Raw genomic sequence first — 55639 nt, 5'->3', positions numbered from 1 at the left:
GCGGGTGGCCCACAGGTACAGGCCGGCCTCGGAGTTGTCGACGGTGAACCCAGCGGAGCGGACGGCGGGCAGCAACACCTCGCGGCGCGCGCGGTACCGCTCGCGCTGCTCGTTCTCGTGCGCGTCGTCGTTCAGCGCCGCGGTCATCGCGGCCTGCACGGGGAACGGCATGATCATCCCGGCGTGCTTGCGCACCTCCAGCAACTCCGCGACCAGGGCGGCATCGCCGGTGATGAAGCCGGCCCGGTAGCTGGCCAGATTCGAGGTCTTCGACAACGAGTGCACCGCCAGCAGACCGGTGTGGTCGCCGTCGCAGACGCGGGGGTCGAGGATCGAGTACGCCTCGGCCTCCCAGGTCAGGCCCAGGTAGCACTCGTCGGATACGACGATCGCGCCGCGCTGTCGTGCGAAGTCGACGACCTTGCGCAAGTGGTCGATGCCGAGCACCTTGCCGGTCGGGTTCGACGGCGAATTGATGAAGATCAGCGACGGGCTCTCGGGGCCGAGCCGCATGGTGCCGTCGGCGCGCAGCACCCTGGCACCGGCGAGCAGCGCGCCGACCTCATAGGTGGGGTATGCGACCTCGGGGATGACGACCAGGTCATCGGCGCCGAGCCCGAGCAGCCGCGGCAGCCAGGCGATCGCCTCCTTGGTGCCGAGCGCGGGGAGCACGGCCGCCGGATCGAGCCCGGTGACCCCGTACCGCCGGGCCAGCGCACCGACCGCGGCCGCGCGCAGCTCGGGGGTGCCGTGCGTGGTCGGGTATCCCGGCACCTCCGACACGGAGGCCAGCGCCTCGCGGATCAGCGGGTCCACCGGATCGACCGGCGTGCCGACCGAGAGGTTGACGATCCCGTCGGGATGGGACTCGGCCTTGGCCTTGGCTCCTGCCAACGAGTCCCACGGGAAGTCGGGCAAACCCGCGGACACGGGGACCCGGGTGCGGGCGGTCACGGCGGTACCGAGCAACTCAGTGCTCGCCCATCGGCGGCAGCGCCTTGATGAACGGCGGGTCGTAGTCGACCTTGCCGAGCTTGGCGGCACCACCGGGCGATCCGAGGTCGACGAAGAAATCGACATTCGCGCTGACGTAGGCGTTCCACTGATCGGGCACGTCGTCTTCGTAGAAGATCGCCTCGACGGGGCAGACGGGCTCGCAGGCGCCGCAGTCCACGCACTCATCGGGGTGGATGTAGAGCATGCGGCCACCCTCGTAGATACAGTCGACAGGGCATTCCTCGATGCACGCCTTGTCGAGAACATCCACGCACGGTTCAGCAATCGTGTAGGGCACTGCTGCTCTCCCTGCCTTTCGTAAAGACCATTACGCCGGGCGAACCCCCATGTCCGCCCAGGAGTTACCAGTATCTCCTCCCCGGGCCGGGCACACCCGCTTAGGGTGCCCTGACCGTCGGATTCGGTGCGAAACCGGGGAGCTCTCACAGACTACTGGGCAGCGGGCCGCAGCACCGGGTCGAAAGTCAGACGCTCGAGAGGCCCTGCACGCCCGATCGGCCCGCCGCCGTCCGCACCGTGTGGCCGTCGATCCAGCGCTGACCCTGCGCTGCCGCCCTTGCGAGGGCGCCCCGCTCACCGAAGTAGTCCGCCACCGCGCCGACCAGCGGCAGCTTCCCGATGGTCCGATAGGGCTGGCCCGGCTTCGGACGCTTCCCCAGCTCACCGGGGATCGCCCGCAGCATCCGGGAGGTGGTCCACATCGCGCCGAGCAGGGCGAACGGCCGCCAGGACGACCCGGCCTCGGGCGGCGTCGCATCCGGGTGCGCGAGCAGCGTCCTGGCGTCGGTCTGCCTGCGACAGAGCACCGAGGCGAGCAGATCCACCTGGGCGCTGCGATCGGTGACGCCGAGCTCCCTGGCGACCGCGACCAGCACCAGCGTCTGATTCGCGAACGCCAGCAGGTCCTGGATCGGCAGCCGCCGGGCCAGCGGACCGAACACGCCGGGAAACGCCACCGCGATGGTGTTCAGCGCGCCGAGGCGGGTCACCCACCACCGGGCGCGGCGCTCGTCGCTCGCCCGCTCCCAGGCGGCGGTGCCGGGCACCTCGGCGACATCGAGCAGCCAGGCCGCCGCGTCGAGCGCCTTCTCGAGAAGCGAGCGCTGCTCGGCGGTCGGCGTGAACGTACGAGCCTTGATCCGCAGCGGATCGGTGCTCATCAGGTCGAGCACCGGGTTGATCCCCCAGGCCGCGCGGTCGAGCACCGCGACGACCCTGCCGTCTCCGATCGGATCCTTCTCGCTCATGCCACTCCCACCCTTTCGGCATATCCCGTCGTGCGCTGACGGGCCGGGCGTCCGATCCCCTCGGCGATCGCCCGCAGCTCCGCCACCGTCATCTCCGATCCGTGCTGCGAACCGGCCATCCGCGAGATGGTCTCCTCCATCAAGGTGCCGCCCAGGTCGTTGGCGCCGCCCTGGAGCATCGCCTGGGTCCCCGCGACCCCGAGCTTGACCCAGCTGGTCTGGATGTTGTGGATCCGCCCGTGCAGCATGATCCGCGCCAGCGCGTGCGCGGCCCGGTTGTCCCGCTGGGTCGGCCCCGGCCGCGACGCGCCTGCCAGGTACAGCGGGGAACTCTGGTGCACGAACGGCAGCAGCACGAACTCGGTGAATCCGCCGGTACGGTCCTGGATTCCGCGCAGCACGTTGAGGTGCCCCACCCAGTGGTGCGGCTGATCGACGTGCCCGTACATCATCGTCGAGCTGGACCGCAGGCCCACCTCGTGCGCGGTGGTGACCACGTCGACCCAGGTGCTCGTCGGCAGCTTGCCCTTGGTGAGCACCCAGCGCACCTCGTCGTCGAGGATCTCCGCCGCGGTGCCGGGGATCGAGTCCAGGCCCGCGGCGCGCAGGTCGGTGAGCCAGTCCCGCACGCTCTGGCCACCGCGGGAGGCGCCGTTGACGATCTCCATCGGGCTGAAGGCGTGGACGTGCATCGACGGCACCCGTGCCTTGACCGCGCGCACCAGGTCCGCGTAGCCGGTGACGGGCAGCTCGGGATCGATGCCGCCCTGCATGCAGACCTCGGTGGCCCCGGCGACGTGCGCCTCCCAGGCCCGGTCCGCCACCTCGGCCGTCGACAGGGTGAACGCGTCGGCGTCGCCCTTGCGCTGCGCGAAGGCGCAGAACCGGCAGCCGGTGTAGCAGATGTTGGTGAAGTTGATGTTCCGGTTCACCACGTAGGTGACGTCGTCTCCCACGGCGTCGCGGCGTAGGGCGTCGGCCAACGCGACCATCGCCTCGAGGCCCTCGCCTTCGGCGGTGGCCAGGGCCCGGTACTCGTCGTCGGTGCAGGCACCGGGGTCGCGCTCGGCGCTGCGCAGCGCCGCCAGCACCTCGGAGTCGAGCCGCACGGGCGCGCCCTGGTTGGACAGTTCGAGGACCTGCTCGCGGACCGAGTCCCAGTCGCCGAACGCGCTGCCGAGGTCGCTGCGGGTCTCGGTGTTGCGGCCCTCGGTGTCGATCGCGGTGTTCAGGTCGACACGCCCCGCCGACTCCCACGCCTCGTCCGGTTCCTGCCAGGGCAGACCGGTCGGCCGGGTGTCCGGCCTGGCCAGCCCGGTCACCGGGTCCGCGAGGGCCTGCACGTGCGCGGAGATCCGGGGGTCGATCCACGGCGAGCCGGCGAGCACGTACGGCGGCTGCGCGGCCGTCCGCTCGATGAGCGTGTAACCCGCCTCCGCGGTGATCGCGGCCAGCGTGTCGAGGTTCGGCCACGGCCGCTCCGGGTTGACGTGATCAGGGGTGAGCGGCGAGACCCCGCCCCAGTCGTCGACGCCCGCGGCGATCAGGGCGAGGCACTCGTCCGCGGACACCAGGTTCGGCGGTGACTGGATCCGCATGCCGGGACCGAGCAGCAACCGGGCGACGGCGATGGTGGCCCGGAACTCCTCGATGCCCGCGTCCGGCGCGTCGCGCATCGCGGTGTCGTCCTTGGCAAGGAAGTTCTGGATGATGACTTCCTGGACGTGACCGAATGCCTTGTGGGACTTGCGGATCGCGAGAATGGACTCGGCGCGTTCGGCCACCGTCTCGCCGATGCCCACCAGGATGCCGGTGGTGAACGGAACCGAGAGCCTGCCCGCGTCGGTGAGGGTGCGCAGCCGCACGGCCGGATCCTTGTCGGGGCTGCCGTAGTGGCATTCGCCCTTCTCGGTGAACAGCCGGGTCGAGGTGGTCTCGAGCATCATCCCCATCGACGGCGCCACCGGCTTGAGCCGCGAGATCTCCTCCCAGCTCATCACGCCCGGATTCAGGTGCGGCAGCAGCCCGGTCTCCTCGAGGACCCGGATCGCCATCGCCCGCACGTAGTCGAGCGTGGAGTCGTAGCCGCGCGAGTCGAGCCATTCCTGCGCCTCGGGCCAGCGGTCCTCCGGCCGGTCACCCAGGGTGAACAGCGCCTCCTTGCAGCCGAGCTCCGCGCCGCGCCGGGCGATGTCGAGCACCTCGTCCGGGTCGAGGAACATCCCGTGCCCCTCGGCCCGCAACTTCCCCGGCACCGTGACGAAGGTGCAGTAGTGGCACTTGTCCCGGCACAGCCGGGTCAGCGGGATGAAGACCTTCCGCGAATAGCTGACCGTCAACGGCCGGCCCGCCGCCTCCAGCCCCGCGTCCCGAACCCGCGCGGCGGAGGCGGTCAGGTCGTCGAGATCGGCGCCGCGCGCGTGCAGCAGCACCGTCGCCTCGTCGACGTTGAGGGTGGCGCCGTCGCGGGCGCGGCGCAGCGCCCGGCGCATCGCGGACGGCGACGGGGCCGCCAACCCGTCCGGCGGAGCCGGGGCACCCGCCTTCGCGGATCCCGACGGCATCGCGGGATCGGGCAGCATCGCGGGCGTGATCGAGGGGGCGTCGTCAGGGCTCACGCGTTCGATCATGCGCCATCACCCGTGGGACCTGCCAGGGGGAGGCCTCCGGTCGCGGCGTGCGCGCTCGATCACTCGTGCGGATACTCGTCCTCGTCCGGCACGACGCGCGCCTGTTCGGCCGCGTCCGCGTCGTTGACCTCGAGCGAGCCGGCGGCCGATTTCTGCGCGGACTCGTCGTTGGTTTCGGCGTCGTCCGGTCCACCCACCGGTGTCTCCTGCTCCACCCGGTCGGCCTCGGGGACCTCGGGTTCGGAGGCGGGATCGAATCGGTCCATGGTCGTTCCTTCCCTCGCTCTCTCAGGCTAACCCTCCTGCGGACCCGCGGGAGGGGGCCACATCCACCGAAACCGGCGGATGATCACGCGGTGACGGCACCGGATCGGGCAGGCTGGAGAGGTGAGCACTCCCCCGCCCCCCGTCGTCACCATGGCCGACCCCCAGTGGCGACCCAGCACCCGCGCCCCGCAGTTGTGGGCGATCAACGCCGCACTGATGTGGATCCCGGTCTTCATCGCGCAGATCGTCTGGGGATTCGTCGACGGGCGCTGGACCACGTGGCCGCACATCGCCGTGTTCGTCGTCTGCCTCGCGGTCGCGCTGACGCATGTCCTGGTCGTCCCGCAGTGGCGCTACCGCGTGCACCGCTGGGAGATCAGCGCCGACGCGGTGTACACGAAGACCGGATGGTTCACCCAGGAGCGCCGCATCGCCCCCATCTCCAGGGTGCAGACGGTCGACACCGAGCGCGGACCGATCGACCGGATGCTCGGCCTCGCCACCGTCACCGTCACCACCGCCTCGTCCGCGGGCGCGGTCACCATCACCGCGCTCGACCGCGAGGTCGCGGACCGGACGGTCGCGCAGCTCACCGAGATCGCGGGCCGCAACGTCGGGGATGCGACGTGAGCTCGCCTGGGCATCCGGCCCCGCCGGACTACGCGACGCAGTACCCCGCGCCGGGCACAGCCCCGCCGGAGGCCTCAGGCGCCGCCGCGTTGGCGGCCGAGCAGGAACAGCCGTGGCTGCGGCTCGACAAGCGAATGCTGCTCGTGCATCCGGTCGACGAGGTCGTCAAACTGCTCCCGGTGCTGCTGATCTCACTGGTCGTCGGCACCCAGAGCGGCAACCACACGTTCGGTCTGATCGTCGTCGCCGTCCTGGTGGCCTACGCGTTGCTGCGCTGGTTCACCACCAGCTACCGGATCGGCCCGGTCCACGTACAGCTGCGCACCGGGGTGTTCCAGAAGAACCTGCTCTCGGTGCCGCGCAACCGGATCCGGTCGGTAGACGTGGAATCCGGTGTGCTGCACAGGTTCCTGGGACTGTCCGTCGTCCGGATCGGCACCGGGCAGCAGTCCGGGCACGGCGACTCCAAGAGGTTCGAGCTCAACGCGCTCGATTCCGCCCTCGTCCCCGCGCTGCGCGCGGCCCTGCTGGCCGGACACCGGGCACCGGCGGCCGCCGACGCCGAGACGGCGCAGGTGGGAGCGGCCGCGGGCGCGCCGAACCGGGAAACGGAGATCGCGCACTGGACCGCCGCCTGGGTCCGCTACGCACCGTTCTCCGTCACCGGGGTGCTGACGGTGGCCGCGGCGATCGGCCTCGCCTTCCAATACGGGCTCGGCAAACGGATCGCCGACTCCTCGACCGTGACCAGGGGGGTGGACTCGCTGCAGCACCTCGGCATCGCGGCCGCCGTCGCGCTCGCGCTGGTCGTGCTCCTGGTCGTGGCGAGCGGGCTCGCCTGCGTGCGCTACCTCATCGCGTTCGGCAACCTCCTGGTCACCGACAACGGCAAGGTGCTGCACGTCAGCCACGGCCTGCTCAAGACCAGGCAGACCACCCTGGACCGGGCCCGGCTGCGCGGCACCTCGCTGCGCGAGCCGCTGCTGCTGCGGGCCGCTGGTGGTGCGCACCTCGACGCGATCATGACCGGGATCAGCGCAGGGAAGGGACAGTCCACCCTGCTGATGCCGCAGTCGCCGCGGGCCGAGGCCGAGCGGGTGGCGGCCGTGGTCCTCGGCGGCGCCCACTCCCCCGTGCCGCTCACCCAACACGGCCCCGCGGCCAGGCGCCGCCGGTACACCCGGGCGCTGATCCCGGTGGCGACGCTCGGCGCCGCGGCCGCGGTCGCGTCCGCGCTCGGCGTGACGCTGCGGTGGCCGCTGTGGGCCGGGCTCGCGGCCCTTGCCGTTGCCGCCACCGCGCTGGCCTGGGACCGCTATCGGGGCCTCGGCCACGCCACGCCGCCCGGATGGCTCATCACCCGCAGCGGCTCGCTTGACCGCAGCCGGGCCAGCCTCGAGGCCGACGGCATCATCGGATGGACCGTGCGGCAGACCTACTTCCAGCGGCGTGCCGGGGTCGCCACCGTGGTGGCGGCCACCCCGGCCGGTGCAGGCCACTACGAGGTGCTCGACCTGCCCGCCGACCGCGCCTGGGCCCTGATCGAGACGGTGACCCCTGGCGCAGGCGACATCTGGAGCCGCACCGACTGATCCCCAACCCCTCATCGACGCACGGAGGACACCGATGCACGACGATCGCGAAATCGTGGAGGAGCGGCTGCGGCGGTTCGTCGATCAGCGGCTCGGCGCGGCGCTCTACCGGGACACCGCGCCTGCCGAGCTCAGCGCGTGGCAGGTGCCGGGCGAGCCGGTGCCGGTGGCGGAGGCACTGCGGCAGGAGTTCGCACCCATCGCGATCGGGACCCGCTGGGGCAGGCCGTGGGGGACGATGTGGCTGCACGTGACCGGACGCGTGCCGGAGCGCTGGCTCGCGGACCTCGGCGACGGCGTCGTGGTGGAGCTGGTGGTCGATCCCGGATTCACCGGCGGCCCCGGTTTCAACGCCGAGGCGCTCGCCTACCGCCCCGACGGCACCGTCGTCAAGGCGATCTCCCCGTTCAACACCTACCTTCCCGTGGATCCGCACCGACCGGTCGACCTCTATCTCGAGCTGGCCGCGAATCCCGATGTGGCACGGAGTTTCGGCTTCCAGCCCACCCCGCTCGGTGACCTGGGCACCGCGGGCGAGGATCCGATCTACCAGCTCCGCCAGGTCGACTTCGCGCTCCGCGACCGCACGGTGTGGGAGCTGACGCAGGACATCGCGGCGCTCAGCGGCCTGATGCACGCGCTGCCGTTCGACCTGCCGCGCAGGCACGAGATCCTGCGCGCCCTCGAGCGGATGCTCGACACCGTCGACCCGGAGGACATCGCAGGCACCGCCGCCGCCGGACGCAAGCAATTGCGCGAGGTGCTCTCGCGACCTGCCTATGCCAGCGCACACAACCTGGTCGCGGTCGGGCACGCGCACATCGACTCGGCCTGGCTGTGGCCGGTGCGCGAGACCGTCAGGAAGTGCGCCCGCACCTTCGCCAATGTCGTTGCGCTGATGGATGATCACCCGGACTTCCGGTTCGCCTGCTCGTCCGCGCAGCAGCTCGCCTGGGTCAGGGACGGCTACCCGGAGCTGTTCGAGCGGATCCGGGACAAGGTTGCGGCGGGCCAGTTCATCCCGGTCGGCGGCATGTGGGTGGAGGCCGACACCAACATGCCCGGCGGCGAGGCGATGGCGCGGCAGTTCGTGGCGGGCAAGCGGTTCTTCCTCGACGAGTTCGGCGTCGACACCCCCGAGGTCTGGCTGCCCGATTCGTTCGGCTACTCCGCCGCGCTGCCCCAGTTGGTGCGCCTGTCGGGGTCGCGGTACTTCCTCACCCAGAAGATCTCATGGAACAAGACGAACCGGATGCCGCACCACACCTTTCGGTGGGAGGGCATCGACGGCACCCAGGTCTTCACCCACTTCCCTCCGGTCGACAAGTACAACTCGGACCTGTCCGGCCACGACCTCGGTCACGCCCAGCGCAACTACCGGGAGCAGGGCGCGGGCACCGTGTCCCTTGTCCCGTTCGGGTGGGGCGACGGTGGTGGCGGACCGACCCGCGAGATGCTGGCCGCGGCCGAGCGCACCCGCTCGCTCGAGGGCTCACCCACCGTGACACTGGACTCGCCCGCGAACTTCTTCCGCCGGGCCGAGGCCGAGTACCCCTGTCCACCCGTGTGGTCCGGTGAGCTGTACCTGGAGCTGCACCGCGGGACCTACACCTCGCAGGCCAGGACCAAGCAGGGCAACCGGCGCAGCGAACACCTCCTGCGCGAGGCCGAACTGTGGGCGACCACGGCCGCTGTGCGGGCCGGGGCGCGCTACCCGTACGACGAACTCGAGCGGCTCTGGCATCTGGTGCTGCTGCAGCAGTTCCACGACATCCTGCCCGGCAGCTCGATCGCGTGGGTGCACCGCGACGCCGAGCGCAACTACGCCGCCGTCGCCGCGGGCCTGGAGGAGATCATCGCCGATGCGGCGCGGGCACTGACCGGAGAGGGCTCGGCGACACTCACCCTCAACGCGGGCCCCCTCGCTCGCGACGGCGTGCCCGCACTTGGCATCGCGACGGCCGACCCCGACACCCGGCCCACCCGGATCACCCAGCGCGGCAAGGGCTTCGTCCTCGACAACGGCCTGGTCCGGGCCACGATCAACGGCGACGGACTGGTCACGTCGCTGACCGATGCCGACACCGGCCGAGAGGCCATCGCGCCGGGTGCGGTCGGCAACCTGCTGCAGCTGCACCGGGACGTGCCGAACCAGTGGGATGCCTGGGACATCGACGAGTTCTACCGCCGCACGGTGACCGACCTGCGCGACGCCGACTCCGTCGATCGTGACGGCGACGCCGTGGTGGTGCGCAGGTCGTTCGGCGATTCGACGATCGTGCAACGGCTCGAGCTCGCCCCCGGCGCCCGTGCGCTGGAGATCAGCAACGAGATCGACTGGCACGAGCGGCAGAAGCTGCTCAAGCTGGCCTTCCCGTTCGACGTGCATGCCGATCGCAGCGCCGCGGAGACACAGTTCGGCCACGTCTTCCGTCCGACGCACTCCAACACCTCCTGGGACTTCGCGAAGTTCGAGATCTGTGCGCAGCGCTGGGTGCACGTCGGCGAGCCCGGGTACGGCGTCGCGGTGGCCAACGACTCCACCTACGGCCACGACATCGCACGCTCCGCCCGGCCGGACGGCGGCAGCACCACCACCGTGCGCCTGTCTCTGTTGCGCGCGCCGCTGTACCCGGACCCGACCTCCGATCAGGGCACGCACACGCTGCGGGTCTCCGTCCGTCCGGGTGCCACGATCGGCGATGCGGTCACCGAGGGCTATCGGATCAACCTCCCGCCGCGCACGATCACGGGTGGCGCGCCGGTCGAACCGCTCCTGCGGGTGTCGAATCCAGCGGTGGTGGTGGAGGCCGTCAAGCTCGCCGAGGACCGCAGCGGCGACGTCGTGGTCCGGCTGTACGAATCCACCGGTGCCAGGTCGACCGCGCGGATCGACCTCGACCTCCCGCACTCGGGCGTCGATTTCGTGGACCTGCTCGAGCGACCGGTCGACGCCCCCACCGGCGTCGCCCTCGACGGCGACGCGATCACCGTGACGTTGCGGCCGTTCCAGGTGCTGACGTTGCGGGTGCACGCGGCATCGGACTGACCGAACGGGGCATTCTGCTGCGCCGCCCCCCGCTGAGGTGTTACAGATGACGGCTGCACTGTTTCGCACTTCCCGGACCCAGCCTCAGGAGTTACTCACGTGAACGACCGGCTCCGCGCGGTCGCGACGAGCGTCGCGACCGTCGCACTGTTCGCCCTCACCACCGCGATCCTCCCGCCGGCCACCGCGTCAGCCCAGTCCTCTGTGACCGGTTCTGCCGGGGCGCCCGAACAGGGCACACTCGCCGGCGTGAACGACTGGGAATGCGAGCCGTCGCCGCAGCACCCTCGACCGGTCGTGCTGGTGCACGGTACCGGGAGGAGCATGCAGGAAAGCTGGGGCAACGCGGAGAACCCGAATGACCAGGGCCCGCTGATCAAGCCACTGAAGGCCGACGGGTACTGCGTCTTTGCGCTGAACTATGGCTTCGCCCCCTCCCTCTTCCTCGGCCCGATACCCATCCCGGCGGACCGGGACTGGTGGGGACACGCAGCGATCGAGGACGCAGCGGTCGAACTGGATGGGTTCATCGAGAAGGTTCGTGCGGAAACCGGCTCCGCGCAGGTCGACGTCGTCGGGCACTCGCAGGGCGCCACGGTGACCCGGCAGTACCTCCGGTTCGCCGGCGGCGCGGACCAGGAGAACCCCGCGAACAACAAGGTTCACACCCTTGCCATGCTCGCACCGTCGACCCACGGAACGAGCTACCGCGGCCAGTACCCGACCGTCGACGCGGCCAGGGCAGCGGGTGCCTCGAAGTCCTCGCAGCAGCAGATCATCGGATCGGAGTTCCTGGCCAGGCTCAACGCCGGACAGGAGACCTTCCCGGGGATCGACTACACCGTCATCGCGTCCAGAACCGACAGGACCATCACCCCGTACACAGGGTCGTTCCTCAATGCCGCCCCCGGAACATCCGTCCAGAACATGTACGTACAGGACGAGTGCCAGAACCAGGACCTCTTCCTCGGGCACTCTCGAAAGAGTTTTGATACCGGCCCGAACCCCCAGGCGGGGCTCCTCGAACACTCAGCTCCGATCTTCCTCGCCCGCAAGGCCCTCGACCCGACGCTCGCCGGCACCATCCCCTGCTCCGGGTAGATCCGAACTCCGCGCCAACCGCGCGGGTACCGTCGGATCTGTGGAAGCCCATGCCACGCTCGCCGAGATGGACGGCGAGCTTGTCGAGTGCCGGCTGTGCCCACGCCTGGTCGAGTGGCGCGAGCGCGTGGCCGTCGAGAAGCGTGCCGCCTTCCGCGACGAGACGTACTGGGGCAGGCCCGTTCCCGGCTTCGGACCGGATGACGCGGCACTACTGATCGTCGGCCTCGCCCCCGCCGCACACGGCGGGAACCGGACCGGCCGCATGTTCACCGGCGACCGCAGCGGGGACGTGCTGTACGCGGCGCTGCACGCGGTCGGCTTGGCGAACCAGGCCACGGCCACCCGCATCGGCGACGGCCTGACCCTGCGCGGGACCCGGGTCACTGCACCGGTGCACTGTGCGCCCCCGGACAACAAACCGACCCCCGCCGAGCGGGACACCTGCAGGCGCTGGATCGACGAGGAACTGCGGCTGCTCGCCCCAACCCTGCGGGCGGTGGTGGTGCTCGGCGGATTCGGTTGGCAGGCACTATTGCCCGCGCTGGCCGACACCGGGTGGCCGATCCCGCGGCCGCGGCCGAAGTTCGGGCACGGCGCACACGTCGTGCTCCCCGCACCCGGTAACGGGCACGATCTGCACCTGTTCGGCTGCTTTCACGTCAGCCAGCAGAACACCTTCACCGGTCGGCTCACCCCGGCGATGGTCGAGGCGGTGCTGTCCGACGCCGGTCGGGCGGCGGGATTGCTGCCGCAGGAGTAGCTAGGAGCCCACGCTTCCCAGCGCACCCTCGAGGCTGCCCGTGCCCGTCCCCCCATCGGGGGTACCGGCCCAGCCGTCGGGGACGTGCCCGATGCGCACCCGCTGCGGGTGATCACCCACGGGCACGGTCGCCACCTTCTGGCCGGTCGCGAAGTCGATCGCGCTCACCGAGTCGTTGGCGCTCTCGGAGATGATGCAGTGCGTGCCGTCGCCGTTGACCGTGGCCCAGTACGGCTTTCCGGCCGGGACGGTCGGGGTCTCCTGCAACGTGGCCGTGTCGACAACGGTCACGTAGTCGTCCATCGTCCCGGCGATGCACAGCTTGCGGCCGTCCGGGCTGATCGACATGCCGTGGTGGCGGGAGTCGTTGACCCAGGTGGTCCGATCCGGATTGGTGTTCGGGTTCTTCGGCAGTTCCTTGATCCGGGTGATCGTGTCCGAGGCGATGTCGTACTCGACGAAGCCGTTGAAGAAGGACACCTGGAAGTACAGCTTGCTCTCGTCCGGGGCGAACGCGACGGGCCGTACCGAGTCCGAGAGGTCATTCCGACCGAAGGCGTCCAGCCGATCCCGCATGTCGATCACCTTCACCGTCTGGAAGGTCTGGGCATCGACGACGGTGATCCGGCGATCGCCCTTGGTCGAGTCCTGCGAGGGAGCGTCCAGCGGGGTGTTCACCTCGCCGATGGCCATGTTCCACAGGTACCGGCCGCCGTCGGTGAAGACGTTCTCGTGCGGCTTGTCCCCCGTCCTGAACGACCCGACCTGCGCGCCGGTGTGGATGTCGAGCACGTGCACCGTGTTGCTGGTCGACGCGGAGACCGCGACCCGGCCGCCGTCCGGCGAGACGGCCATGTGGTCTGCTCGGAAACCGGATACCGGGAAGCGCCAGTTGACCTTTCCGCTGACCAGGTCGATCGAGACGACGTCGGCGAAGCTTGGCCGGGACGCGACGACCGCGGACCCGTCCGGGGTGGTGTACATGTCGTCGACGAACTGGTCGTGCCCCTCGCCAGCGGTCTCGCGGATCCCGAGGAAGAAGCCCAGCTTGATCGGGTTCAGGTAGATCTCCCGCAGCCGCTCCTCCTTGTCCGGGATGATGTTGACCCGACCGAGTTTGGCGTAGCCGCCGGTCGACTCGATGACGTCGGCGGTACCTTCCCAGTTGTTCCCGACAAACAGGACCTCGTCGAGGCCCGCCGGCTGTGGGACGGCGCCGGCCACGCCGGTGCCCAGCAGAGTTGCGGCGACCGCGGCCGCCATCGTCGCTGCGGCACAACCCATCCGACGGACACCGATCAACGGGCTCGAAGCCTCGGTCACTTGTCTGCTCCACTCGTCGCACTGCCGCGGTCGAGGCACGCTAACAGTCCGTCCGGCACTCCGACCGGCGATTGGCGAATCGAACCGCCGCCGAGCGCGCTAGGCCCGCCTTGCGGAGTTGCCGCGCGCGACGGCCTCCTCGGAGGCGAACCTCAGCAAGAGCAGCCCGGCGGGGACCACCGCGAAGCCGAGCAGCACCAGGGTCAGCGGGCTCGCCAGCAACAGTGCGTCCCCGCCGGGACCGCCGAACATGCACAGCACGAAGCCGAGAAACCAGCCGACCAGCGGAAGCGCCGCCATCGATGCCCGGTCGGTCACGGTACGGGCCCCGAGCACCAGCAACACGTTGACGACGCCCGCGACGAGCGCGCTGATCGGAAACGGCACCGAACCCAGGTAGGTGGGCAGGAACAGCACGGCCAGCACGGCCGTGAGCGCGCCGTCGAACATCAGCAGACCGAGAATTGCCGAGTCGAGGATGCGACGCCCGGTCGGTGCGGGGCTGGTGCCGGAAGTCATGGCACCAATCGTAGGCCGGGGGCTTCAGCCCACCGGCGGGTAGCCAAGGAGCGTGAGGAGGTGGCTCTGCATGTCGACGAAGTTGTACAGCGCGTTCATGTACATCTCGTGATGCTCCTCCGCGTGGGGGCGCAGCGAATCCACGAATGCCACGATCGCGTTCTGAACACTCCAGTTGTACATCGACACCCTTCCGTCAGCCCGACCCGGCTATGACCCATGTCACAGTCTAGTCGGATGAGTGCCGGCCGCCACAGCCGACCCCTCGCCCCGGGGGTACCCGAACCCGTCAGTGGTGGAACCCGGACCGCGCCTCGTCGGACGGTGTGCCCCCGGCCAGCCGCGCCAGCGATCGGCGGATGTCCTCGGCGAGCAGGGAGATCACGTCGCGGGAGATCCCGTGCCGGACCAGGACCCGCTGGATGACGGTCTCCTGACGGTTCGCGGGCAACGGGTACGAGGGCACCTGCCAGCCGCGCCTGCGCAGTTCGTCGCTGAGGTCGTACAGCGAGAAGCCCGCGGTCGCCGGGTCGGTCAGGGTGTAGGACACCGCGGGCAACCCGCCGGTCCCGTCATAGAGCAAGGTGAACGGCCCCATCGTCTTGATCTCCTCGGCGAGGGCCTGGGCGATCTCGGCACAGGTCTGCTGGATCATCCGGTAGCCCTCGCGGCCGAGGCGAAGCAGCAGGTAGTACTGGGCGACGATCTCGCCGCCCGGCCGGGAGAAGTTGAGTGCAAAGGTCGGCATGTCGCCGCCGAGATAACTCACCCGGAACACCAGGTCCTCTGGCAGCAGGTCCGCCGACCGCCACACCACCCAGCCGACCCCGAGCGGGGCCAGCCCGTATTTGTGACCGGAGGTGTTGATGGAGGCCACTCGCGGGATCCGGAAGTCCCACACCAACTCCGGCTGCACGAACGGGGCGATGAACCCCCCGCTGGCCGCGTCGACGTGGACGGGCACGTCCAGCCCGGTGTCCGCCATGATCGCGTCCAGCTCCGCCGCGATCTCTTCGACCGGCTCGTAGTCGCAGGTGTACGTGACGCCCAGGATCGCGACGACACCGATGGTGTTCTCGTCGACGTACTCCCGCAGCTGGTGCGGACGTATCCCCGTCGCGCCCGGCTCGAGCGGGACCTGCCGCAACTCCACGTCGAAATACCGGGCGAACTTGTCCCAGCAGATCTGCACCGGCCCGCACACCAGGTTCGGGCGGTCCGTTGGCTTGCCCTCCGCCTGCCGCCGCTGGCGCCAGCGCCACTTGAGGGCCAGCCCGCCGAGCATGGCGGCCTCGCTCGATCCGGTCGTGGAACACCCCATGGTGTCGCGTCCGGCCGGCGAGTTCCACAGGTCCGCCAGCATGTGCACGCACCGGGACTCGATCTCCGCGGTCTGCGGATACTCGTCCTTGTCGATCATGTTCTTGTCGAGGCAGTCGTTCATCAGCCGGTGGACCTCGTCCTCTGACCAGGTCGAACAGAACGTCGCGAGGTTCTGCGAGGAGTTGCCGTCCAGCTGGAGTTCGCCGTGGATCAGCGCGTAGGCGATCCGTGGGTCCGACGGTCCGTCCGGCATCTGGTACTTCGGCAGCACTTCTCGGCTGAGCGGCGTCGAGTAGATGTCTTGGACGTCCCCGCCCCTGTCGGTGACCCTGTGCAACGCCATCGGGCTCATCCCTCCGTGATCGGCGAAATCGACACTCGATCTGCAAACACGTGCGAAAGAACTCAGGAACGACTGATGAAGCACCCCGAGGGTAACCCGGATCGGGTCACCCCGTGGGCCGGACGCGAAGCTCCGGGATCACGCTCTCTAGAAAGCGATGCCGGAGAACAGGTCCCGTTCGCGACCGTCGGCGTCGGCCTCGCCGCGGACGCCGCGCGCCAGGACGTAGTGCTCCTCGACCAGGATCGGCTGCGTGACATTGTTCGACAGCGCGTACTCCGAGCCGGTCCCCGACACGGTCACCTGCGTCGCGTGCGCGGCCAGTGCGGCCCGCTTGGCATCGAGCACCGCCCGCACGTCCACCGCGGCGGTCACCGTCTCGTCGGGCACACAGGGCAACTCCCCCGGCTCCGGCATCCGCCACGACGACGGGATCTCGGTGATGCACTCGATCCCCTGCGACAGCGAGTTCGCCTCGGTGACAGTCCAATACACCTTCGCCGGCGCCCATGGCGTGCCCGCGTCGGGGTATGCGTCTGTGCCCGCGACCGTGGCCGCGGCCATCGTGAAGCGGTGCGCCTGGATGTGATCGGGATGGCCGTAGCCGCCCTCCGGGTCGTAGCAGACCACCACGTGCGGACGAACCTCCCGGATCACCGCGACGAGGGCCTCGATCGCCTCCTCGGGGTCGGCGTTCACGAAGGCGCGCGGGTTGGCGGCGGACGGAGTGCCGATCATCCCGGAGTCCCGCCAGCGTCCCGCCCCGCCGAGGAACCTGGGGCCGTCGACACCCAGCCTCGCGAGCGCCTCGGTCAGCTCGAGGATGCGGTAGCCGCCCAGCTGATCGGCCCGGTCGGCGACGAGGCCTGCCCACCGCTCACCGATCACCTCGCCCTCCTCGCCGAGCGTGCAGGTCAGCACGGTCACCCGCGCGCCCTCGGCGGCGTACCGCGCGATGGTGCCCCCTGTGGTGAGGGTCTCGTCGTCGGGATGGGCGTGTACCAGCAGCAGTCGACGGTCGCTCACTGCGGGCTCCTCGACCAGCCGGCGGCGTCGGCGAAGATGCCGACCTGGATCGCGCCGGTCAGCGAGACGCCCTGGACGCCCGGCCCGGCCGCGACCACGGTCGTGTCCTGCAGGACGGGCAGTACGGCAGCGAGATCCCACAGCTTCGGCTCGGCCTGCGCGATCACGTGCCCGACGTCCGCGGTCCCGCGAAGCGCCTCGTCGATGCCCACCTGCAGGGCGGGATCGCAGAGCCCCGACAGGTTGCTCGGGGCAAGCGGATCGGGCACGACGTCGGGCTCGGCGTCCGTCGACTCGGCGGTGCCGGAGGGAGCCGGGGCAGGCACCGCAGGCGGCGGGCAGGCGAACCGGGAGGCCATCGAGGTCGCCGGATCGGAGCCGGCGCGCACCCAGCCGACCACGGCGTCGATCTCGCCCTCGACGAGCGACTTGCCGTACAGCTCGTCCGGACGCATCGTCGTCACCGTGGCATCCACCCCGGCGCCGCGCAGCTGGTCGGCAGCGGTGTTCGCGACGGCGATGGCCGAGTCGTCGCCCTCCGGTGCGCCGATCACCAGGGCCAGCTGTTCGCCGTCCTTCGTGATCGTGGACTGTGCCGTCCCGCCAGGGCCGTCGACGGACGCGTGAACCCAGCCCGCCTCGGCGAGCAAGCCGAGCGCCTGCTCGCGGCTCGGCGCGGGCGGGGCGGTCGGGACGTAGCCCGGATCGGACGGCGCCAGCACCTGGGCCCGGGCAGGCGTCGCGTTCGCGCCGGTAGGGGTACCGACGGAGGCCAGCAGGTCGGGGCTGAGCAGCCCCATCAGGCCGCGGCGCAGCCGCTGGTCGGCGAGCGCGGGCACCCTGCCGTTCATGGTCAGCTCCAGCACCCGGGGCGCGGGGGTGACGGCGGCGCGTACCGAGGGGATGGCGGCCAACTGCGCCTGCAGGGGGCCGTTGCCCCGAACCTGCGCGACCTGGGCGTCACCGGACCGCATCGAGTCCGCCAACTGCGCGGACGAACCACCGCGACGCATGAGGATCTGGTCGGGGGTCGCGGGCTTACCCCAGAACCGGTCGTTGCGCTCGAGCAGGATCTCGTCGCGGCCGCGGTCGATGGACTTGATGTGGAAGTCGGCGCCGGAGACGGGGATGTTCTCTGCCAGTCCCCGGGTGAACCCGCCCGGGGAGTCCTTCACCAGGTGCGAGGGGAGCAGGTCCGTGAACAGCTCCCGCCAGGCCGGATACGGCGAGCTCATCGTCACGGTGACGGTCTTGCCGCCGCCCGAGGAGCCGACGTCGGTGATGAGGCCGTAGCCTGCCGGGTCGACGACCCCTGGCTGGCTGATCATCTGCCGCCACAGGTAGCGGAAGTCCTCGGCGGCGATCGGCGCACTGTCGGACCACTGCGCCTCGTTGCGGAGCTGGTACGTGACGGTGAACGGATTCTGGGAGGTGACGTCCGCGGAGATCAGCAGGGACTCGTCGGGGAGCCAGTCCGTGCCTCCGGGCCGGGTCGGGCTGGGCACGGGACGGAAGGCGCTCGGCAGCACCATCGAGCTGACCGCCGAGGTGACCGGGGATTGGTCGGAGACAAGGTGCGGATTGAAGCCGAGGCCCAACTCGTCGATCGCGACCACGACGGTGTTCTTGGTCGGCACCGTCGTCGTCGGCTTGGGACTGTCGGTGCTCTCCACCGGGGGCGGCGGGTTCGCGGTGCAGCCCGCCAGCACGAGGCCGGCGACGAGGACTGTCGCAATCGGCAGGATCTGTCGGAATCTTCGCCCGGCTGGTCCCGCTTCGTGCACTGGCTGTCCCTTTCGAATTGCGGCTGCGCCGCCTGTGCGCGCGTCTCACCCCGATCGGGGTGAGACGCGCGCACAGTGCGCGAAGCGCAACTTTACAGCGCGGCCTTGTCGCGGGACTTCGCGCGCGAACGCTCGCGGGCGCGGTCGGTCTGCGACAGGTGCACCTTGCGCACGCGGATCGCCTCCGGGGTCACCTCGACGCACTCGTCGCCTGCACAGAACTCCATCGCGCTCTCGAGGGTCAGCTCGATCGGCTTCGCGAGGGTCTCCGTGACGTCGGCCGTCGCGGAGCGCATGTTGGTGAGCTTCTTCTCCTTGGTGACGTTGATGTCGAGGTCCTCGGCACGCGGGTTGATGCCGACGACCATTCCCTCGTAGGTGTCCGCGCCCGGATCGACGAAGAACGTGCCGCGGTCCGACAGCTGGATCATCGCGAACGGGGTGACCGAACCGGTCCGGTCGGAGACCAGCGAGCCGGTGTGGCGGGCGCGGATCTCGCCTGCCCACGGGGCGTATCCGTGCGAGACGGCGTTGGCGATGCCGGTGCCGCGGGTCTCGGTGAGGAAGTCGGTGCGGAAACCGATCAGGCCACGCGACGGGACGATGAACTCCATACGGACCCAGCCGGTGCCGTGGTTGGTCATCTGGACCATCTTGCCCTTGCGGTTCGCCAGCAGCTGGGTGATCGCGCCGAGGTGCTCCTCAGGGGTGTCGATGGTCAGTTCCTCGAACGGCTCGTGCACCTTGCCGTCGACCTGACGCGTGACCACCTGCGGCTTGCCGACGGTGAGCTCGAAGCCCTCGCGGCGCATCTGCTCGACGAGGATGGCCAGCGCCAGCTCGCCGCGGCCCTGCACCTCCCACGCGTCCGGGCGTCCGATGTCGAGGACGCGCAGCGACACGTTGCCGATCAGCTCGGAGTCCAGGCGGGACTTGACCATGCGCGCGGTCAGCTTGTGGCCCTTCACCCGTCCGACGAGCGGCGAGGTATTGGTGCCGATGACCACGGAGATCGCGGGCTCGTCGACGGTGATGGTCGGCAGCGCGACCGGGTTCTCGGTGTCGGCGAGGGTGTCGCCGATCATGATCTCCGGGATACCCGCGACGGCGACGATGTCACCGGCGGTCGCGCTCTCGCCGGGCTCACGGGTGACGCCGACGGTCTTGAGCAGCTCGGTGATCTTGACGTTCTTGACGCCGTCGGCGTGCATCCACGTGACGGTCTGGCCCTTGCGCAGCTCGCCGTTGTGGATGCGGACCAGCGCGAGGCGGCCGAGGAAGTCGGAGGCGTCGAGGTTGGTGACGTGAGCCTGCAGGGGCGCCGAGGCGTCACCCTTCGGGGCCGGGACGTGCTCCATCAGCACGTCGAAGAGGACGCTGAGGTTCTCGGCGTCGGGAGCCTGACCGTTCTCCGGCTGGTTCAGCGATGCCTTGCCCTCGCGACCCGACGCGTACAGGACCGGCAGGTCCAGCAGGGCCTCGGCGGCCTGGGCGGCCTCGTCGTCGAGGTCGGACGCCAGGTCGAGGAGCAGGTCCTGGGACTCGGCCACGACCTCCTCGATGCGGGCGTCGGGACGGTCGGTCTTGTTCACCACGATGATGACCGGCAGCGATGCGGCGAGCGCCTTGCGCAGCACGAAGCGGGTCTGCGGCAGCGGGCCCTCGGACGCGTCGACCAGCAGCACGACGCCGTCGACCATGGACAGGCCGCGCTCGACCTCGCCACCGAAGTCGGCGTGGCCGGGGGTGTCGATCACGTTGATGATGGTGACGGAACCGTCCTCGTTGTGCTTATGCACGGCGGTGTTCTTCGCGAGGATGGTGATGCCCTTTTCGCGCTCCAGGTCACCGGAGTCCATCACGCGGTCGACCAGTTCGGCACGCTCGGCGAATGCGCCGGACTGCCGGAGCATGGCGTCGACGAGGGTGGTCTTGCCATGGTCGACGTGTGCGACGATGGCAACATTGCGGAAGGTGGTGCTGGGCACGCTGCGGTCTCCTGGCTGGCTTGATTCAGCCACGCGAAACCTAGGCTCGCACGGCTCGGGCGGCCGCGTCGCGAATGCGAATCCATCAGCACAGGACGGCCTGTGCAGGCATTGCGGCCAGCTAGATACTACCCGTCCTCGGCAATTCCGCCGAAAACGAGTTGTTAATCACCCTGGATCTGCTAGTCGGCGAACCACCCGGACGGACTCAGCGAGCCGCCGACCCTCGGGGCGTAGTGGTCGAAGAAGACCTTCGACGTCAGCTCCCTCCTGCTGGACACCCCGGCCTTGTCGAACACCACCTTGAGGTGGTCCTGGACCGTGTACGGCGACAGGTGCAGCGACTTGGCGATCTCGGCCGTTGTCGCGCCGCGCAGCACCCCGTCGACCACATCCCGCTCGCGCGCGGTGAGCCCGAACCCGGCGACCACGAGGGGCACCACCTCGGGGGCGCCGGACACCTCGATGGTGACCACGACCTGCGTCGGGGTGTCGCCGCGACCGCTGAGCGGGGACGCATGCACGGTGAGCCACCGGCCCGCCCGCGACCGCACCCGCACGCTCGGCACCACCCCGAGCCGGCCCGCTCCCAGCGCACGCGCGGTCGCGACGATCGCGAGCACCGGCTGGGGCAACTCCCCCCAGGCGCTGCCGCCGAGTTCCTCGATCCGCCTCTCCGCCGCCACCGTCGCCTGACTGACGGCGTTAGTGTGATCGAACGTCAGCACCGCGGGGCCGTCCGCCGAGTCGCGCAGCTCAGGGCGCTGGGTGGCACCGACGAGCAGGCCAGCCCGCACCCCGAGCGCGAGCATCCCGGACAGCCCGTCGATGAAGTCCGCCTCCGCCGGGCTGAAACCGCTGCCACCGGAGCGCCGATAGATCGCGAGGCCACCCCAGATGTCGCCGCCCGTCTTCAGCGTCACCCGCATCTCGTGTCCGAGGCCGAACACCGGCTCGAACAGGTCGCGGAATCGTGAGCTCCTGCGCGGGTCGCCCCCGGTCTCCTCGTGCAGGATGCTCACGCCGACGTCGCGGCGGGCCAGGTCGGAGAAGAGGCTGACGTCGTCCTCCACGTACTCGTGGTGTGCGAACGCCGCCTCACACGGGTCGTCCAGACCGCGCTTCACCGAGCCGGTGACCATCGCCGTCGCCGGATCGATGGTGCCGAAGCACGCGGAGTCGAACGGCACCGCCTTGGTGAGCAACTCGAGTGCGTTCTCGCCGAACTCACCCCACGACAGTCCCGCACGGGACAACGCGTCGAGCCGGGTGCGGACGGTCTCCGCGCGCATGGTCGCCATGGAAGGAAATTCTGCGCCGCCGAACGTGCAGGGGGGAACCCCAGAATTCTGGGGGTCCGGTTCCCCCTGCCACTGGGATGGTCCGAGGCTGCCTGCTCCGCGACGGTTGATCCATGACATTCACACAGCAATCTCCCCGCGGGGGCGATCCGGTCCTCTCCGCCGTCGACGCGCTCGCCGATCTCGGTCCGATGCTCGACGGCACGGTCCTGCGCCCGCACGACGAGGACTTCCAGGAGTCGGCCGCCCCGTGGAACAGGAGCGTCGAGCAGCGCCCGCAGGCCGTGGTGCTCGCCTCGACCGCCCAGGACGTCGTGCGGACCGTCCGATTCGCACACACCCATGGGCTCAGGGTCAGCGCGCAGCCAAGCGGCCACGGAGCCACGGACTCGCTCGAGGACGCCGTCCTCATCCGGACCGGCGCCCTCGACGACGTCTGGATCGACGCCCGGTCCCGGGTCGCCAGGGTGGGCGCGGGTGTGACCTGGGGTGCGCTGATGCAGGCCCTCGACGGCACCGGACTGGTCGGACTCGCGGGCTCGAGCCCTGGCATCTCCGTGGTCGGATTCTGCCTCGGCGGCGGGATGTCGTGGTTCTCACGCAGATTCGGTACCGGTGCGAGCTCCCTGCGTGCGGTCGAGCTCGTCGACCCGCTCGGCATGCACCGGTGGGTCACCGAGGAACGGGACCCGGACCTGATGTGGGCACTGCGCGGCGGCGGCGGGGACTTCGGGATCGTCACCGCGGTCGAAATCGATCTGTTCCCCGCTCCGCAGATCACCGGCGGACGGCTGGCGTTCCCCGTCGAGGACGCAGGCGACGTGTTGCGCGCGTTCGGCGCGGTGACCAGCGTCGCGCCGGACACGCTCAGCCTGTGGGCGTCGGTGACCCATTTCCCGCCGCTGCCGTTCCTGCCGGAGGAGATCCGCGGACGCTCCTTCTGTTTCGTGGACGCGGTCCACCTCGGCGGGCCCGAGGAACTGGGCGCCCTGCTGGCGCCGATCCGGGCGGCGGGCCCGATGCTCCGCGACACCGTCCGGCCGCTGCTGCCATCCGAGCTCGGGGCGGTCTGCGAGGAGCCCGAGGACCCCTCCGCCGCCACCCACACCGCGATGGCGGTGACGGTCGTCGACGACGACCTCATCGATCGAGTTCTCGGGCTCGCGGGGGCGGGCGTCGCGACCCCGCTGTTCCAGGTGCAGCTGCGCCACCTCGGTGGGGCGCTGCGGCGCGCCCGTCGCGGCTGCGCCGGACCGATCCACGGCGACTATCTGGCGGTGGCGCTCGCGATGCTGCCGGATCCCGCACTGCGCGATCCGGTCGCCGCTGCACTGTCGACGCTTCGAAACACGCTCGGCCCGTGGGCATCCGGCCCGTCCGTGCTCTCGATGCTCAGCTCCGGGGACCCCGCATCGTCGGCCTTCGACGACGCCACGATCGCGCGGCTCCGGGCCATCAAGCGGTCCACCGATCCCGCCGGGCTGGTTCGGGGCAACTACCCGGTCGGGGGCTGACGGATCGGCCGGTGCGCTCGGGTGGAGGCCCGTCCGTACCGGCCGCGCCAGTCGGCGCACCTCGTCCGAGCCGATTCCTGAGGCTGCGCTAACCTCGGGAAGGCCGGAGATGATCCGGTTTCCGACCGGGCAGGAGGGCCGTGCCGACATGGGCAAGGTCAAGGCGAAGAAGGTCTCGAGCCTCAAGCCGAAGAAGAAGTGCTGCCGCAGCAAGACGCGGTGCCTCAAGTGTCCTGTCGTCATCATGCGGATGAAGAAGCTCGAGAACGAGGGCGTCAAGGGCAAGGACCTGAAGAAGGGGCTCAAGAAGGCTCGCGCCTCCTGAGCCCCTCCCCGTGATGTGCCCTCGGACTCAGCAGTTGGGCGTGGTCGGACGGCCGACGACGCGATCGTCGAGCCACTTGTAGGCAGGCGGCATCCCGACGAACGCCCCACCGACGTGATCGACGCCGAGCCCGGGAGCGAACTGGACGTCCACCCCTCGGTTGCAGTACTCGCGGACCACGCCGGTCATCCCCCAGTCCGGGATCAACACGTCCTTGGTGTCATGGAAGACGAACAGCGGCATGTCCGGCGTGGCGGCGGTGCGTGCCAACGAGTTCTCCTCGATCACGGCCTTGACGCTCGGGATGGTGAGGATGTCCCCCACCTTCGAATACTGGGCAAGGCTGATGCCCTTGGTCTTGCCGAGCAGGTCCGGCAGGCACCCGTCGGTCAACGCCTTGGCGAACTCGATCCCCTCGGGGTTGAGGTAGTCCTGCGGCCTGATCTTGTCCGGGTACTCCCGCGACAAACCGAGCAGGGTGCCCCAGGCGGTGAAGCCGACCGCGGGCTGCTTCTCGCTGAGCCCGGCCAGGTCTCCCGGGACCCCGCCCTCGGCGGCTCCGATGATGTTGAGTTCCGGCGCGTACGTGGCCTTCTGCTCCGCCGCCCACGCGGTCGCGTGCCCACCGCCCGAGTAGCCGTACAGGACGACCGGAGACTGCGAGAGTCCAAGCGGCTCAAAGCGTTGCGCGGCGCGGATCCCGTCGAGCACGCCGTGCGCGGTCTGCCGTCCGGCAATCCAGGCCATCTCCGGGCCCTGGTAGTCGGAGGTGACGACCGCGTACCCGAGCGCGAGCATGGGCGAGATGAGGGCCAGGTCCTGGGACTTGCCCGCGGGCAGGGTCACCGACGGATTGCACTGCAGGCCGAGGGCGTCCATGGCCTGCTGCTGCGAGAGCAGCGGGCGCGCCCCCGGGCCGGTCCACGGGCGGTCGGGGATCATCACCGTCGTGGCCGTTGTCACCGGAGCCCCGAACGAATCGGAGGTGCGGTAGAGCAGTTGGGTGGTCTTGACCACCGGCCAGGCCGTGTTCGCCGGGAAGCGGACCTCCACGGGACGGCTGCGGATCACGTCGCCGTTCGCATACCCGGAGAGGTCGGCGGGCCCCTGGAACCAGTTGTCCGCCAACGGCATCGGGCCGGGCAGCGGCTCGGCGGCCGCCGTGGGTGCCACCCCGAGGGTCAGCGCGGCGGCCGACGCCACCACCAGTCCCAGAACTACTCTCGCCGATCGCCTCATGGCTGGCGCCCTCCCTCGATTCGCCGATGGACGGGTATCAGCGTGGCATGGAAGCGGCTGGGGCCACGGTTTTCCCGACGCGACACGCGATAGACGCGCCAACGGCCCACCGCTAGCCGGCGTGCAGGACCGCCGTCAACTCGGCCAGCCACGCCCTGTCGTTCGGCACCAGATCGACGGCGGCCAGTTCGGCCGCATCTACCCAGCGCACCGCGGAATGTTCCAGCGCGGTCGGTGTCCCGTCGCGCAGTGACACCAGGTATGCGCGCAGGACCATGCCCTTCGGCAGCGGCACGTCCGCCCCGATCCGGCCGCCGACGGCGGTGTCCACACCCAGCTCCTCACGGAGCTCGCGGCGCAGGCCCTGCGCCGGGGTCTCCCCCGGCTCGATCTTGCCGCCGGGCAGCTCCCACATGCCGGCCAGTTCGGGCGGCGCCACCCGCTGCGCGAGCAACAGCCGACCGCCCGCGATGATCGCCGCCGCCGCGACCTCCCGCACCGCATTTGTGTCCACCCGGGCTCCATACATGGCACCATCATTGTCATGGCCGAGTTGCTGTCGGACGCCGAGGTCGAAGCCGCGCTGGGATCGCTACCCGATTGGCAGCGGGCGGGCGCGTCGATCACCCGAACACTGAAATGCCCGACCTTTCCCGCCGCCATCGCGTTGGTCGATCGGGTCGCGGCTGCCGCCGAGAGCCGCGATCACCACCCGGACATCGACATCCGCTGGCGCACGCTCACCTTCACCTGCGCCACCCACTCCATGGGCGGGATCACCGATCTGGACGTGAGCCTTGCGCGGGAGATCGATCGTCTGGCTGCCGAGGACTGAGTCGTCCGGCGTAGATCACCCAGGCGTAGAAGGCGACCGCGCCCACCACGTTCACGGCACCCAGCCAGGCCAGCACGGCCGGCCTCGAGATCAGCCAGATCGAGTCCTGGAAGAAGGACAGCACCCACGGCACCCCGATGATGGTCGACGCCAGCCAGCAGCCGGCCAGGATCTTCGACCCCAGCAGCCCCGCGAGCGGTCCGTGCACGAGCCAGATCAGCATCGGGATCAGCCACACCCAGTGGTGCGACCACGAGATCGGCGAGATCAACAGTCCGAAGAGCTGCACGACGACGAGGGTGCCGAGCCGGTCGTCGGCGCCGAGCGCACGCCACGCGAAGAAGGCGAACAGCGCCGCCACCGCCACCGCGACCAGCCACGGCCAGCCGCTCTCCACGTCATGCCCGAGCACCCGACTCAGGGCGCCGCGCACCGACTGGTTCCACACCGATCCGACCGGACCGATCCGAGACGCGTCGCCGAGCAGGTGTTCGAAGTATTCGCGCGCCGCAGGGCCGATCAAGAGGTAGCTGACCGCCACCGTCAGCCCGAACGAGACCGCGGAGAAGACGGCGGCCTTCCACTGCCTGCGCGCCACGAAGTAGAGGCCGGTGATGGCGGGGGTGAGCTTGATGCCCGCGATGACGCCGACCAGCCCGCCCGCGATCCACCACCGGGTGCTGCGGACGGCGACCATCGCGCCGAGCACCAGGAACACGTTGACCTGCCCGTAGTCGAGCGTGGTGCGGACCGGCTCGGTCCAGATCCCGACCGCCGTCCAGGTCAGGGCGATCGCGGTCCAGCGGGGTTCCCTCGCCGCCGCGCCGTAGATCAGTTCGAGGCTCATGCGGATCACCAGGAACAGCGCCGCGATGGTGAGCAGCGTCCAGCACACCCCCACCACCGGGAAGGGCAGGTAGTGCAGCGGGAAGAACACCAACGCGGCGAACGGCGGGTACGTGAACGGGAGCGGGAAGTCCGGGGTCAGCTCGGCGTAGGTGAAGTCGTAGAGGTTGTCGCTGAGCAGCGCGGCCGAGCCGTCCACATAGACGTGCAGGTCGACCAGGTTCATGCCGTTCGGGCTCAGGAACACCCACGCCATCCGCACCGCGACGGAGACCGCCAGCAGCAGCGGGGCGAAGCGGAGGATCGATGCCGACCGGCTACCGGTGCGAGCATCCCGAGTCTGCGGTGCGGTTGGCATCTCGGACACGTCTCGCGTTCTCCCGTGTGGTGTGGGCCGACGGGTGGAACCCGAAGCGTTCGACAGCGAGCCTAACGGCAGCCGCGGCGGCCGCTGAATCTCCCCGAAAATTGTCGATAACAGTTGCATCAACAATCTCAATTTTCACTCTAGTCACAAGATATGGTCACCGGGCAAGCATCATCCGGCCCAGCATTGTCATAGACTCCCCACACGACGTCACCCTCGGGTGACGATGAAATAACAGGGTTGTCTCGGCTAGCGCTGTACAACCGCCTGATGGCCTGCATAGAGTGGCCCCTCGTTACCGCTGGGGGCCTGCAGGCCAACCGACGCTTGAAGAAATAAGGATGGGACGACTGTGCTTCGTACGCGAGGACCGCGCAGAACGATCACCGCGCTAGCGATAGCCGCGGCCGCTGCCTTGGCTGCTCCGACCAACGCTGTGGCGCAGCCCGCGCCCGTGCTCCCCGAGGGCCTCAACATCGAGGCCCTGGCCTCGCTGGCGCCGGCCATCATCGGTGCCGCGGCCGGCCCGTCCGACATCGCAGGCGGACCGCAGGCAGACCTGCTCGCCCAGGCGCGCACGCTGCTCGAGTCCTCCAACCTGCCCGAGTCCACGAAGGCGACCCTCGCGAAGGTCATCACCTTCCTCGACGGCAGCGGCGGCGGCGGACCGGAGCTCCCGCCCGAGAACGGCCCCGTCATCTCCCAGTTCCTCTACCCGACCCTCGGTAAGGGCTGCATCTCGGCCACCGCCGACTCGGTGGGTACCGCGCTGGCCGTCCCCGGCCCCGCGCACCTGCCCCCGCCGGGACCGAAGGCCGGCCAGGCCGGGTTCGTCTTCACCGCGCTGGGCACCAAGAAGCCCGCCGCCGTGCAGCCGACCCCGCTCACCGTCAGCTGGGTCAACATCGACAACCAGAAGTCGGCGACCCAGAACCTGACCTCCGATTCGAAGATCAACCCCGACGGACCGGCCACCCTGTCCGCCATCGCCGACACCGGCCGCGGCCGCGTTCTCGCGGTGATCTCCGGCTCCCTCACCACTCAGGCCGAGGGTGCCGCGCCGATCACCTGCAGCTTCCTGCCGACCGTCGGAATGGTTGTCGTTCCCTAGGTCACCAGTCATCCGAGAAGGGCCCTTTCGCATCGCGAAGGGGCCCTTCTGCTTTGCCCGGCCCTGTGGTAAACCTCAGCGATGGCCCCCGCAACGCACTCGAGGAAGTCCGTGCACTCGCGACGCTCGATCCTGTCCATCCGATCCGAGGGCTCCATCCTCTCGATCGGCTCGGCCTACTCGATTCTCTCGATCGGCAGCGTCGGCTCGATCCTCTCGATAGGCTCCATCGGCTCGGCCGGTTCCGCCCTGTCCTCCGGCTCGTTCGGCAGCCTGGGTTCGGCGCTGTCCGGACTGTCGAAGTGGTCGGTGCTGTCCTGGCGGGCCGACATGGCGAGCCCGGCCGACCGCCCGCTGCACGTGCTGGCGGAAGAACCAGGACTCGCCGAATCGCCGACCTCGCACACCCAGACCTGAGCAAGACCGACGCCGCTCACTCAGAACCCGACAGCCGCACAAGACAATTCGACGGAGGATGCACGTGACCGAGGCGGACCAGACCGACAACCGGACGTGGACGAGGGCCGAACTGGAGTCGGCCTTCGAGGGCTACCAGCGCACCGTGGAGAAGGCCACCGCGACGGGCGACTGGAACCTGTTCGCGGACATGTTCACCGAGGACGCCACCTACATCGAGCACGCCTATGGGAACTTCAACGGCCGTGAAGAGATCCGGGAGTGGGTGATCCGGACGATGACGAGCTTCCCCGGCAGCCACATGACGGAGTTCCCCGCGGCCTGGCACACGATCGACGAGGAGCGCGGCTGGGTGATCTGCGAGATCCGTAACCCGATGCGCGATCCGGGCGACGGCACGCTCCACGAGGCATCGAACCTGACGATCCTGCACTACGCGGGCGACGGGCTGTGGTCCTGCGAGGAGGACGTCTACAACCCGATGAAGTTCCTGAAGATGGCCAAGAAATGGTGCCGCGCCGCGGAGTCGTCCGGAGGACTTCCGGACGAAGCCCGCCAGTGGCTCTCCGCGGTGGGCGGCGCCTAGGGCGCGTGCCCTAGGGGTTCTGCGGCTCCTGCGGGGCCGCGGATCCGCTCGACCCGGACACGCTGTCGTAGATGTTCGCCGCGACGGCGTACAGGATGTTGATGAGTGCTTCCACGTCTGTCCCTCTCTCGTATCGGTTCCGCTGACGCTACCGGCCCTGGCCCGACCGCGGTGCTCACCCGCGGTCGTGTCGGCCGGCGCGCACGGCCCTGACCCAGAGCCTGGCCACGTACCCCGCCAAGCCGATCACCATGCCGACCACCGCGACCGCGGTGAACCCGGCCGCCGGTCCGGCACGGTCGACCATCGCGCCCGCGAGTGGCGAACCGACCGCGCCGCCGAGGGTGAACGAGGTGCCCTGCCAGCCCATCGCCTCGCCCCGCCGGTCTTCCGGAACCAGGTCCGCGATCGCCTCGCCCGTCGCCGCCATCACCGGCGCGCAGAACAGCCCGGCCGGGATGGCGAGGGCCGCCAGCGTGAAGGTCGAGCCGGCAAAGGCCATCGGGAGCGTGAACAGGCCGAGCAGGAACAGCAGCAGCGCCGGGCTCACCGGACGGTGCATCGCGCCGTAGATCAGGCCGCCGACGATCGAGGACGCACACCAGAAGAAGAACACGACGCCGAGGGACTGCACCTCCCCGCTCGCCCGCAGGGCGGCGAGGATGCCGACGTCCGTGCCCGCCAGGATCAGCGTGGCGCCCGCCGAGGCCGCGAACACCCCGACAGTGGCCGCGGTGAGCCAGCCGGGGCGCGCCGCGGCGCTGAGGGTGGCGGCCGTCGCGTCGTCGACCGCGGGTGCGACCGCCGCCTCGGCACCCGCAGCGACGGCGGCGGTCTCGCTGCGGGTCGGTGGGTTGAACCACATCAGGAACAGCCCGGCCATCACGACGGACGCACCGATCGCGATGAGGGTGAACCGGGTGCTGAAGTGGGTACCGAGATAGACCCCGGTCGCCGGGCCGACGATGAACACCAGCTCGGTACCGATCGAGTCGAGCGCGTACGCGGTCCGCCGATCGGCCTCGCCGACGAGCACACTGATGCTCTGGCGGACCACCGTGAAGATCGGCAGCGCGAAGGCCCCGCAGACGAAGGCGACCGGGATCAGCGCCTCATAGGGCACGAACGCGGCGATCGGCCACAGCACGCCCTCGGCGATCACCGAGGGCAGCAACGTCCTTCGCAGCCCGATCCGGTCGATCAACCTGCCACGCCATGGCGAGCCGACCGCGATGCCGATGGTCAGGGCCGCCGCCGCGAGTCCAGCGGCCGCGTATCCCCTGTCGAGGGTCTGCACGACGTGCAGGGTGAGGATGAGCCCGGCCGCGGAATGCGGCAGCCGCGCGATCATCCCGACCAGGATCAGCCTGCGGACCGGCTGGTGTGCCAGCAAGGCGGCATAGCGACCGATACCCATGCGAGAAGTCTGTCATCGAGTCGTGATCGGACTGCGCCGAATCCCTTGCCGTCGCGGCTAGGCTCGATCGCATGAGAAAAGCAGCAGCAGTGCTCGCCGTCTCCACCACCGCCCTCGCCCTCGCCCTCGCCGGATGTAGTTCCGACGACACCAGCGACAACGCCCAGACCGCCAAGGACAAGGCATCGGCCGCGATGTCGTCCGCCGCAGGCGCCGCGGGAAGTGCCATGACCTCAGCCGCCAACGCCGCGGAGGGCGCCATGTCCTCGGCGAATGCCGCGGCCAGTACCGCCGTCTCGAAGGCCAAGGGCGCCCTCGACAGCGCGAAGGTCGCGACCTTCACCGCGGCGTTCAAGCTCGCGAATCCCGACCTGGCCGCGGGCCTCGACGACGACGCCATCGCCGACATCCTCGCGCAGACCTGCGCCGCCATCGACTCCGGCAAGTCCGAGCAGGAGATCGTCGCCGGTCTCGAGTCCAGCGCCGAGAACAACGGCGTCAAGGCCACCCCGGACCAGGCACAGCAGATCTACAACATCGCCAAGCCGGCCTGCTGACCGCCCGGCCCCGCCGAGCCCGCCGGGGCTCGGCGTTCGGTCAGGCCAGTGACCACTGGCCGTAGTCGGCCTTGAGGATCGCGTTGAGGTCGATGCCGACCCCGTCCACGGCGCGCTTGTCGATCTCGAACTGGTGCAGATGTGCCTCGGGGTGCACGAAACCCGAAGGCGTGCCCCAGTTGTGCTGCCAGTAGAACGCCCCCAGGCCCTCGGCCACCAGCAGGTCGAGGGTCGGGGAGTTCGCGTAGACGCCCGTGTTCTCGTGCCCGACAACCGATTCCCAACCCTGGATGTACGGGGCGATCAGCTCGGTGAAGTCGTCCTCGCTCGGGTTGTCGTCGATGGAGGCGTAGATCGGCCGGTTCTCCGGACCGCCCGCGGCCAGGTGCAGCTCGAGCCCGCGCTCGGCATGCTCGACACCCGCGTCGAATCCGCCCCGCCAGTCCGCGGTGTCCGCCTTGCCGAACTGGTAGCAGGAGACGACCTCAAGCCCGGCCTCGGCCAGCGCTGTCGCCTCAGCCTCCAGCATCGGCTTGCCCTCCATCCACTGCGCCCCCGGCCGACGGTCCGACACGTAACGGATGGCCCCTACGTGTCCGGCGGCGAGGATGGCCTCCGCGGATGGAACCCCGCCCGCGTAGTCGATCAGCGTGCCGAGGTTCGGGGAGGCCTGCGCGAGTAGGGAGTTGGATCCGAGCGCCGTGACGCCGAGAGCGGCGGATCCGGCGGCCACGTACTTGAAGAGTTCTCGACGGGAAACCTGCACGACGCCCTCACATCACTGATTGCTGTCGTCACCGGCACACCCGCCTGCCGACGAGGGGCCACGGTGACCTGGATGGTTTCGGCCATTCCATCACAATCACTCTGGTGTCGCCAGTCACATTCGTATCTCTAGCAACACCTGTTACGGCGTCGCCGCAGCGTAGAGGCCCTTCGACGCCGAATCGGGACGCCCGCCCGGCGTCGATCGGCGGTAACGTCTGACCTGTCCGCACAACTTCTCCCGGATGGGACTCGAGGTCATGGGCAATCAGACGTGGTGGGTCATCGCGCCCGAGAGTGGATTCGCGTTCGAGCAGCGCCCCAACGGCGACATGGTGGTGGTCGACGAATCCGCGGCCGAGGAACATGTCCTGCACGGCTATGAGTGGATGCACGTCAAACACCCCGATGCCACCGAGCAGCGAATCAAGGTCCACGGCGAGGGACCACCGCCCTTCGGCAAGTGGATCGCCCTCGACGAGGGCTGACCCGACCACAATCTGAGCAAAGCTCACGAATCGGGCGCCCTCGGCACGTATCCTCCCCGCGGGGGTCATCTCGGCACCGCCGCCATCCGCGCGCGGCCGGGTGACGCGGCGCAACAGGGCGCCGCGCTGAACTGGGGAGGACGTTTTTCATGCCGTACGCGGCTTTCGGTCTCGTGATGCTGGCGCTGTGGGTCTTCTGCATCGTCGACGTGCTCACCTGCGAGGACCACCAGGTACGCCACCTCCCCCGGATCGGCTGGATCCTGATCGTGCTGTTGATCCCGACGGTCGGCTCACTGCTGTGGCTGATCCTCGGCCGCCCGCAGAGCGGGGCGCGCCAACAGAGCGGGCGACCGTACGCTTCCGCCTACGCCGAGTACGACCGCCCGGGCCGCCAGCTCCCACAGAATCCCGATGACGACGAGGCCTTCTTGCGGCAGTGCCGCGAGCGAGCCGAGGAACAGCGCCGGATCGCCAAGCAGCAGCAGATCGAACGCGAGAGCCGGCAGCGCGACCTCGACTAGCTGTGATGTCCAGGCACCTGGAATAAGTTGCGTCTGCACGTAGTTACCCAGGGTCATGACCGAATCACACGTCCCCCTCCCCGTCGACGGACTCTTCGAACCGTTCGCGGTCAAGTCCCTGAACCTGAAGAACCGCTTTGCGATGGCGCCGATGACGCGCGCCTTCTCGCCCGACGGGATCCCGGGTGCGGACGTGGCGGAGTACTACCGTCGCCGCGCCGCGGGTGGGGTCGGCCTCATCATCACTGAGGGGACCTATATCCCGGACCCGGCCGCTGGCCCGCACACCCGGGTGCCGCACCTCTACGGCACCGAGAGCCTGGCGGGCTGGCGCGGCGTTGTCGACGCGGTGCACGCGGAGGGCGGCGCGATCATCCCGCAGCTCTGGCACCTCGGGGCCGAGCGCGGTCAGACCCCACACCTCAACCCGGAGGCGGCCACCGTCAGCCCGTCCGGCCTCGGGCTGGACGGCTCGCCGGTCGGGCGTGCGCTGACAACGGGCGACCTCGACGACCTGCGCGAGGCCTGGGTCGCCGCCGCGGTCAACGCCAAGGACGTCGGATTCGACGGCATCGAACTGCACGGCGCGCACGGCTACCTGCTCGACGAGTTCCTCTGGGCAGGCACCAACCAGCGCACGGACGGATACGGCGGCTCCCTGCAGTCGCGGACCCGGTTCCCCGCCGAGGTCGTTGCGGCCATCCGCGCCGCCGTCGGCGAGGACTTCGCGATCGTCTACCGCTTCTCCCAGTGGAAGTCGAACCACTACGACGCACAGATCGCGCAGTCACCCGCCGAGCTCGAGCAGGTCCTCGACCCGCTCGTCGCCGCAGGCGTCGACGTGCTGCACGCGTCCACCCGGAGGCACTGGGAACCCGCGTTCGCCGAGCAGGGCGGCGCCGACGGAAAGCTCGGCCTGGCCGGGTGGACGAAGAAGCTGTCCGGGCTGCCGACGATCACGGTCGGCTCTGTCGGGCTCGACAAAGTGTTCACCACGGCGTTCTCCGCCGACGCCGCCTCGAACACCGTCGGCATCGACCGCGTGCTCGAGCAGTACGAGAACGAGGAGTTCGACCTCGTCGCCGTCGGACGGGCGCTGCTCGCCGACCCGGAGTGGGTGAACAAGCTGCAGGACGGACGCGTCGACGAGCACGTGCCGTACGCCAACGAACACCGCGAGGTGCTCCGCTGAGCTGAGCAGCCGCGAACGGGCGGTTTCCCGCTCCGTCACCCGACGGATGCGCGGAAACCGCCCGTTCGTCGCTCGGGCCGGACGCTCAGTCCATGTAGTCCCAGAACTGCAGCCAGTGCACCGACGCGAACGTGGTCAGGGTCGCCGCGTACACCACCGCGACCGCGGCCGCCCCGATCAGGCCCACGCGCGACCCCGCGCCGTCCACAGGATCGAGCCAACGGCGGAACCACCGGGTGACCGCGGGCATCAGCAGCCAGGTCATCAGTCCGACGCTGACGATCTGACTGAGCCACATCGCCAGCCAGGGCGGCACACCCCGCTCGTTCAGCAGCGGGCCGAGGAATCGCGAGAGCGTCATCACGGTCGGGTAGAGCACCAGCAGGACCAGCATGGCCGTCCGCCACTGCGGCGTGATCCGCGTTGTGCCGTCCTGCACCCGCAGGATCGACCCGAACGGCGTGCTCCGCGCGACCACCGAGAAATCCTCCAACAGGTGGGAGCGGAGCTCCGGTAGCGCCTCGGTGCGCTGCTTCGAGTGCATCCAGTCCGCCAGCTGTCGGTCGGTGCGGAACCGGAGCACCGACATCCAGGCGCCCGAACCCTGCGGGCGAAGCACCGTGGTGCCCAGGAACCCGGGGAAGGTGGCGACCAAGGCCGACAGCTGGACCTGCGCCGCCTCGAAGGCGGCTTCCCGCCCCTGCGCGACCGGGTGCTCGAAGACCGCGGTCCCTGGCGGCAGACAACCCTCGAGCAGGATCAGGTCCGCAATCGCGCTCCGGAATCCCAGGCCCGCCCCGGCCGAGATCAGCCCCGCCCGTCCGGCCGAGTCCAGCCAGTGGTGCAGGTGCTCCTCGGAATCGAATGTCACCGCGACCGCCCAGTCCAGTTCGGTTGCCCGGTAGGCGGCGATCCTGGCGTCGACGAAGCCGTCGGCGCCCCGCGCGGCGGCGGCCATCCGGTCGGCCCACCCCGCGAAACCCGCGGCGTCGGGCGTCCGGTGGAACACCGTGACGGCGGTCGCGGCGCTCATCGGTCGCCGTCCGCGGATCCGCCCTCGACCATCAGACGGACCGACTCGCTCCGCTCGGGCGGAACCAGAACGGTGACCAGATCACCGGCGCGCAGTCGGGTCGCCGCGGTGCCGGGCAGCACCGCGTCTCCGCGCCGCACCGAGACCACCAGCGAGCCCCCGGGAAGGGCCCTGTCCACCAGCCGTTTCCCGAGCACGGGCGAGTCGTCTGCCGCGCGCACCTCCAGCACCTCGACATGGGTCCCGACCCGCTCCACCCGCCGCTGCTCGGCCAGTACCTCGGTCCGATAGCCGTGGACGACGTCCGGCACGGCCACGATGCCGCACACCCGCCTGTTCCCGTCGAGCACGGTCAGCCACCGGGACTCGTCCGGCAACGCCTCCAGCGCCTCGTCGAGGTTCGCCGTGACGTCGACCGTCGGCGCCCCCGCGTCGGCCCGCCCCGCGAGGGTCGCATCCGGTGCCGCGCCCGCGAGTTCCGACGGCGAGACCGCGCCGAGGAAGCGCCCCTCGCCGTCGACGACCGGCGCCCCGGGGACTCCTGCATCCCGCAGCCGCACCAGTGCGTCGGCGACATCGATTCCGCCGTCGAGGACCAGCCGAGGGGGCGACATCGCCTCACCGACGCCGACCCGGCCCAGCAGCGGCATCCCCGCCATCAGCCGCGCCGCGCGGGCGTCCTCGCGGGTGCCCAGCTGGGCCCGGTAGATCGTCTCGCCGGAGCGGCGCACGATCAGGTAGGCCAGCCCGACCGCGACCATCGCGGGCGTGAGGATGGTGAGGCTGCCGGTCATCTCGGCGACCATCAGCATCACCGCGATCGGCGCGCGGGCGATGCTGCCGAAGCAGGCCATCATCCCGACGATGACGAACGGCGCAGGCGAGTCAGGGACCGCGGGCGCGATCGGCTCGAGCAGCCGCCACACCGCCGCGCCGGTGAAGGCGCCGATCACCATGCCGGGCCCGAAGATGCCCCCCGATCCTCCCGTCCCGATCGAGAGCGAGGTGGCGAGGATCTTCGCGAACGGCAGCACCAGCACCACCCAGAGCGGGATCGCGAGCAGGCCCGTCCGGTCCAGCGACTGCTGCACCCAGCCGTACCCGCTGCCGAGCACCTCGGGCAGCGCCAGCGCCATCAGCCCGACCAGGAGTCCGCCGATCGCCGGCTTGAGGATCCGGCTGCACTGCACCCGGTCCGACACCGCGACAATGCCGTAGAAGGTCTTGCTGTAGAGCAAACCGACGAGCCCCCCGAGCACGCCGATGGCCGCGAACCACACCAGCTGAAGGGGCTCATCGAACCGGTAGTCGGCCGCGGCGTAGCCGAACAGCGGCGCGAAACCCAGCAGGGACCCGTACACGGTGTAGCCGACGATCGAGGTGATCAGCCCAGGGACCACCGCGTCGAACTCGAAGTCGTCCTTGTAGGCGATCGACCCGGCGAGCAGGGCGCCGCCGAGCGGCGCCCCGAAGATCGCGCCGATGCCGGACCCGATGCCGACCGCGACGGCGACCCGGCCGTCCCTCGGCGACAGGTCGAGGGTGCGCGCGAGCAGGGAGCCGAACCCGGCGGAGATCTGAGCGGTCGGGCCCTCGCGGCCACCGGAGCCGCCCGAGCCGATCATGAGCGCCGAGGCGACGAGCTTCACCAGCACCGCGCGCATGCGGATCATCCGCGGGTTCCGGTGGATGGCCTCGATGGCTGCGTCGGTGCCGTGCCCCTGTGCCTCGGGGGCGAAGGTGAACACGATGACCCCCGAGGCCAGCCCACCGAGGCACACCACGATCGGGATCGCCCACGGGCGGGTCGAGTCGCCGCTGCCCGCGCCGCCACCGTCCCCCGCGGCCTCCGGTGGCGTGTAGCCGCCGAGCACGCCGAGCAACAGATCGGTGGCCTCGGAGAGCGCGAGGTAGAAGACGACGGCGCCGAGCCCGGCGATGATGCCGATGGCGGTGCCGAGCACCAGCCATTTCTTCAGGTAGCTCGCGTGCTTCACCCAGCGACCCGCGGCGGTCCCGGCCGAGCGCAGCCCCGTCGCCGCGAGAAGCCGGCGATCGCCGGCCGTCATACTGGGCCAGCCTAGTCAGCGTCGATGCACGCCGACGGCGGTTTGCCCGCCGGGCGTCGGCCCGGGATCAGGCCACCGACATCTGCCACACCACGGCGGCGGCGAGCGCGCCCGCCCCGTTGAGCGACCAGTGCAGCGCGATCGGCGCGATGAGGCTGCCGCTGCGGCTACGCAGCCAGGTGAAGACGAACCCCGCCGCGGCGGTGGCGAGCACCGCACCCGCGATCCCGAGCACCTGCCCCCACAGCCCGCCGCCGAGGATCCCGGTCAGCCCGCGGTTCCCGCTCGTCAGCCCCAGGGACGACGCGATGTGCCACAGGCCGAACAGCAGGGACCCCGCGGCGAACACCCCGCGCGCGCCCCAGGCGCGGTCAAGGGTGCCGTGCAGCACCCCCCGGAACGCGAGTTCCTCCGGGATCACGGTCTGCAACGGGATGACGATCATCGACGCGATCAGGGCACCCGAGATGGTGGCGTAGCGATCGGCCATGAAGAACGGCCGGGTGATCGGGAGCAGGGCCCCGATCGCGACGACCGCGACGACAAGGCCGACCGCGGCGAGCGCGTAGAGCGACCCGGTGCGCCAGTGACGCCGCGACAGGCCCAGTTCCGACCAGCCGAGACCCCGACGGCGGATCATCGCGACCAGCACGATCGCGGCGATCGGCACGGTGGCGATGCTCGCCCATGCGTTGGTGAAGTGCGCGATCAGGTTGGTTCCCACCAGGACCAGCACCACGACGGCAACGTCGAGGTAGGCGTGGAGCCGGGGGTGGGTGTGCATTTCATCAAGTGTACGGACCGCCCCGACCCGCGACGGGCTCGTTCCCGCCCCCGGATCGGGGCCCGGGAGCCACGCCGCTAGCCTGAACGTGCATCGCACGCCCCGTGTACAGGAGAGATGATGGCCGACTTCCTCTATGAGGACCTGCTGCCGATCGGTGACGACACCACCGAGTACCGGCTGCTGACCACCGAGGGGGTGTCCACCGTCGAGGGACCGGACGGTCGCACCTTCCTGACCGTCGAGCCCGAGGCGCTGCGGCTGCTCACCGAGACCGCGCTGCACGACATCTCGCACTACCTGCGTACCGACCACCTGACGCAGCTCGCGAGCATCCTCGACGACCCGGAGGCGTCGAACAACGACAAGTTCGTTGCGCTCGACCTGCTCAAGAACGCGAACATCGCCGCTGCGGGCGTGCTCCCGATGTGCCAGGACACCGGCACCGCCATCGTCATGGGCAAGCGCGGCCAGCAGGTCCTCACCCCAGGGGACGACGAGCAGGCCATCTCGCGCGGCGTCTACGACGCCTTCACCAAGCTGAACCTGCGGTACTCGCAGATGGCCCCTGTGACCATGTGGGACGAGAAGAACACCGGCAGCAACCTGCCCGCGCAGGTCGAGCTGTACGCGGACACGGCCAAGGGCCACGAGAACTCGTACAAGTTCCTGTTCATGGCCAAGGGCGGCGGCAGCGCCAACAAGTCCTACCTGTTCCAGGAGACGAAGGCGATCCTGAACCCGGACTCGATGATGCAGTTCCTCGAGGCCAAGATCCGCTCGCTCGGCACCGCGGCCTGCCCGCCGTACCACCTCGCGATCGTCGTCGGCGGTACGTCCGCCGAGTTCGCGCTGAAGACGGCCAAGTACGCGTCCGCGCACTACCTCGACGAGCTGCCGACCGAGGGCGCGATCACGGGTCGCGGTTTCCGCGACCACGAGCTCGAGAAGAAGGTCTTCGAACTCACCCAGAAGATCGGCATCGGCGCGCAGTTCGGCGGCAAGTACTTCTGCCACGACGTCCGCGTCGTCCGGCTCCCCCGCCACGGTGCGTCGCTGCCCGTCGCGATCGCCGTCTCCTGCTCGGCGGATCGCCAGGCGAAGGCGAAGATCACCCCCGAGGGCATCTTCCTCGAGCAGCTCGAGTTCAACCCGGGCCGGTTCCTGCCGGAGGTCACCGACACCCAGCTCGACGCCGAGACCGACGGCATCTCGGGCACCGGCAAGGGCGCCGCCGTCAAGATCGACCTCACCAAGCCGATGCCCGAGATCCTCGCCGAGCTGTCCAAGCACCCGGTCAAGACCCGGCTGTCGCTGACCGGCCCGCTGGTCGTCGCGCGCGACATCGCGCACGCGAAGATCAAGGAACGTCTCGACGCAGGCGAGGAGATGCCGCAGTACCTCAAGGACCACCCGGTGTACTACGCCGGTCCGGCCAAGACCCCCGAGGGCCTGGCGTCCGGTTCCTTCGGCCCCACCACGGCAGGCCGCATGGACTCGTACGTCGAGCAGTTCCAGGCGGCGGGTGGCTCGATGGTGATGCTGGCCAAGGGCAACCGGTCCAAGCAGGTCACCGATGCCTGCAACTCGCACGGCGGCTTCTACCTCGGTTCCATCGGCGGGCCCGCGGCGCGGCTGGCGCTCGACTGCATCAAGAAGGTCGAGGTCGTCGAGTACGAAGAGCTCGGCATGGAGGCGGTCTGGAAGATCGACGTCGAGGACTTCCCTGCCTTCATCGTGGTCGACGACAAGGGCAACGACTTCTTCGCGCACACCGGCGAGGTCACCCTGACGGTGGGCAAGCGTCCCGGCCTGTGAGCTGAGACGGCAGGACCCGAGGCCCGGCGGAGCGCACGCTCCGCCGGGCCTTTGTCGTTGACGATCCACCATTGCCATGCGCACCCGGTGGGAGGAAGGTGAGGCATGGAGGGGGGTTGACCGGTGGCGCCCGCCGGGTGCTGCCTCGAGAACAAGGAGGTGGATCGTGTTTGCACGCTCAACCACTATCCAGGCCCACCCGTCGTTCATCGACGCGGGAATCAAACACATTCGCGACACGGTGATGCCTGCACTCGCCGAACTCGAGGGCTGCGCGGGACTGTCCCTGCTGGTCGACCACGACAGCGGACGCTGCATCGCCACCAGCTCCTGGATGGACGAGGAATCGCTGCGCAGGAGCGAGGGGCCAGTCCTGCAGCTTCGCGACGAGGCCGCCAAGGTCTTCGGTGGCACCACCACGGTCGAGCGCTGGGACATCGCGGTCCTGCACCGCGATCACCATTCGGGCCACGGTGCCTGCGTGCGGGCCGTGTGGCTCAAGCTCGAGCCGGGCCGGATGGACCACGCCATCGACGTCTACAAGATGGTGTCCATGCCCGCGATGGAGGACCTCGAGGGGTTCTGCAGCGCCAGCCTGATGGTCGACCACGCGGCCGGGCGCGCGGTGTCCTCGGTGACCTTCGACAGCCACGAGGCAATGGACAACAACCGCGAGCTGGCCCAGGAGATCAGGGCGGCAGCGGTCCGCGAGATGGGCGGCGAGATCCTCGAGGTGTGCGAGTTCGAACTGGCCATCGCCCATCTACACGTACCGGAGATGGCCTGAGAGGAGGCCGGGTTCGTCAGCGATCGGCCAGCGCCTGACCCTTGAGCTCGGGCAGCGCGAGGGTCGCGGTCGCGGCGAACCCGAAGGACACCGCGAACACCCCGAACACCAGTCCGTTGCCGCCGCCGGTCAGCAGCCACGGCACGATCAACGGCGCGATGATCGACGCGATCCGTCCGAAGGCCGCCGCCGCGCCGGTGCCCGCTCCCCGCACCGTCGTGGGATAGAGCTCCGGACCGATCGCGTACAGGGCGCCCCACGCGCCGAGATTGAAGAACGACAACGCCATACCCGCCGCGACGATCTGCGTCGGTGAGTCCGCCAACCCGAACAGGCCGGCGGCGAGCGCGGACCCGAGGAGGAAGGTCGCCAGGGTGCCGCGGCGGCCCCACGCCTCGATCAGCCAGGCCGCGACCGCGTACCCGGGCAGCTGGGCGAGGGTGATGACCAGCGTGTACTGGAAGGACTTCACCAGATCGAAGCCCTGCGCGAGCAGCAGGCTCGGCAGCCAGATGAAGGCGCCGTAGTAGGACAGGTTGATGCAGAACCAGACCACCCACAGCGCGCCCGTCCGCCTGCGCAGCCGCGGCGACCAGATGGACTCGACGGCGGTGCCGCCTGTCTGCGGATCCGATCGCCCGGGCTCCGGCTCGGTCGCGACCTCGGTCCCGGTCTCCTGCGCCCTGCCGATCGGCGCCGACTCCTCGAAGGACCGCACGGCCGCCTCCGCCTCGGCATACCTGCCGCGGCTCTCGAGGAAGCGCACCGATTCGGGCAGACCCATCCGGACCACCACCGCGTAGGCAGTGGGCACGATGCCGACGGCGAGCGCCCAGCGCCAGCCGTCGTCGGACAGCGGCACCACGAAGTAGCCGATCAGGGCGGCCAGGATCCAGCCCACCGCCCAGAATGCCTCGAGCGCAACCACCATGCGGCCCCGCTGCTTTCGCGGCGCGTACTCGCTGACCAGCGTCGACGCGACCGGCAGCTCGGCGCCCAGCCCGAGCCCCACCACGAAGCGGAGCGCGATGAGCACCGCCAACGACCCCGCAAGCGCGGTGGCCCCCGTGGCGAGCCCGTAGACGAGCAGGGTCGCCGCGAACACCTGCCTGCGCCCGATCCGGTCGGCGAGCAGCCCACCGACGCTGGCCCCGATGGCCATCCCGACGAAGCCGATCGAACCGACCCAGGACAGCTGCGTCTTGCTCAGGTCCCAGTGCACGGCCAACGCGGCCATCACGAACGAGATGAGGCCGACGTCCATCGCGTCGAGCGCCCAGCCGATCCCGGAACCGACCAGCAACCTACCGTGCCGACGGGTGAACGGGAGTTCGTCGAGTCGCTCTGTGCGGGTTCTGGTTTCGGGTCTCACCGAGATGACCTACCTGGAGCCGTTCCGGCCCCTCCGGCTACGTCCAGAGCGCGGCGATCAGAGCGGTGATGATCGCGAGCACACCGACCGCGTGCGCCAGGTTCGGGTTCCCCTCGCCGCGCTTCTGCTTGGCGCGACCGATCTCGGCGAGCGCGACCACCACGAGCGAGAGCACCAGCTTGGTCGCGATCTTGGCGGTGATGTACTCCTTGTCCAGCGCACCCTCGCCGATCCCGACGATGATCAGGCCGGTCAGGAACTGAACCCGAGCGCCCCACACCATGACCTCGGACACCCGCGGCTCCGCCAGCACGGCGAAGTAGCCACCGACGATGGCAGCCATGCCGAGCAGGTGGATGGCGACGAAGACGTTGTATACGACAGACATACCCGCACTGTAGCCGCCGCCGCATCGGAGCGCCGCGCCGATTCGCGATCCCGCGAGTTCGGCGCGGCGCGCCGCGACCGGGGGTCGGTCGACCGGAATCGACCGACCCGACTACACCGTTCGGGCCAGTCGGTCGGCGAGCATGCCGGTGAACCGCGCGGGGTCGTCGAGCTCGCCGCCCTCGGCGAGCAGCGCCATCCCGTAGAGCAGTTCGGCGGTCTCCGCCAGCGCCGGATCGTCGTCGCGTTCGGTCTGGGCCGTCCGCAGCGCCGCAACGAGCGGGTGCTCTGGGTTGAGCTCGAGGATCCGCTTGGTGGGCGGGAGCACCTGCCCCGAGGCGCGGTACATCTTCTCCAGGGTCGGCGACATGCTGAACGCGTCACCGACGATGCAGGCCGGGGAGGTGGTCAACCGCGTGGACAGCCGCACCTGCTTGACCTGCTCGCTGAGCGTCTCGGTCATCCAGGTGAGCAGACCCGCGAAGTCCTTCTCCTTCTCCTCACGCTCGGACTCGCCTGCCTTCTTGTCTTCCTCGCTGTCGAGGTCGACCTCACCCTTGGCGATGGACTGGAAGACCTTGCCCTCGTATTCGGGCACCGCGCCGACCCACATCTCGTCCACGGGATCGGTCAGCAACAGCACCTCGAGGCCGCGAGCGCGGAAGGCCTCCATGTGCGGCGAGCTCTCGAGCAGCTGCCGCGTCTCACCCGTCGCGTAGTAGATCTGCTCCTGTCCGTCCTTCATGCGCGTCAGGTAGTCGCCAAGGGTGGTCGGCTCGTCCTCGCTGTTGGTGGACGCGAACGACGAGATGCCAAGCAGCGCATCGCGATTGTCGGTGTCGGAGAGCAGGCCCTCCTTGAGCACGCGGCCGAACTGGGTCCACAGGGTGCGGTAGTCCTCGGGGCGTTCGGTCTGGATGTCCTTGATCGTGGACAGCACCTTCTTGGTGAGCCTGCGCCGGATGGCCCGGATCTGGCGGTCCTGCTGCAGGATCTCGCGCGAGACGTTGAGCGAGAGGTCCTGCGCGTCCACCACGCCCTTGACGAAGCGCAGGTACTCGGGGATCAGCTGATCGCAGTCATCCATGATGAACACGCGCTTGACGTAGAGCTGCACGCCGGTCTTGGCGTCGCGCTGGAAGAGGTCGAACGGCGCATGCGTCGGGATGAACAGCAGCGCCTGGTACTCGAAGGTGCCCTCCGCCTTCATCGCGATGGTCTCGAGCGGCTCGTCCCATGCGTGCGCGATGTGCCGGTAGAACTCCTGGTACTCCTCGTCGGAGACCTCGTCCTTTGAGCGCGCCCACAGCGCCTTCATCGAGTTGATCGTCTCGGACTCGACGGTCACCGTCGCCTCGGCGCCGTCCTCCCCCGGCACGCTGCGCGCGACGTCCATCCGGATCGGCCAGGCGATGAAGTCGGAGTAGCGCTTGACCAGTTCCTTGATCTTGTACTCGGAGGTGTAGTCGTGCAGGTGGTCCTCGGAGTCCTCGGGCTTGAGGTGCAGCGTCACGGAGCTGCCCTGCGGCGCGTCGTCGACGGACTCGATCGTGTACGTGGCCTCGCCACTCGACTCCCAGCGAGTCGCCTGGCTCTCGCCCGCGCGGCGGGTCAGCAGGGTGACCTTGTCCGCGACCATGAAGGTCGAGTAGAAGCCGATGCCGAACTGCCCGATCAGCTCCTCGCTCGCCGCCGCATCTTTGGCCTCGCGGAGCTTGCGACGCAGATCCGCCGTGCCGGAGCGGGCCAGCGTGCCGATCAGATCCACGACCTCCTCGCGGGACATGCCGATGCCGTTGTCGCGAACGGTCAGCGTGCGAGCCTGCTTGTCCACCTCGATCTCGATGTGCAGATCCGAGGTGTCCACGTCGAGGTCCTTGTCGCGGAACGCCTCGAGGCGCAGCTTGTCCAGCGCATCCGAGGCGTTGGAGACCAGCTCACGGAGGAAGGAGTCCTTGTTCGAGTAGACCGAGTGGACCATCAGATCCAGCAGCTGACGGGTTTCCGCCTGGAATTCGAGCTGCTCGATGTGCGCGTTCAATCCGATTCCCTTCGACAGCCGAGGCCCTCGACGTTGGGCCTCGACACCAGATTCGTCGTCGGAATATTACGCCGATCCCGCGGCGGCCCGTCCGGGCATCACCCGCGTGCACCCAGGAGCCGGACATGCGTGAGGCCCGGCGGAGCGAACGCTCCACCGGGCCTCACGTGAGGGTGTGTGGTCCTTACGGTCCGACGGCCAGCAAGGTGGCCAGGTTCGCGGCCTCGGCCGGTCCGACATAGGGAACCAGTGCATCGTAAATGTAGGTCGACATCTGGGTACTCCTTCGATGACTCGTCGAGTCGTCACTGCTCTGCCGGAGCTTCCGACACCGAATGCAGGGTATCGGGGGACGGCGCGCCTCGCCACCCGATCGGCCCAAGTGCGGCGCCGACCTCGTCTATCGCCTCGTGCAGCATCGCCTCGTAGGCGTCGATGTCGGCCAGCACCGACGGACTGGTGGTGACCCCGATCGTCACGGTGTCACCGATGCCGTGCACGCCGTGCGTCAGGCCCATGAACTGGGACAACGCCGGGAATCCGGCCGTGAAACGCACCCGTCCGCCACCGAGGGACAGATCGGCGGGACCGCGGTCGACACTGGAGACCACGGTGTTGCCCGTGACGGTGTCGGGGATCGCGCCGAAATCGAACTGCTCGACGCCCCACCGCACCAGCGGACCGGGAACCGAGCGCAGCGCGCGGTCAGCGGCGGCCGCGGCCGAGTGCTCGCCGCGGACCCGGCGCGATGCCATCGACGCGGCGATCGCCTCGGCGCGCTCGCGCAGGTCGGCGAGATCCGGATGCAGGTCGACCGCGACGTTGCGGAAGTGGTTCCGCGCGTGCGCCTGCCCCGACTTGGCGACCGTCACCTCCGCGGCGAGGTTCGCGGGCAGCTCGTTCCCCTGCGCCTCCAGGTACCGGGTGAGCGCGAGCGAGATCGCGGTCATCGCCCCCACCGTGACGGTGACGCCGGGCCCGCGTAGCTCCGCGGCGTCGCGGACCACCATCCGCACCGACCGGTGCTCGTCCGGCCGGGCGTTGGTCGGCCCCTTGGGCAGGCTCGGCGGTTGCGGCGGCAGCACCCCCGCGGCGGTGTCGCGCTCGAGTTCGCGGTGGGTCCGGTGGGCCGGCACCGCGGCGACCGCGAGGGAGGCCAGCTGCGCGGGCAGTCGAGCGGCCGCCAGCGCGAGCGCCGAGACCGGTCGCCACGGCGCGGGGCGCGGCGAACGCCGCGCGGCAGCGGCCTGCCCGCCGAACAGGGCCCTGGCCAGCGCCGAGGCGCCCCGGCCATCGGCCAGGGCGTGTGCGACCTGCAGCACCGCGACCACCGCGGGTGCGTCACCGCACCGCGGCGCACCGCGGCCGACCGCGAAAAGGTGCAGTCGCCAAGGCGATTCGCGTGAGTCCAGGCGTTCGGTCAGCAGCTCCCCCACCGCCAGCAGGCAGTCAGGCCAGCTCTCGAGCGGCTCGTGGGCCACCACGTGGTCGGCGCCGATGTCCATCGGGACCCAGTACGGATAGTCGGCGTGGAACGGGACGTCGCGGACCTTGAGCCGCAGGTCCGCGACGAGTGCCGCGCGCGCGATGAGCGACCGGCTCATCTCGGCAGTCGAGTCGGCCGAGTCCTCGAAACAGTAGAGCAGGAACTGGTCGCTGTGGATCTTGGTGGAGATCCAGTACGTCTGCGCATCAGGGGGACTCATCCGCGGCACCGACGGAAGGTATCACCGACCGCCGGCCGCCGACGTGCCCGCCGTGGCGGGCACGGGAGCCTATCCGGCCTCGGCGAGGGCCTTCAGCTTGGCCAGACCCTTCTCGAAGTCCTTGCCCACCATCTTGTCCATGCTGAACACGAACCCGAACACCTTGAAGAACCACGTCTTCTTGCCGGTCATCTGCCAGCGCACCGTGGTGCCGTCGCCGCTCGGTTCCAGCAGGAAGGTGGTGACGTTCTCGGCCTTGAACGGCTTCAGGAACGCCAAGTCCAGCACCACCTTCTGCCCGGGCACCGACTCCGTGATCACCATCGATCCCGAACCCGCCTTGCGGTTGCCCGACCAGGAGTAGGTGGCGCCGACTCCACGGTCGGCCCCGCCGTAGGTGCGGGTCATGGTGGGGTCGAGCTCCTCCCATGGCGACCAGTCGGGCCAGCGGCGAAAGTCCTCGATCAAGCCGTGCAGCGTGGTCGGGCTGGCGGCGACGTCGAGGGAGCGTTCCACGAGGAAGCTGTCCTTGCTCTCGGGTGCCATGCAGGTCTCCGTTTCCGTTGCGCCCGACGGCCGGGCTCTCGCCGAATTCTCCACCCCGCAACGGTCGGTCGCCACCGAACGCGCCAGGGCGGCTCATTCGCTTCGTGCGGCAGGCGTGAAGACGTCCTCGATCGTGCAGCCGAAGACCTCGGCGATGGAAAAGGCAAGAGGCAAAGAGGGATCGAACCGTCCGCGCTCGATGGAGATGACGGTTTGGCGCGAGACCCCGAGCCGCGCTGCCAACTCGGCCTGGGACCAGCCTCGCTCGGAGCGGCGCGACGCCAGGTCGTTCCGCACTAGGACGCCTGCCGCTTGATGATGAGATAGCGCAGGCCGACATCCACCACCGAGAAGGCGGCGAGGCCGATCAGCGCCGCGACCGCCTGGACCTCGAACCCGGTGATGAGCAGAGCCGCGGCACCGAGCGTCGTCGCGACGAGCACGTCGAGGAACGCGCCAGCCCCGGCCCGCTCCATCCACCGCACCTCAATGCTCTGTTCCCCGTGGGCATCCACCGTCACGGTGTGACCGGTGACAAACATCTTCACGCCGAGCGCGAAAGCCGGGTAGGCCGCGCAGAGCGCGGTGATCGCGAACACCTCCCGGAAACTGCCGGGGTTCGTCAGACCCGAGATCGTCGACAGGAAGGCGGTGGCGATCACGCCGAAGACCGCCGCCAACACGTAGTGCGACACCGGCGCTCGCCACGCGCGCCCGGCCTGCTGAGTTCGCACCATTCATGCCTCCGATGTAAAGCGTGCTTGTCATACGGAGTCAAGCACGCTTTACATCGGCGATCAAGCGTCAGCGGATCTCGCCGTCGGGTCCGCCCTGAGTGAACACGTGCGCCGAACATCAGACCCCGGTGGCAGGCTTGCGGTCATGACAGCTGTGGACCGGCCGGTCGTCGTCGACATCGCCACCAGGCGGCGCGACGGCCGACGCCCGGACCGAGGCGACGGGCCCGCTCCCCTGCTGCGGCAGGTCTACGGCGAGATCCTGCGCGACGAGCGCCGCGATCAGGACCGCACCCTCGACGACGTGGCGCGAGCGGTTGGCATGTCCAAGCAGTACCTCTCCGAGATGGAGCGCGGACGCAAGGAGCCGTCGTCGGAGATGCTGCGCTCGGTGTGCGACGCACTCGGCCTGCCGCTGGAGAACCTGCTGGCCCGGGGCGTGCGGCGACTGGCGGTCCCGCGGCGGACCGGTCAGCGCTCGGTGACCGGTCCGCCGCGGGTGGAGCTGCTGGCCGCCTGATCGGCGGGGCCGTGCGCTACGCCGCGTCCCGGGTGACGATGATCTGGTCCGCGAGGCCGTAGTCGAGCGCCTCCTGAGCGGTGAAGATCCGGTCCCGGTCGGTGTCCCTGCGCAGTCGCGTCACGTCCTGGCCGGTGTGCGCGCTGAGGATCTCCTCGGTCTGCGCCCGGACCCGCAGCACCTCCGCGGCCTGCAGGGCGAGGTCGGAGATGGTGCCCTCGCCCCGCGCGGACGGTTGATGCAGCAGCACCCGCGAATGCGCGAGCACGTGTCTGCGCCCCGGCGCTCCAGCCGCGAGCAGCACCGCCGAGGCGGACGCAGCCTGACCCATGCAGTAGGTGGCGACGGTGGGGCGCAGGAACTGCATGGTGTCGTAGATGGCGAGCATCGCGGTGGTCGACCCGCCCGGCGAGTTGATGTACAGACCGATCTCCCGATCCGGCGCCTCCGCCTCGAGGTGCAGCAACTGCGCCATCACCACATTCGCGACGCCGTCGTCGATCTCGGTTCCCAGGAAGATGATCCGTTCGTTGAGCAGGCGGCTGAACACGTCGAAGGAGCGCTCGCCCGCGGGGGTTCGCTCGATGACACTGGGGATCGCATACTGCGCCATGACTACAGCCCCATTCGTTGTGCGGTCGCGAACGGCGCGATCTGTGCGAAGGATCCGACCACGTGGTCGACGATCCCGTACTCGCGCGCCTGCTCGGGGGTGAACCAGCGGTCCCGGTCGCTGTCGGCGGCGATCTCCTCGACCGTGCGGCCGGTCTCGGCCGCGAGGATCTCCTCCGACTGTCGCTTCATGTACTCCCAGTTGTCGGCCTGGATGGCGATGTCCATCGCCGTGCCGCCGATGCCGGCCGACGGCTGGTGCATCATGATCCGGCTGTGCGCCAAGCTGATCCGCTTCCCGTGGGTGCCGGAGGCGAGCAGCACCTGGCCCATGCTGGCGGCGAACCCCAGCGCGACGGTCACCACGTCGTTGGGGATCAGCTTCATGGTGTCGTAGATGGCGAGCCCGGCCAGCACGGAGCCGCCGGGCGAGTTGATGTAGACGACGACGTCACGCTCGGCGTCGGCCGTGGCGAGCAGCACCATCTCGGCGCAGGCCCGCTCGGCCATCTCGTCGTTCACCTCACCGGTCAGCAGCACGGTGCGCTGCCGGAACAGCCGGTCGGTGAGTTGGTCTCGATAAGTCAGGGCTGGTGTCGCGATCATGCATTCCGTTGTATCCGCCTGGCGCGGTGGCGAATCGATTTGTCTGCCGAGGGCAGACGGATCCGGCCGGCACCTAGAACACGAACGGGATCAGCCGCTTGGTCCGGCGCATGTACTGCCGGTACGGCTCGCCGAGACCCTCGGACAGCGTCCGCTCCTCGTGCGGGATCCGCACCACGTAGCCGAGCACCAACCCCAGCACCGCCAGCGGGGCGAGCCAGTTGGTGTACGCGATGGTGAACCCCAGCGCGCAGATCAGCGCGCCGGTGTAGGACGGGTGCCGGATCCACCGGTACAGGCCGGTGTCCACGACGGCCTGGCCGGGAGCCACCTGGACCTTGAACGTGAAGGCGGCCCCGAGTTCGTACACCGCGCGCAGGCGCAGGCCCTGACCCGCGGCCGCGATCGCCAGGCCCGCAACGAAATACCAGACCGCGCCCGTGGTGATCACGGTCGCCGTGACGAGCAGGCTGATCGCGAGCCCACCGGCGTAGGCGACCAGCAGCCCCAGCCCGACCGCGAGCCCGCTGCGGGCGTCCTGATCGCGCTCGGCGCTGCCGGGCCGGGCACGCCCGATCCACAACTCCGAGAACACGAATGCCGTGAACGCCGTGGCCAGGATCGCTCCGGCAACCGGATCGGACGCGAAGAGTGGGAGCACGACGCCGCCTCCTAGCCCCTCGCGTCCTCGGCCGATCTAGCCGGCCGCGTCCTCGTCGAGGGTGTGCTTGACCAGGGCGTTGGCGTGCCCGTGACCCATGCCGTGCTCGGCCTTGAGCCAGCCGACCAGCTCCATGTGCTTGGTCAGATCCGAGGACCGGATCATGGTCTTCCACTCCGAGATCGGCCGGCCGTACTTCTCCTCGATCGAGGGGAAGTAGGAGGCCGGACCCTTCACTGGCTCAGTCATAACCTGTGACGCTACCGCTCTTGGTTCTGGTCTTCCCCTCCATTGACACCGCGACACCGGAAGCCAATACTGAACTAGATGGTTCAGCATTCACGGCTCGACGCCTCGTTCGCGGCGCTCTCCGATCCCACCCGACGCGGGATCCTCGAGCACCTCGGCCGGACCGACGCCACGGTGAGCGAGCTGGCGGAGCGCTTCGAGATGACCCTCACCGGCATCACGAAGCACCTGCGCCTCCTCGAGGACGCGGGCATGGTCGTGACCGAGAAACGTGGCCGAGTGCGCCACTGCCGACTCGGCACGAACCCGCTCGACCGCGAGCTCGCCTGGATCAGGGGTCACCAGCTCGAGATCGAGGGCCGCCTGGACCGTCTCGGACAGTTCCTCAACCGCAAGGAGGAGTAACGATGACCACGCAACACACCCCCGCCGCGACCGTATCCACGCCCGGCGACCGGGACATCCACGTCGAGCGCGTCTTCGACGCCACCCGCGACCGGGTCTGGGCCGCATACACCGAACCCGATCAACTGGCCCAGTGGTGGGGTCGCGGAAACCCGCTCGACGTCGAACGCTGGGAGTTCGAGCGCGGCGGCCACTGGCGGTTCGTCGAGCACCACGAGGGCGGAACCGACGGCTTCGAGGGGCGGTTCCGCGAGATCACGCCGAAGGAGCGGATCGTCTACTCCTTCGAGTGGGACGGCATGCCTGCGCACGTGTGCATCGATTCCGTCGCATTCGTCGACCTGGGCGACGGCCGCACCAGGGTCGTCATCGACAGCCAGTACTTCACCGCCGCCGAACGCGACGGCATGCTGCAGTCCGGCATGGAGGACGGCATGAACGCCAGCTACGCGGCGCTCGACGCGCTGCTCGCGAAGGCCGGCTGAACGCCGCCGCTCAGTCGTTGAGGCAGAGGCAGAAGTAGTGCCCCGCCGGATCCCGGAACACCGTGAAATCCGGATGGTCCGCCGGTCCCTCGACGAGCTCGGCACCAAGCCCGAGCACCCACATGGTGGAGGCTTCCATGTCGTCGATCCGCAGATCCAGGTGCACCCGGACGCCCTGCGCCGGCCAGTCGACCGGCACGAAGTCGGGCGCGAGCTGGAACGCGATCCGGAGTGCGCCCGGCCCCTGCAGGACCACCCAGTGGTCGTCCGCCCGCGCGACCTCCCAGCCGAGCACCGCGCCGTAGAAGGTGGCCAACGCGCCCGGATCGGGACAATCCAGGACCGGGTATTCCATACCGATGTCGGGACGGGTCATGGCCTCGACCCTAAGCCGCGCCGGACCTCGATTGCCAGGATCTTCTCAGGCGTCCCTGAACGGATCCTTACCCGGCGCGGGCATCGTGGACGCATGTCGCAGATAACCGTTCTCGCCGTCGGGGGTACCGGGGAATCGCATCCCGACGACCGCCGCACGGAGGTGTCCGGGCTGCTGCGCGAGGTCACCGACGCTCTCGACGGCCGCTTCGTCGCCCGCTGGGTCGGCTACCCCGCCTCCTACGGCCCGGTCGCCGTCGGCGGGCTCAGTTACCGGCAGAGCACCGAGGTCGGCGTGCGCAGGGTGATCGAGGCGGTCGCGGAGACCGACGGCCAGGTGATGCTGATCGGCTACTCGCAGGGCTGCACGGTCATCCGTGAGGTGCTGGGACACATCGCTGCCGGACGGCTGGCGGTGGATGGCATCGCCGCCGTCGGGCTGATCTCCGACCCCGAGCAGCCGGACGGCGCCGTGCCGGGTTGCCGCGGGCACGGTGTCGCCGGGGCCGGTCCGGCGACGCCGGACTCGATCCCCGTCCTGTGGGTCGGGCATCCCGATGACATGATCTGCAACGCCAGCGACGACAGCTACGTGCGCGACATCGCGGACCTCGCCCGCTGGATGTCACTCCGCGAACCCCGCACCTGGCTGGGCAAGCTCTGGGAACTGCTCCGCAACAACAGCTTCCAGAACGCGACGAAAACCCGACTGAGCGTCCGGCAGTGGCGCACGGATCTGCGGCGCCTGCGCACCGCAGCGTTCGAGGTGCTCGGCTACCTGCCCGCACGTCTGACCTGGGGCAGCGTGCGGGTGAGCAACCCGCGGGGCGGGCGGCACGTCGCCTACGCCACCGAACCACTGGACGCGGGCGGGCTGACCGGGTGCCAGGTGCTGGCGCAATGGATCCAGGTGCAGGCGACGTTCGGAGTCCGGCCCGCGAGGCGCCTGACGAGCAGGGCCGCCTGAGCGACGAGCAACTCGCGGCACCGCGGGTCTCTGGGTCAGGCGGGCTCGGGCGCGAGGTCGTCGGCGTCGGGGAACCGAGCCTGCAGCCTGGCGATCATTCGGTGCACCTCGTACATGCGTCGATCCAACGCCCCAGCCCTGACGAGCAGTTCGGCCTGGCGGTCGAGGTTGCCCGCACTCCTGGCGCGGACCGCGTCAGCCTCTGCCGATTCGATGCCGGCCGCCAGGTCGTCGGCCTCCCGCCGGAGCATGGCCAGGAACATGCGCGCCTGCGCTTGTTGCATCGGCATCGGATCGAGACCTCTCTCGTGCTGGCGGCGCGGCCCAGTCCGGCCTCAGGGCAGTGTCGACCGGACACACCGGCCCGTCAACATGCGGACCGTCCAGTACGCGCGCGATACGCTGGGCACTGTCCGGGTCGGGCCCGCCAGCATGCAGGAGATCTGTTGTGAAACTCGCTCGTAGGCTCGGTTTGTGCGCCACGGCTGTCGCTGCGTTGGGATTGTCGGCGGCGGGCGTTGCTGCGGCGGCTCCGGTGACCGTTCCGTTTCAGATCAATCCGGCCCCGTACGGGAATCCGAACGGGAGCTTCGACGCTCCCGCGACCCAGTGCGCGGCGGTGGTCGGTGACCGACCCGGTGTCGTGGTGATCACCGGCGGTAAGCCCGGCGGCTGGGGCTGCCCACTCTCCTCCCAGGTGCAGTGGCTGAACCTGTCGACGGGCGCGACCGGAACCACTCAGCTGTCGGACGGCTTGAACGGGATCCCGGCACAGGCGTCGGTCAACACCGGGATCGGGCAGGTCGCCGTCGTCGTCAATCCGGTGGCCGGGATCATCACCCCCGGACTTGCCACGTTCTACGTGCCGTGACGGGCGCCTCGCCGATGCTGCTGTGACGCCTTGCGTCAGTACGCGGCCGGCCGCGTGGCGGGCTGGAACTTGAAGGACACCGCCTCCATCAGCGGCTTGTGCTGGGTCTTCTGCACGGCCGCGATGCGCCACTGGCCATCGACGTCACGAATGACGGTGTAGGTCGCGAGCTTTCCCAGCTTCTTCGGCGTGCCCTTCGAGGATTCGCCTCGTGTCACCACGACGGCCGTATCAGCGCCGTAGCGGCGGATCTCCCCGATATCGACGGTGAGGTTGGTGCCCTTCAGGAAGCTGTCGAACAGCGCCTGATGAGCCCGGCCGATCTCGTCGCCACCGCGGTAGACGGTGCCGGCATAGGTCACATCGGTGGCATCGGCGGCGAAGCAGGCGCCATAGGCGGCCCCGTCGCCGCGCTTCCAGGCGTCCTGGCTGCGCTCGATCAGTGCACGGATGGCGGTGGTGTCGGTGGCGTTCATCGTGAGGCCCTTTCGAATCATTGATGCGGAGTGGATTTCGGGTCGCTGGAGCCCTCCGTGCTATTCTCTGCCTAGGAGATTTTTCTTCGTTGAAGATGTTTCTTCGCTGAGGAAGAGATTACGAGAGAGGGTCACCCTTGTCAACACCACGGCACGAAAGCGATCCGAGCGCCATCTTCCGCCGGTACCTGAGTTCCGTTGTGCTGCATGCTCAAGCGGGCGCGAAGGCCGTCGACCTGGGCGCGACCGACCTGTACGGACTGAACATCCTCGAACTGAACGGCGCCATGACGCCCGGCGAACTCGGCGGGCGCACGGGCCTGACCACCGGCCCCACCACCCGGCTCATCGATCGCCTCGAACAGGCTGGTTATGTGCGCCGGGCCGCCGACCCCGGCGACCGGCGCAAGGTCATCGTCGAACCGATCGACCAACCCGCCGACCTCGACAAGGTGCTGACCCCGGCCCGGCGCAGAATCGGCGACATCATCGCGAGCTACACCCCACAACAGCGCGAACTGCTCTTCGACTACTTCGCCCGCGCGTCCGAGGCATTCCAGCAGTCGGTCGACGAGATCACCGAGAGCGACCGAAGCACCGATTGAGCCGGCGACCCGCACCCGGTCTTGTGTCGAGACGCTGGCCGCCCTACGGCCGGAGTCCAGGGAGTCCGTGGCACTGGCTGCGTCCAGTCGCATTCGGTGCGCCGTCCCCTGCCCGAGTCAAGTCGTGCATTCACACTCGACACCGAACAGCGACGACGAAACTGCCGAGCGTTCATACAACATCCAGACCAACCCAGCAGCAAACTGTGCAGGCTCCCGGATCAGCACCATGTCCCCGGGAAGCAGGAATCGACCCCCGGCCATGTCGTCGTCGGTGGGGAACTCCAACTCGATGCGATAGCAGCGTTGTCTTCGAACTAGGAGGAAGGTGAACTCGACCTTGCTGTCACACACCCACTCGAGTGCGAGTGGCCTGATGTCACTTCTGATGGCAGCTTTTCTTGACAAAGCTCCCAGGGCCGAGTCGAACGATGATCCAAGTCCCGAGTCCTCAGGCGGTGGTACGACCCGAACATCCCAGTAGGTACCACGTCGGTCCATGTAGGGCAGGTAGAACCGGCTGTCCAGCGATCGGTACACCTCGGCCAGTTGCTCGGAAGCGACGGTGGTGCGGTAGACGGTGTAGCTCCCGGAGTGCCTGATGGCGTGCTTCTGCCAGTCGAAGTTCGAAGGCGCTTCGATCTGTGTGCCCGAGATCGAAAAGAACGCGGCCACCTCGAATCTCGTACTCGCGTACCCCAGGCCGTGGGAGTAGAGATAGAGCGGGGCGAGGTTCACCGGTGCGGCCCAGCGGATCGCGCCGATCGCGCGGAGCGGCATCAGCGTGGCACCTGCCACGTCGAACCTGATCATGACGTTGCCGGACGACGGGACGAATGTGCCGCCATCGTCGACGGACCACTTGGTCAGGCGGATACTCACCGGTCCACCGTCGACATCGATCGAGTACCCGCGGGCCCAGGGCCGGAGCCCCCTCAGGATCGAGTCGATATCGATTCCCTCATCCCCTACGGGAAGCAGAGTTCGCTCAGCCATTTCGTACACCGGTGGCCGCCAGCAGTGCCCAGACCCATTTCCGACATGTGATCACGCGCATTCACTCCTGGGACTCCGCACCTGGCGAAGGTTCCGACGCTACACCTGTCTGCGCTGCTCCGTTGAACTGCGGCTGCATGGGACTCTGGCACACTATGTGTCGCCACGCCTTCCGTTCCCGTACGCGTTAGAGGGGGCCCGATTCGACAGTGCTCGGTTCGGCCTCGCCATAAGCCCACCCCTTCTGGCCTGCGCCCGGATCGTCAACGTCGGGACCCTGCCAGAGATTTTGACGCACGAGACCCTCTTGCAATAGAACACATGTTCGAGTAGCATTGGAACATGGGTCTCGGCGAGATGCTCTCCGCGCCACAGGATGTGGCCGCATGGCAGCTCGCCGACGCCGACCTCTTACGGCTGATTCCCGAGTTGTCCCTGCGGATGA

At 69.4% G+C, this 55639-nt stretch carries 59 protein-coding genes and 1 pseudogene (1 of these 60 cut by a window edge); 23 read left to right on the top strand and 37 right to left on the bottom strand.

The window, feature by feature from the left end:
- The 5 genes from dapC to BR31_RS0122675 form a co-directional block, all read right to left on the bottom strand.
- On the bottom strand, positions 1-930 hold the 5' portion of the coding sequence (gene dapC / locus BR31_RS0122695) for a succinyldiaminopimelate transaminase (RefSeq protein WP_027502986.1). 159 nt of this gene lie to the left of the window's left edge; the window shows 930 of its 1089 coding nt (coding positions 1-930); it begins with the start codon at positions 928-930; its stop codon lies off the left edge, out of view.
- Between the two features lie 40 nt (positions 931-970).
- The gene (gene fdxA, locus BR31_RS0122690; protein ID WP_027502985.1) at positions 971-1294 is read right to left on the bottom strand and encodes a ferredoxin; all 324 of its coding nucleotides are present in this window, start codon (positions 1292-1294) and stop codon (positions 971-973) included.
- 187 nt (positions 1295-1481) lie between these two features.
- The gene (locus BR31_RS0122685; RefSeq protein ID WP_027502984.1) at positions 1482-2264 is read right to left on the bottom strand and encodes a hypothetical protein; all 783 of its coding nucleotides are present in this window, start codon (positions 2262-2264) and stop codon (positions 1482-1484) included.
- Positions 2261-4828 carry a bifunctional FO biosynthesis protein CofGH gene (locus BR31_RS0122680; protein ID WP_051637671.1) on the bottom strand — a complete coding sequence of 856 codons (2568 nt, stop codon included), beginning with the start codon at positions 4826-4828 and terminating at the stop codon, positions 2261-2263. Before BR31_RS0122680 ends, BR31_RS0122685 begins: the two co-directional genes overlap by 4 nt.
- 125 nt (positions 4829-4953) lie before the next feature.
- Positions 4954-5160: a hypothetical protein gene (locus BR31_RS0122675; RefSeq protein WP_027502982.1), complete on the bottom strand. Its 207-nt coding sequence runs from the start codon at positions 5158-5160 to the stop codon at positions 4954-4956.
- A 151-nt stretch (positions 5161-5311) separates the two neighbouring features.
- Here BR31_RS0122675 and BR31_RS0122670 point away from each other — a divergent pair, with 151 nt between their 5' ends.
- The 5 genes from BR31_RS0122670 to BR31_RS0122650 all read left to right on the top strand — a co-directional run bounded on the left by BR31_RS0122670 (position 5312) and on the right by BR31_RS0122650 (position 12296).
- Positions 5312-5791 carry a PH domain-containing protein gene (locus BR31_RS0122670; RefSeq protein ID WP_037177850.1) on the top strand — a complete coding sequence of 160 codons (480 nt, stop codon included), beginning with the start codon at positions 5312-5314 and terminating at the stop codon, positions 5789-5791.
- 134 nt (positions 5792-5925) lie between these two features.
- On the top strand, positions 5926-7383 hold the full coding sequence (locus tag BR31_RS29770) for a PH domain-containing protein (RefSeq protein WP_081830642.1): 1458 nt from the start codon (positions 5926-5928) through the stop codon (positions 7381-7383).
- Positions 7384-7417: 34 nt separating this feature from the next.
- Positions 7418-10432, top strand: a complete 3015-nt coding sequence (locus tag BR31_RS0122660) for an alpha-mannosidase (RefSeq protein WP_027502980.1) — start codon at positions 7418-7420, stop codon at positions 10430-10432.
- 99 nt (positions 10433-10531) lie between these two features.
- The gene (locus BR31_RS29765) at positions 10532-11533 is read left to right on the top strand and encodes an esterase/lipase family protein (protein WP_051637668.1); all 1002 of its coding nucleotides are present in this window, start codon (positions 10532-10534) and stop codon (positions 11531-11533) included.
- A gap of 67 nt (positions 11534-11600) precedes the next feature.
- Positions 11601-12296, top strand: a complete 696-nt coding sequence (locus BR31_RS0122650) for a uracil-DNA glycosylase (RefSeq protein ID WP_051637670.1) — start codon at positions 11601-11603, stop codon at positions 12294-12296.
- Here BR31_RS0122650 and BR31_RS29760 read toward each other — a convergent pair whose 3' ends face one another.
- The 8 genes from BR31_RS29760 to BR31_RS0122610 all read right to left on the bottom strand — a co-directional run bounded on the left by BR31_RS29760 (position 12297) and on the right by BR31_RS0122610 (position 21903).
- Positions 12297-13619, bottom strand: a complete 1323-nt coding sequence (locus tag BR31_RS29760; RefSeq protein WP_231496670.1) for a YncE family protein — start codon at positions 13617-13619, stop codon at positions 12297-12299. It abuts the gene before it with no gap.
- Positions 13620-13718: 99 nt separating this feature from the next.
- On the bottom strand, positions 13719-14138 hold the full coding sequence (locus BR31_RS0122640; RefSeq protein ID WP_027502978.1) for a hypothetical protein: 420 nt from the start codon (positions 14136-14138) through the stop codon (positions 13719-13721).
- Between the two features lie 24 nt (positions 14139-14162).
- Positions 14163-14321, bottom strand: a complete 159-nt coding sequence (locus tag BR31_RS31980) for a hypothetical protein (RefSeq protein WP_197023690.1) — start codon at positions 14319-14321, stop codon at positions 14163-14165.
- 106 nt (positions 14322-14427) lie between these two features.
- A complete protein-coding gene (locus tag BR31_RS0122630; protein WP_027502977.1) occupies positions 14428-15804 on the bottom strand; it encodes a glutamate decarboxylase in 1377 nt (458 codons plus the stop codon).
- A gap of 147 nt (positions 15805-15951) precedes the next feature.
- Positions 15952-16830, bottom strand: coding sequence for an N-acetyl-1-D-myo-inositol-2-amino-2-deoxy-alpha-D-glucopyranoside deacetylase (gene mshB / locus BR31_RS0122625; RefSeq protein WP_027502976.1), 879 nt, complete (start codon positions 16828-16830; stop codon positions 15952-15954).
- On the bottom strand, positions 16827-18614 hold the full coding sequence (locus tag BR31_RS0122620) for an ABC transporter family substrate-binding protein (RefSeq protein WP_051637666.1): 1788 nt from the start codon (positions 18612-18614) through the stop codon (positions 16827-16829). The genes mshB and BR31_RS0122620 overlap by 4 nt, the downstream gene beginning before the upstream one ends.
- A gap of 92 nt (positions 18615-18706) precedes the next feature.
- Complete coding sequence (gene typA / locus BR31_RS0122615) at positions 18707-20602, bottom strand: translational GTPase TypA (protein ID WP_027502974.1); 1896 nt, start codon at positions 20600-20602, stop codon at positions 18707-18709.
- Between the two features lie 182 nt (positions 20603-20784).
- On the bottom strand, positions 20785-21903 hold the full coding sequence (locus BR31_RS0122610) for a LuxR C-terminal-related transcriptional regulator (RefSeq protein ID WP_027502973.1): 1119 nt from the start codon (positions 21901-21903) through the stop codon (positions 20785-20787).
- Positions 21904-22016: 113 nt separating this feature from the next.
- On the opposite strand from BR31_RS0122610, the gene BR31_RS0122605 reads away from it, so the two are divergent.
- Entirely contained in the window at positions 22017-23417 is a 1401-nt protein-coding gene (locus tag BR31_RS0122605) for an FAD-binding oxidoreductase (RefSeq protein ID WP_051637665.1), read from the top strand.
- A gap of 109 nt (positions 23418-23526) precedes the next feature.
- Positions 23527-23742: a hypothetical protein gene (locus BR31_RS29755; protein ID WP_037177846.1), complete on the top strand. Its 216-nt coding sequence runs from the start codon at positions 23527-23529 to the stop codon at positions 23740-23742.
- Between the two features lie 27 nt (positions 23743-23769).
- Here BR31_RS29755 and BR31_RS0122595 read toward each other — a convergent pair whose 3' ends face one another.
- Both BR31_RS0122595 and BR31_RS0122590 read right to left on the bottom strand, forming a co-directional pair.
- Complete coding sequence (locus BR31_RS0122595; protein WP_027502971.1) at positions 23770-24981, bottom strand: lipase family protein; 1212 nt, start codon at positions 24979-24981, stop codon at positions 23770-23772.
- 112 nt (positions 24982-25093) lie between these two features.
- Entirely contained in the window at positions 25094-25495 is a 402-nt protein-coding gene (locus tag BR31_RS0122590) for a (deoxy)nucleoside triphosphate pyrophosphohydrolase (RefSeq protein ID WP_027502970.1), read from the bottom strand.
- Between the two features lie 30 nt (positions 25496-25525).
- Between BR31_RS0122590 and BR31_RS0122585 the strand changes: the two genes are divergently transcribed.
- Entirely contained in the window at positions 25526-25816 is a 291-nt protein-coding gene (locus BR31_RS0122585) for a 4a-hydroxytetrahydrobiopterin dehydratase (RefSeq protein WP_027502969.1), read from the top strand.
- On the opposite strand, the gene BR31_RS0122580 is transcribed toward BR31_RS0122585, so the two are convergent.
- Positions 25758-27020, bottom strand: coding sequence for a mannosyltransferase (locus BR31_RS0122580; RefSeq protein WP_081830640.1), 1263 nt, complete (start codon positions 27018-27020; stop codon positions 25758-25760). The two genes, BR31_RS0122585 and BR31_RS0122580, sit on opposite strands and share 59 nt — an antisense overlap.
- Before the next feature lie 361 nt (positions 27021-27381).
- Between BR31_RS0122580 and BR31_RS0122575 the strand changes: the two genes are divergently transcribed.
- From BR31_RS0122575 to BR31_RS0122565, 3 genes are all read left to right on the top strand, one after another.
- The gene (locus BR31_RS0122575; protein WP_027502967.1) at positions 27382-28140 is read left to right on the top strand and encodes an Rv1157c family protein; all 759 of its coding nucleotides are present in this window, start codon (positions 27382-27384) and stop codon (positions 28138-28140) included.
- An 81-nt stretch (positions 28141-28221) separates the two neighbouring features.
- Positions 28222-28557: a hypothetical protein gene (locus BR31_RS0122570; protein ID WP_027502966.1), complete on the top strand. Its 336-nt coding sequence runs from the start codon at positions 28222-28224 to the stop codon at positions 28555-28557.
- Between the two features lie 58 nt (positions 28558-28615).
- On the top strand, positions 28616-29143 hold the full coding sequence (locus BR31_RS0122565; RefSeq protein WP_051637662.1) for a nuclear transport factor 2 family protein: 528 nt from the start codon (positions 28616-28618) through the stop codon (positions 29141-29143).
- A 175-nt stretch (positions 29144-29318) separates the two neighbouring features.
- Here the strand turns inward: BR31_RS0122565 and BR31_RS0122555 are convergent, their stop codons facing one another.
- The gene (locus tag BR31_RS0122555) at positions 29319-30560 is read right to left on the bottom strand and encodes an MFS transporter (RefSeq protein WP_027502964.1); all 1242 of its coding nucleotides are present in this window, start codon (positions 30558-30560) and stop codon (positions 29319-29321) included.
- Between the two features lie 71 nt (positions 30561-30631).
- Here BR31_RS0122555 and BR31_RS0122550 point away from each other — a divergent pair, with 71 nt between their 5' ends.
- Positions 30632-31117, top strand: a complete 486-nt coding sequence (locus BR31_RS0122550) for a hypothetical protein (protein WP_037177843.1) — start codon at positions 30632-30634, stop codon at positions 31115-31117.
- Between the two features lie 40 nt (positions 31118-31157).
- On the opposite strand, the gene BR31_RS0122545 is transcribed toward BR31_RS0122550, so the two are convergent.
- Complete coding sequence (locus BR31_RS0122545) at positions 31158-31883, bottom strand: DUF1906 domain-containing protein (RefSeq protein WP_027502962.1); 726 nt, start codon at positions 31881-31883, stop codon at positions 31158-31160.
- A gap of 244 nt (positions 31884-32127) precedes the next feature.
- Between BR31_RS0122545 and BR31_RS0122540 the strand changes: the two genes are divergently transcribed.
- From BR31_RS0122540 to BR31_RS0122530, 3 genes are all read left to right on the top strand, one after another.
- Entirely contained in the window at positions 32128-32370 is a 243-nt protein-coding gene (locus tag BR31_RS0122540) for a maltose regulon activator MalT (RefSeq protein ID WP_231496668.1), read from the top strand.
- A gap of 149 nt (positions 32371-32519) precedes the next feature.
- Positions 32520-32894, top strand: coding sequence for a PLD nuclease N-terminal domain-containing protein (locus BR31_RS0122535; protein WP_027502960.1), 375 nt, complete (start codon positions 32520-32522; stop codon positions 32892-32894).
- A gap of 55 nt (positions 32895-32949) precedes the next feature.
- On the top strand, positions 32950-34086 hold the full coding sequence (locus tag BR31_RS0122530) for an NADH:flavin oxidoreductase (protein WP_027502959.1): 1137 nt from the start codon (positions 32950-32952) through the stop codon (positions 34084-34086).
- 85 nt (positions 34087-34171) lie between these two features.
- Here the strand turns inward: BR31_RS0122530 and BR31_RS0122525 are convergent, their stop codons facing one another.
- The 4 genes and pseudogenes from BR31_RS0122525 to BR31_RS0122515 all read right to left on the bottom strand — a co-directional run bounded on the left by BR31_RS0122525 (position 34172) and on the right by BR31_RS0122515 (position 37972).
- On the bottom strand, positions 34172-35119 hold the full coding sequence (locus BR31_RS0122525) for an antibiotic biosynthesis monooxygenase (protein WP_027502958.1): 948 nt from the start codon (positions 35117-35119) through the stop codon (positions 34172-34174).
- Positions 35116-35733 (bottom strand): CBS domain-containing protein, encoded by a 618-nt coding sequence (locus BR31_RS32325; protein WP_231496674.1) that lies wholly within the window; start codon positions 35731-35733, stop codon positions 35116-35118. Before BR31_RS32325 ends, BR31_RS0122525 begins: the two co-directional genes overlap by 4 nt.
- A gap of 51 nt (positions 35734-35784) precedes the next feature.
- Positions 35785-37188: pseudogene (locus tag BR31_RS29750) on the bottom strand (chloride channel protein); the annotation flags it as partial.
- A gap of 67 nt (positions 37189-37255) precedes the next feature.
- Positions 37256-37972: a CPBP family intramembrane glutamic endopeptidase gene (locus tag BR31_RS0122515; protein WP_027502957.1), complete on the bottom strand. Its 717-nt coding sequence runs from the start codon at positions 37970-37972 to the stop codon at positions 37256-37258.
- Between the two features lie 120 nt (positions 37973-38092).
- On the opposite strand from BR31_RS0122515, the gene BR31_RS0122510 reads away from it, so the two are divergent.
- Together BR31_RS0122510 and BR31_RS0122505 are read left to right on the top strand one after the other, a co-directional pair.
- Positions 38093-39790, top strand: coding sequence for a fumarate hydratase (locus BR31_RS0122510; RefSeq protein WP_027502956.1), 1698 nt, complete (start codon positions 38093-38095; stop codon positions 39788-39790).
- A gap of 166 nt (positions 39791-39956) precedes the next feature.
- Positions 39957-40577 (top strand): hypothetical protein, encoded by a 621-nt coding sequence (locus BR31_RS0122505; protein ID WP_027502955.1) that lies wholly within the window; start codon positions 39957-39959, stop codon positions 40575-40577.
- A gap of 16 nt (positions 40578-40593) precedes the next feature.
- On the opposite strand, the gene BR31_RS0122500 is transcribed toward BR31_RS0122505, so the two are convergent.
- The 7 genes from BR31_RS0122500 to BR31_RS0122465 form a co-directional block, all read right to left on the bottom strand.
- Positions 40594-41949, bottom strand: coding sequence for an MFS transporter (locus BR31_RS0122500; RefSeq protein WP_037177838.1), 1356 nt, complete (start codon positions 41947-41949; stop codon positions 40594-40596).
- Between the two features lie 37 nt (positions 41950-41986).
- Positions 41987-42337 carry a hypothetical protein gene (locus BR31_RS0122495; protein ID WP_027502953.1) on the bottom strand — a complete coding sequence of 117 codons (351 nt, stop codon included), beginning with the start codon at positions 42335-42337 and terminating at the stop codon, positions 41987-41989.
- A 111-nt stretch (positions 42338-42448) separates the two neighbouring features.
- Positions 42449-44377, bottom strand: a complete 1929-nt coding sequence (gene htpG / locus BR31_RS0122490; protein WP_027502952.1) for a molecular chaperone HtpG — start codon at positions 44375-44377, stop codon at positions 42449-42451.
- A 305-nt stretch (positions 44378-44682) separates the two neighbouring features.
- The gene (locus BR31_RS29745; RefSeq protein WP_081830636.1) at positions 44683-46083 is read right to left on the bottom strand and encodes a WS/DGAT domain-containing protein; all 1401 of its coding nucleotides are present in this window, start codon (positions 46081-46083) and stop codon (positions 44683-44685) included.
- A 69-nt stretch (positions 46084-46152) separates the two neighbouring features.
- The gene (locus BR31_RS0122475) at positions 46153-46629 is read right to left on the bottom strand and encodes an SRPBCC family protein (RefSeq protein ID WP_027502951.1); all 477 of its coding nucleotides are present in this window, start codon (positions 46627-46629) and stop codon (positions 46153-46155) included.
- Between the two features lie 93 nt (positions 46630-46722).
- Positions 46723-46926 (bottom strand): helix-turn-helix transcriptional regulator, encoded by a 204-nt coding sequence (locus tag BR31_RS0122470; protein ID WP_027502950.1) that lies wholly within the window; start codon positions 46924-46926, stop codon positions 46723-46725.
- On the bottom strand, positions 46926-47366 hold the full coding sequence (locus BR31_RS0122465) for a hypothetical protein (RefSeq protein ID WP_027502949.1): 441 nt from the start codon (positions 47364-47366) through the stop codon (positions 46926-46928). Before BR31_RS0122465 ends, BR31_RS0122470 begins: the two co-directional genes overlap by 1 nt.
- A gap of 145 nt (positions 47367-47511) precedes the next feature.
- Between BR31_RS0122465 and BR31_RS0122460 the strand changes: the two genes are divergently transcribed.
- A complete protein-coding gene (locus BR31_RS0122460) occupies positions 47512-47886 on the top strand; it encodes a helix-turn-helix domain-containing protein (protein WP_027502948.1) in 375 nt (124 codons plus the stop codon).
- 16 nt (positions 47887-47902) lie between these two features.
- Here the strand turns inward: BR31_RS0122460 and BR31_RS0122455 are convergent, their stop codons facing one another.
- The 4 genes from BR31_RS0122455 to BR31_RS0122440 all read right to left on the bottom strand — a co-directional run bounded on the left by BR31_RS0122455 (position 47903) and on the right by BR31_RS0122440 (position 50014).
- A complete protein-coding gene (locus tag BR31_RS0122455; protein WP_027502947.1) occupies positions 47903-48499 on the bottom strand; it encodes an ATP-dependent Clp protease proteolytic subunit in 597 nt (198 codons plus the stop codon).
- 2 nt (positions 48500-48501) lie between these two features.
- Entirely contained in the window at positions 48502-49104 is a 603-nt protein-coding gene (locus tag BR31_RS0122450) for a ClpP family protease (RefSeq protein WP_051637660.1), read from the bottom strand.
- 73 nt (positions 49105-49177) lie between these two features.
- Positions 49178-49765 (bottom strand): methyltransferase family protein, encoded by a 588-nt coding sequence (locus tag BR31_RS0122445; protein WP_027502945.1) that lies wholly within the window; start codon positions 49763-49765, stop codon positions 49178-49180.
- Positions 49766-49801: 36 nt separating this feature from the next.
- The gene (locus tag BR31_RS0122440) at positions 49802-50014 is read right to left on the bottom strand and encodes a DUF4287 domain-containing protein (protein ID WP_027502944.1); all 213 of its coding nucleotides are present in this window, start codon (positions 50012-50014) and stop codon (positions 49802-49804) included.
- 78 nt (positions 50015-50092) lie between these two features.
- Between BR31_RS0122440 and BR31_RS0122435 the strand changes: the two genes are divergently transcribed.
- Both BR31_RS0122435 and BR31_RS0122430 read left to right on the top strand, forming a co-directional pair.
- Positions 50093-50419: an ArsR/SmtB family transcription factor gene (locus tag BR31_RS0122435; RefSeq protein WP_027502943.1), complete on the top strand. Its 327-nt coding sequence runs from the start codon at positions 50093-50095 to the stop codon at positions 50417-50419.
- A gap of 2 nt (positions 50420-50421) precedes the next feature.
- Positions 50422-50904 (top strand): SRPBCC domain-containing protein, encoded by a 483-nt coding sequence (locus BR31_RS0122430; protein WP_027502942.1) that lies wholly within the window; start codon positions 50422-50424, stop codon positions 50902-50904.
- 10 nt (positions 50905-50914) lie between these two features.
- On the opposite strand, the gene BR31_RS0122425 is transcribed toward BR31_RS0122430, so the two are convergent.
- A complete protein-coding gene (locus tag BR31_RS0122425; RefSeq protein ID WP_027502941.1) occupies positions 50915-51280 on the bottom strand; it encodes a VOC family protein in 366 nt (121 codons plus the stop codon).
- Between the two features lie 93 nt (positions 51281-51373).
- Between BR31_RS0122425 and BR31_RS0122420 the strand changes: the two genes are divergently transcribed.
- The gene (locus BR31_RS0122420; protein WP_027502940.1) at positions 51374-52246 is read left to right on the top strand and encodes a cutinase family protein; all 873 of its coding nucleotides are present in this window, start codon (positions 51374-51376) and stop codon (positions 52244-52246) included.
- Positions 52247-52281: 35 nt separating this feature from the next.
- Here BR31_RS0122420 and BR31_RS0122415 read toward each other — a convergent pair whose 3' ends face one another.
- Complete coding sequence (locus BR31_RS0122415) at positions 52282-52536, bottom strand: hypothetical protein (RefSeq protein WP_027502939.1); 255 nt, start codon at positions 52534-52536, stop codon at positions 52282-52284.
- 158 nt (positions 52537-52694) lie between these two features.
- Here BR31_RS0122415 and BR31_RS0122410 point away from each other — a divergent pair, with 158 nt between their 5' ends.
- The gene (locus BR31_RS0122410) at positions 52695-53117 is read left to right on the top strand and encodes a hypothetical protein (protein WP_027502938.1); all 423 of its coding nucleotides are present in this window, start codon (positions 52695-52697) and stop codon (positions 53115-53117) included.
- Positions 53118-53152: 35 nt separating this feature from the next.
- On the opposite strand, the gene BR31_RS0122405 is transcribed toward BR31_RS0122410, so the two are convergent.
- The gene (locus tag BR31_RS0122405) at positions 53153-53593 is read right to left on the bottom strand and encodes an SgcJ/EcaC family oxidoreductase (RefSeq protein WP_027502937.1); all 441 of its coding nucleotides are present in this window, start codon (positions 53591-53593) and stop codon (positions 53153-53155) included.
- 200 nt (positions 53594-53793) lie between these two features.
- Between BR31_RS0122405 and BR31_RS0122400 the strand changes: the two genes are divergently transcribed.
- Entirely contained in the window at positions 53794-54198 is a 405-nt protein-coding gene (locus BR31_RS0122400) for a MarR family winged helix-turn-helix transcriptional regulator (protein ID WP_231496667.1), read from the top strand.
- 117 nt (positions 54199-54315) lie between these two features.
- Here the strand turns inward: BR31_RS0122400 and BR31_RS29740 are convergent, their stop codons facing one another.
- Entirely contained in the window at positions 54316-55194 is an 879-nt protein-coding gene (locus BR31_RS29740; RefSeq protein ID WP_051637658.1) for a hypothetical protein, read from the bottom strand.
- Between the last annotated feature and the right edge of the window lie 445 nt (positions 55195-55639).

The sequence above is a fragment of the Rhodococcus sp. UNC363MFTsu5.1 genome (assembly GCF_000686785.1).
In the GTDB taxonomy this organism is placed as follows: Bacteria; Actinomycetota; Actinomycetes; order Mycobacteriales; family Mycobacteriaceae; genus Rhodococcus_G; species Rhodococcus_G maanshanensis.
Note: the sequence above shows the minus strand (reverse complement) of the source record. Positions and strands in the feature narration are given on the sequence as shown.

Bases quoted from the DNA above. Each gene is read 5' to 3' on its own strand.
- BR31_RS0122685 (WP_027502984.1), bottom strand. From the start codon at position 2,264: ATGAGCGAGAAGGATCCGATCGGAGACGGCAGGGTCGTCGCGGTGCTC.
- BR31_RS0122680 (WP_051637671.1), bottom strand. From the start codon at position 4,828: ATGCCGTCGGGATCCGCGAAGGCGGGTGCCCCGGCTCCGCCGGACGGG.
- BR31_RS0122675 (WP_027502982.1), bottom strand. From the start codon at position 5,160: ATGGACCGATTCGATCCCGCCTCCGAACCCGAGGTCCCCGAGGCCGAC.
- BR31_RS0122670 (WP_037177850.1), top strand. From the start codon at position 5,312: ATGGCCGACCCCCAGTGGCGACCCAGCACCCGCGCCCCGCAGTTGTGG.
- BR31_RS29770 (WP_081830642.1), top strand. From the start codon at position 5,926: ATGCTGCTCGTGCATCCGGTCGACGAGGTCGTCAAACTGCTCCCGGTG.
- BR31_RS0122660 (WP_027502980.1), top strand. From the start codon at position 7,418: ATGCACGACGATCGCGAAATCGTGGAGGAGCGGCTGCGGCGGTTCGTC.
- BR31_RS0122650 (WP_051637670.1), top strand. From the start codon at position 11,601: ATGGACGGCGAGCTTGTCGAGTGCCGGCTGTGCCCACGCCTGGTCGAG.
- BR31_RS0122640 (WP_027502978.1), bottom strand. From the start codon at position 14,138: ATGACTTCCGGCACCAGCCCCGCACCGACCGGGCGTCGCATCCTCGAC.
- BR31_RS31980 (WP_197023690.1), bottom strand. From the start codon at position 14,321: ATGTACAACTGGAGTGTTCAGAACGCGATCGTGGCATTCGTGGATTCG.
- BR31_RS0122630 (WP_027502977.1), bottom strand. From the start codon at position 15,804: ATGGCGTTGCACAGGGTCACCGACAGGGGCGGGGACGTCCAAGACATC.
- BR31_RS0122610 (WP_027502973.1), bottom strand. From the start codon at position 21,903: ATGGCGACCATGCGCGCGGAGACCGTCCGCACCCGGCTCGACGCGTTG.
- BR31_RS0122605 (WP_051637665.1), top strand. From the start codon at position 22,017: ATGACATTCACACAGCAATCTCCCCGCGGGGGCGATCCGGTCCTCTCC.
- BR31_RS29755 (WP_037177846.1), top strand. From the start codon at position 23,527: ATGATCCGGTTTCCGACCGGGCAGGAGGGCCGTGCCGACATGGGCAAG.
- BR31_RS0122595 (WP_027502971.1), bottom strand. From the start codon at position 24,981: ATGAGGCGATCGGCGAGAGTAGTTCTGGGACTGGTGGTGGCGTCGGCC.
- BR31_RS0122585 (WP_027502969.1), top strand. From the start codon at position 25,526: ATGGCCGAGTTGCTGTCGGACGCCGAGGTCGAAGCCGCGCTGGGATCG.
- BR31_RS0122580 (WP_081830640.1), bottom strand. From the start codon at position 27,020: ATGCCAACCGCACCGCAGACTCGGGATGCTCGCACCGGTAGCCGGTCG.
- BR31_RS0122570 (WP_027502966.1), top strand. From the start codon at position 28,222: ATGGCCCCCGCAACGCACTCGAGGAAGTCCGTGCACTCGCGACGCTCG.
- BR31_RS0122565 (WP_051637662.1), top strand. From the start codon at position 28,616: ATGCACGTGACCGAGGCGGACCAGACCGACAACCGGACGTGGACGAGG.
- BR31_RS0122555 (WP_027502964.1), bottom strand. From the start codon at position 30,560: ATGGGTATCGGTCGCTATGCCGCCTTGCTGGCACACCAGCCGGTCCGC.
- BR31_RS0122550 (WP_037177843.1), top strand. From the start codon at position 30,632: ATGAGAAAAGCAGCAGCAGTGCTCGCCGTCTCCACCACCGCCCTCGCC.
- BR31_RS0122540 (WP_231496668.1), top strand. From the start codon at position 32,128: ATGGGACTCGAGGTCATGGGCAATCAGACGTGGTGGGTCATCGCGCCC.
- BR31_RS0122535 (WP_027502960.1), top strand. From the start codon at position 32,520: ATGCCGTACGCGGCTTTCGGTCTCGTGATGCTGGCGCTGTGGGTCTTC.
- BR31_RS0122530 (WP_027502959.1), top strand. From the start codon at position 32,950: ATGACCGAATCACACGTCCCCCTCCCCGTCGACGGACTCTTCGAACCG.
- BR31_RS0122525 (WP_027502958.1), bottom strand. From the start codon at position 35,119: ATGAGCGCCGCGACCGCCGTCACGGTGTTCCACCGGACGCCCGACGCC.
- BR31_RS32325 (WP_231496674.1), bottom strand. From the start codon at position 35,733: ATGTCGCCCCCTCGGCTGGTCCTCGACGGCGGAATCGATGTCGCCGAC.
- BR31_RS0122515 (WP_027502957.1), bottom strand. From the start codon at position 37,972: ATGCACACCCACCCCCGGCTCCACGCCTACCTCGACGTTGCCGTCGTG.
- BR31_RS0122510 (WP_027502956.1), top strand. From the start codon at position 38,093: ATGGCCGACTTCCTCTATGAGGACCTGCTGCCGATCGGTGACGACACC.
- BR31_RS0122495 (WP_027502953.1), bottom strand. From the start codon at position 42,337: ATGTCTGTCGTATACAACGTCTTCGTCGCCATCCACCTGCTCGGCATG.
- BR31_RS29745 (WP_081830636.1), bottom strand. From the start codon at position 46,083: ATGAGTCCCCCTGATGCGCAGACGTACTGGATCTCCACCAAGATCCAC.
- BR31_RS0122475 (WP_027502951.1), bottom strand. From the start codon at position 46,629: ATGGCACCCGAGAGCAAGGACAGCTTCCTCGTGGAACGCTCCCTCGAC.
- BR31_RS0122465 (WP_027502949.1), bottom strand. From the start codon at position 47,366: ATGGTGCGAACTCAGCAGGCCGGGCGCGCGTGGCGAGCGCCGGTGTCG.
- BR31_RS0122460 (WP_027502948.1), top strand. From the start codon at position 47,512: ATGACAGCTGTGGACCGGCCGGTCGTCGTCGACATCGCCACCAGGCGG.
- BR31_RS0122455 (WP_027502947.1), bottom strand. From the start codon at position 48,499: ATGGCGCAGTATGCGATCCCCAGTGTCATCGAGCGAACCCCCGCGGGC.
- BR31_RS0122450 (WP_051637660.1), bottom strand. From the start codon at position 49,104: ATGATCGCGACACCAGCCCTGACTTATCGAGACCAACTCACCGACCGG.
- BR31_RS0122440 (WP_027502944.1), bottom strand. From the start codon at position 50,014: ATGACTGAGCCAGTGAAGGGTCCGGCCTCCTACTTCCCCTCGATCGAG.
- BR31_RS0122435 (WP_027502943.1), top strand. From the start codon at position 50,093: ATGGTTCAGCATTCACGGCTCGACGCCTCGTTCGCGGCGCTCTCCGAT.
- BR31_RS0122430 (WP_027502942.1), top strand. From the start codon at position 50,422: ATGACCACGCAACACACCCCCGCCGCGACCGTATCCACGCCCGGCGAC.
- BR31_RS0122425 (WP_027502941.1), bottom strand. From the start codon at position 51,280: ATGACCCGTCCCGACATCGGTATGGAATACCCGGTCCTGGATTGTCCC.
- BR31_RS0122420 (WP_027502940.1), top strand. From the start codon at position 51,374: ATGTCGCAGATAACCGTTCTCGCCGTCGGGGGTACCGGGGAATCGCAT.
- BR31_RS0122415 (WP_027502939.1), bottom strand. From the start codon at position 52,536: ATGCCGATGCAACAAGCGCAGGCGCGCATGTTCCTGGCCATGCTCCGG.
- BR31_RS0122405 (WP_027502937.1), bottom strand. From the start codon at position 53,593: ATGAACGCCACCGACACCACCGCCATCCGTGCACTGATCGAGCGCAGC.
- BR31_RS29740 (WP_051637658.1), bottom strand. From the start codon at position 55,194: ATGGCTGAGCGAACTCTGCTTCCCGTAGGGGATGAGGGAATCGATATC.